General features: G+C 70.8%; 57 protein-coding genes and 2 pseudogenes (2 of these 59 only partly in view). 37 read left to right on the top strand and 22 right to left on the bottom strand.

The window, feature by feature from the left end:
• From QC283_RS16205 to QC283_RS16195, 3 genes are all read right to left on the bottom strand, one after another.
• Window positions 1–29: the start of an SDR family oxidoreductase gene (locus QC283_RS16205; protein WP_279562210.1), read on the bottom strand. 739 nt of this gene lie to the left of the window's left edge; 29 of the gene's 768 nt are visible here — the first part of the coding sequence; its start codon is at window positions 27–29; the stop codon falls past the left edge of the window.
• A gap of 29 nt (window positions 30–58) precedes the next feature.
• Complete coding sequence (locus QC283_RS16200; protein ID WP_279562209.1) at window positions 59–1225, bottom strand: acyl-CoA dehydrogenase family protein; 1167 nt, start codon at window positions 1223–1225, stop codon at window positions 59–61.
• A gap of 188 nt (window positions 1226–1413) precedes the next feature.
• Window positions 1414–2205: a TetR/AcrR family transcriptional regulator gene (locus QC283_RS16195; protein ID WP_279562208.1), complete on the bottom strand. Its 792-nt coding sequence runs from the start codon at window positions 2203–2205 to the stop codon at window positions 1414–1416.
• Between the two features lie 165 nt (window positions 2206–2370).
• Between QC283_RS16195 and QC283_RS16190 the strand changes: the two genes are divergently transcribed.
• The 4 genes from QC283_RS16190 (at window position 2371) to QC283_RS16175 (ending at window position 6475) form a co-directional block, all read left to right on the top strand.
• The gene (locus tag QC283_RS16190; RefSeq protein WP_279562207.1) at window positions 2371–3225 is read left to right on the top strand and encodes an acyl-CoA dehydrogenase family protein; all 855 of its coding nucleotides are present in this window, start codon (window positions 2371–2373) and stop codon (window positions 3223–3225) included.
• Window positions 3222–4379 carry an acyl-CoA dehydrogenase family protein gene (locus tag QC283_RS16185; protein WP_279562206.1) on the top strand — a complete coding sequence of 386 codons (1158 nt, stop codon included), beginning with the start codon at window positions 3222–3224 and terminating at the stop codon, window positions 4377–4379. The genes QC283_RS16190 and QC283_RS16185 overlap by 4 nt, the downstream gene beginning before the upstream one ends.
• Before the next feature lie 10 nt (window positions 4380–4389).
• Window positions 4390–5181 (top strand): enoyl-CoA hydratase, encoded by a 792-nt coding sequence (locus QC283_RS16180; RefSeq protein WP_279562205.1) that lies wholly within the window; start codon window positions 4390–4392, stop codon window positions 5179–5181.
• A gap of 184 nt (window positions 5182–5365) precedes the next feature.
• Window positions 5366–6475, top strand: a complete 1110-nt coding sequence (locus QC283_RS16175; RefSeq protein WP_279562204.1) for a hypothetical protein — start codon at window positions 5366–5368, stop codon at window positions 6473–6475.
• Between the two features lie 56 nt (window positions 6476–6531).
• On the opposite strand, the gene QC283_RS16170 is transcribed toward QC283_RS16175, so the two are convergent.
• Genes QC283_RS16170 through QC283_RS16160 form a run of 3 tightly spaced genes read right to left on the bottom strand, consistent with a single transcriptional unit; the run spans window position 6532 to window position 8566 of the window.
• Entirely contained in the window at window positions 6532–7053 is a 522-nt protein-coding gene (locus QC283_RS16170) for a carboxymuconolactone decarboxylase family protein (RefSeq protein WP_279562203.1), read from the bottom strand.
• A complete protein-coding gene (locus QC283_RS16165; protein ID WP_279562202.1) occupies window positions 7050–7763 on the bottom strand; it encodes an SDR family oxidoreductase in 714 nt (237 codons plus the stop codon). The genes QC283_RS16170 and QC283_RS16165 overlap by 4 nt, the downstream gene beginning before the upstream one ends.
• Window positions 7760–8566, bottom strand: coding sequence for a TauD/TfdA dioxygenase family protein (locus QC283_RS16160; RefSeq protein ID WP_279562201.1), 807 nt, complete (start codon window positions 8564–8566; stop codon window positions 7760–7762). The genes QC283_RS16165 and QC283_RS16160 overlap by 4 nt, the downstream gene beginning before the upstream one ends.
• 196 nt (window positions 8567–8762) lie before the next feature.
• On the opposite strand from QC283_RS16160, the gene QC283_RS16155 reads away from it, so the two are divergent.
• The 11 genes from QC283_RS16155 to QC283_RS16105 all read left to right on the top strand — a co-directional run bounded on the left by QC283_RS16155 (window position 8763) and on the right by QC283_RS16105 (window position 19878).
• Window positions 8763–9494: an SDR family oxidoreductase gene (locus QC283_RS16155; RefSeq protein ID WP_279562200.1), complete on the top strand. Its 732-nt coding sequence runs from the start codon at window positions 8763–8765 to the stop codon at window positions 9492–9494.
• Window positions 9491–10957, top strand: coding sequence for an aldehyde dehydrogenase family protein (locus tag QC283_RS16150; protein WP_279562199.1), 1467 nt, complete (start codon window positions 9491–9493; stop codon window positions 10955–10957). Before QC283_RS16155 ends, QC283_RS16150 begins: the two co-directional genes overlap by 4 nt.
• Window positions 10954–12159 carry a CaiB/BaiF CoA transferase family protein gene (locus tag QC283_RS16145; protein ID WP_279562198.1) on the top strand — a complete coding sequence of 402 codons (1206 nt, stop codon included), beginning with the start codon at window positions 10954–10956 and terminating at the stop codon, window positions 12157–12159. The genes QC283_RS16150 and QC283_RS16145 overlap by 4 nt, the downstream gene beginning before the upstream one ends.
• A 58-nt stretch (window positions 12160–12217) precedes the next feature.
• On the top strand, window positions 12218–13600 hold the full coding sequence (locus QC283_RS16140) for an ABC transporter substrate-binding protein (RefSeq protein ID WP_279562197.1): 1383 nt from the start codon (window positions 12218–12220) through the stop codon (window positions 13598–13600).
• A gap of 37 nt (window positions 13601–13637) precedes the next feature.
• Complete coding sequence (locus QC283_RS16135) at window positions 13638–13829, top strand: ferredoxin (RefSeq protein WP_279562196.1); 192 nt, start codon at window positions 13638–13640, stop codon at window positions 13827–13829.
• 31 nt (window positions 13830–13860) lie between these two features.
• Window positions 13861–15228 (top strand): cytochrome P450, encoded by a 1368-nt coding sequence (locus tag QC283_RS16130; RefSeq protein ID WP_279562195.1) that lies wholly within the window; start codon window positions 13861–13863, stop codon window positions 15226–15228.
• Window positions 15225–16895 carry a thiolase C-terminal domain-containing protein gene (locus QC283_RS16125; RefSeq protein WP_279562194.1) on the top strand — a complete coding sequence of 557 codons (1671 nt, stop codon included), beginning with the start codon at window positions 15225–15227 and terminating at the stop codon, window positions 16893–16895. The genes QC283_RS16130 and QC283_RS16125 overlap by 4 nt, the downstream gene beginning before the upstream one ends.
• Entirely contained in the window at window positions 16892–17806 is a 915-nt protein-coding gene (locus QC283_RS16120; protein ID WP_279562193.1) for an alpha/beta hydrolase, read from the top strand. Before QC283_RS16125 ends, QC283_RS16120 begins: the two co-directional genes overlap by 4 nt.
• Window positions 17799–18299: a DoxX family protein gene (locus QC283_RS16115; protein ID WP_279562192.1), complete on the top strand. Its 501-nt coding sequence runs from the start codon at window positions 17799–17801 to the stop codon at window positions 18297–18299. The genes QC283_RS16120 and QC283_RS16115 overlap by 8 nt, the downstream gene beginning before the upstream one ends.
• A complete protein-coding gene (locus tag QC283_RS16110; RefSeq protein WP_279562191.1) occupies window positions 18296–19138 on the top strand; it encodes an NAD(P)-dependent oxidoreductase in 843 nt (280 codons plus the stop codon). Before QC283_RS16115 ends, QC283_RS16110 begins: the two co-directional genes overlap by 4 nt.
• A 101-nt stretch (window positions 19139–19239) precedes the next feature.
• Window positions 19240–19878, top strand: a complete 639-nt coding sequence (locus QC283_RS16105) for a TetR/AcrR family transcriptional regulator (protein WP_279562190.1) — start codon at window positions 19240–19242, stop codon at window positions 19876–19878.
• On the opposite strand, the gene QC283_RS16100 is transcribed toward QC283_RS16105, so the two are convergent.
• Both QC283_RS16100 and QC283_RS16095 read right to left on the bottom strand, forming a co-directional pair.
• Window positions 19854–20720: an NAD(P)-dependent oxidoreductase gene (locus tag QC283_RS16100; RefSeq protein WP_279562189.1), complete on the bottom strand. Its 867-nt coding sequence runs from the start codon at window positions 20718–20720 to the stop codon at window positions 19854–19856. The genes QC283_RS16105 and QC283_RS16100 overlap by 25 nt on opposite strands.
• Window positions 20717–21088: a carboxymuconolactone decarboxylase family protein gene (locus QC283_RS16095; RefSeq protein ID WP_279562188.1), complete on the bottom strand. Its 372-nt coding sequence runs from the start codon at window positions 21086–21088 to the stop codon at window positions 20717–20719. The genes QC283_RS16100 and QC283_RS16095 overlap by 4 nt, the downstream gene beginning before the upstream one ends.
• Before the next feature lie 129 nt (window positions 21089–21217).
• Here QC283_RS16095 and QC283_RS16090 point away from each other — a divergent pair, with 129 nt between their 5' ends.
• The 3 genes from QC283_RS16090 to QC283_RS16080 all read left to right on the top strand — a co-directional run bounded on the left by QC283_RS16090 (window position 21218) and on the right by QC283_RS16080 (window position 25415).
• Window positions 21218–22018: an NAD(P)-dependent oxidoreductase gene (locus tag QC283_RS16090; RefSeq protein WP_279562187.1), complete on the top strand. Its 801-nt coding sequence runs from the start codon at window positions 21218–21220 to the stop codon at window positions 22016–22018.
• A gap of 317 nt (window positions 22019–22335) precedes the next feature.
• On the top strand, window positions 22336–23601 hold the full coding sequence (locus tag QC283_RS16085) for a metal-dependent hydrolase family protein (protein ID WP_279562186.1): 1266 nt from the start codon (window positions 22336–22338) through the stop codon (window positions 23599–23601).
• A gap of 209 nt (window positions 23602–23810) precedes the next feature.
• Window positions 23811–25415, top strand: a complete 1605-nt coding sequence (locus QC283_RS16080; protein ID WP_279562185.1) for a GMC family oxidoreductase — start codon at window positions 23811–23813, stop codon at window positions 25413–25415.
• A gap of 48 nt (window positions 25416–25463) precedes the next feature.
• Here the strand turns inward: QC283_RS16080 and QC283_RS16075 are convergent, their stop codons facing one another.
• From QC283_RS16075 to QC283_RS16065, 3 genes are read right to left on the bottom strand one after another with little or no spacing between them, the layout of a single operon-like run.
• Window positions 25464–26198: an alpha/beta hydrolase fold domain-containing protein gene (locus QC283_RS16075; protein WP_279562184.1), complete on the bottom strand. Its 735-nt coding sequence runs from the start codon at window positions 26196–26198 to the stop codon at window positions 25464–25466.
• Window positions 26188–26907 carry an enoyl-CoA hydratase/isomerase family protein gene (locus QC283_RS16070; RefSeq protein ID WP_279562183.1) on the bottom strand — a complete coding sequence of 240 codons (720 nt, stop codon included), beginning with the start codon at window positions 26905–26907 and terminating at the stop codon, window positions 26188–26190. Before QC283_RS16070 ends, QC283_RS16075 begins: the two co-directional genes overlap by 11 nt.
• Before the next feature lie 31 nt (window positions 26908–26938).
• Window positions 26939–27952 (bottom strand): ferredoxin--NADP reductase, encoded by a 1014-nt coding sequence (locus QC283_RS16065; RefSeq protein WP_279562182.1) that lies wholly within the window; start codon window positions 27950–27952, stop codon window positions 26939–26941.
• A 76-nt stretch (window positions 27953–28028) separates the two neighbouring features.
• On the opposite strand from QC283_RS16065, the gene QC283_RS16060 reads away from it, so the two are divergent.
• The 7 genes from QC283_RS16060 to QC283_RS16030 are packed head-to-tail and all read left to right on the top strand — an operon-like array spanning window position 28029 to window position 36296.
• Entirely contained in the window at window positions 28029–29591 is a 1563-nt protein-coding gene (locus QC283_RS16060) for an AMP-binding protein (RefSeq protein ID WP_279562181.1), read from the top strand.
• A 35-nt stretch (window positions 29592–29626) separates the two neighbouring features.
• Window positions 29627–30805, top strand: a complete 1179-nt coding sequence (locus QC283_RS16055) for an amidohydrolase family protein (RefSeq protein WP_279562180.1) — start codon at window positions 29627–29629, stop codon at window positions 30803–30805.
• Complete coding sequence (locus QC283_RS16050; protein ID WP_279562179.1) at window positions 30802–32247, top strand: FadD3 family acyl-CoA ligase; 1446 nt, start codon at window positions 30802–30804, stop codon at window positions 32245–32247. The genes QC283_RS16055 and QC283_RS16050 overlap by 4 nt, the downstream gene beginning before the upstream one ends.
• 51 nt (window positions 32248–32298) lie before the next feature.
• Entirely contained in the window at window positions 32299–33876 is a 1578-nt protein-coding gene (locus QC283_RS16045; protein WP_279562178.1) for a methylmalonyl-CoA mutase family protein, read from the top strand.
• Entirely contained in the window at window positions 33876–34298 is a 423-nt protein-coding gene (locus QC283_RS16040; RefSeq protein ID WP_279562177.1) for a cobalamin B12-binding domain-containing protein, read from the top strand. Before QC283_RS16045 ends, QC283_RS16040 begins: the two co-directional genes overlap by 1 nt.
• 1 nt (window position 34299) lies before the next feature.
• Complete coding sequence (locus QC283_RS16035; protein WP_279562176.1) at window positions 34300–35256, top strand: TIGR03564 family F420-dependent LLM class oxidoreductase; 957 nt, start codon at window positions 34300–34302, stop codon at window positions 35254–35256.
• Entirely contained in the window at window positions 35253–36296 is a 1044-nt protein-coding gene (locus QC283_RS16030; protein ID WP_279562175.1) for a CaiB/BaiF CoA transferase family protein, read from the top strand. The genes QC283_RS16035 and QC283_RS16030 overlap by 4 nt, the downstream gene beginning before the upstream one ends.
• Before the next feature lie 140 nt (window positions 36297–36436).
• Here the strand turns inward: QC283_RS16030 and QC283_RS16025 are convergent.
• Both QC283_RS16025 and QC283_RS16020 read right to left on the bottom strand, forming a co-directional pair.
• A pseudogene (locus QC283_RS16025) lies at window positions 36437–36724 on the bottom strand (ISL3 family transposase); the annotation flags it as partial.
• A 7-nt stretch (window positions 36725–36731) separates the two neighbouring features.
• Window positions 36732–37382: pseudogene (locus tag QC283_RS16020) on the bottom strand (NADPH-dependent F420 reductase); the annotation flags it as partial.
• Between the two features lie 84 nt (window positions 37383–37466).
• Here QC283_RS16020 and QC283_RS16015 point away from each other — a divergent pair.
• On the top strand, window positions 37467–37850 hold the full coding sequence (locus QC283_RS16015; RefSeq protein ID WP_279562174.1) for a winged helix-turn-helix transcriptional regulator: 384 nt from the start codon (window positions 37467–37469) through the stop codon (window positions 37848–37850).
• A gap of 72 nt (window positions 37851–37922) precedes the next feature.
• Entirely contained in the window at window positions 37923–38285 is a 363-nt protein-coding gene (locus tag QC283_RS39590) for a peptidase inhibitor family I36 protein (protein WP_443032615.1), read from the top strand.
• A 146-nt stretch (window positions 38286–38431) separates the two neighbouring features.
• Here the strand turns inward: QC283_RS39590 and QC283_RS16010 are convergent, their stop codons facing one another.
• A complete protein-coding gene (locus tag QC283_RS16010; protein WP_279562173.1) occupies window positions 38432–39199 on the bottom strand; it encodes an SDR family oxidoreductase in 768 nt (255 codons plus the stop codon).
• Between the two features lie 53 nt (window positions 39200–39252).
• Here QC283_RS16010 and QC283_RS16005 point away from each other — a divergent pair, with 53 nt between their 5' ends.
• Both QC283_RS16005 and QC283_RS16000 read left to right on the top strand, forming a co-directional pair.
• A complete protein-coding gene (locus QC283_RS16005; protein ID WP_279562172.1) occupies window positions 39253–40695 on the top strand; it encodes a class I adenylate-forming enzyme family protein in 1443 nt (480 codons plus the stop codon).
• Window positions 40688–41821 (top strand): thiolase family protein, encoded by a 1134-nt coding sequence (locus QC283_RS16000; RefSeq protein WP_279562171.1) that lies wholly within the window; start codon window positions 40688–40690, stop codon window positions 41819–41821. The genes QC283_RS16005 and QC283_RS16000 overlap by 8 nt, the downstream gene beginning before the upstream one ends.
• A 54-nt stretch (window positions 41822–41875) precedes the next feature.
• Here the strand turns inward: QC283_RS16000 and QC283_RS15995 are convergent, their stop codons facing one another.
• From QC283_RS15995 to QC283_RS15980, 4 genes are read right to left on the bottom strand one after another with little or no spacing between them, the layout of a single operon-like run.
• Window positions 41876–42673 (bottom strand): acyl-CoA thioesterase, encoded by a 798-nt coding sequence (locus QC283_RS15995; protein WP_279562170.1) that lies wholly within the window; start codon window positions 42671–42673, stop codon window positions 41876–41878.
• 10 nt (window positions 42674–42683) lie between these two features.
• Window positions 42684–43472: an acyl-CoA dehydrogenase family protein gene (locus QC283_RS15990; RefSeq protein WP_279562169.1), complete on the bottom strand. Its 789-nt coding sequence runs from the start codon at window positions 43470–43472 to the stop codon at window positions 42684–42686.
• Window positions 43473–43478: 6 nt separating this feature from the next.
• Entirely contained in the window at window positions 43479–44573 is a 1095-nt protein-coding gene (locus QC283_RS15985; protein ID WP_279562168.1) for an acyl-CoA dehydrogenase family protein, read from the bottom strand.
• Window positions 44570–44986 (bottom strand): nuclear transport factor 2 family protein, encoded by a 417-nt coding sequence (locus QC283_RS15980; protein WP_279562167.1) that lies wholly within the window; start codon window positions 44984–44986, stop codon window positions 44570–44572. Before QC283_RS15980 ends, QC283_RS15985 begins: the two co-directional genes overlap by 4 nt.
• A gap of 107 nt (window positions 44987–45093) precedes the next feature.
• On the opposite strand from QC283_RS15980, the gene QC283_RS15975 reads away from it, so the two are divergent.
• Genes QC283_RS15975 through QC283_RS15950 form a run of 6 tightly spaced genes read left to right on the top strand, consistent with a single transcriptional unit; the run spans window position 45094 to window position 50645 of the window.
• Window positions 45094–47202, top strand: coding sequence for a branched-chain amino acid ABC transporter permease (locus tag QC283_RS15975; protein WP_279562166.1), 2109 nt, complete (start codon window positions 45094–45096; stop codon window positions 47200–47202).
• Window positions 47183–47893 (top strand): ABC transporter ATP-binding protein, encoded by a 711-nt coding sequence (locus QC283_RS15970; protein ID WP_279562165.1) that lies wholly within the window; start codon window positions 47183–47185, stop codon window positions 47891–47893. The genes QC283_RS15975 and QC283_RS15970 overlap by 20 nt, the downstream gene beginning before the upstream one ends.
• Before the next feature lie 2 nt (window positions 47894–47895).
• Window positions 47896–48615 (top strand): ABC transporter ATP-binding protein, encoded by a 720-nt coding sequence (locus tag QC283_RS15965; protein WP_279562164.1) that lies wholly within the window; start codon window positions 47896–47898, stop codon window positions 48613–48615.
• Entirely contained in the window at window positions 48612–49031 is a 420-nt protein-coding gene (locus tag QC283_RS15960; protein ID WP_279562163.1) for a hypothetical protein, read from the top strand. The genes QC283_RS15965 and QC283_RS15960 overlap by 4 nt, the downstream gene beginning before the upstream one ends.
• A complete protein-coding gene (locus tag QC283_RS15955; protein WP_279562162.1) occupies window positions 48997–49314 on the top strand; it encodes a hypothetical protein in 318 nt (105 codons plus the stop codon). Before QC283_RS15960 ends, QC283_RS15955 begins: the two co-directional genes overlap by 35 nt.
• Window positions 49315–49343: 29 nt before the next feature.
• Complete coding sequence (locus tag QC283_RS15950) at window positions 49344–50645, top strand: amidohydrolase family protein (RefSeq protein ID WP_191887587.1); 1302 nt, start codon at window positions 49344–49346, stop codon at window positions 50643–50645.
• 103 nt (window positions 50646–50748) lie between these two features.
• Here the strand turns inward: QC283_RS15950 and QC283_RS15945 are convergent, their stop codons facing one another.
• Complete coding sequence (locus tag QC283_RS15945) at window positions 50749–51180, bottom strand: MarR family winged helix-turn-helix transcriptional regulator (RefSeq protein WP_279562273.1); 432 nt, start codon at window positions 51178–51180, stop codon at window positions 50749–50751.
• A 198-nt stretch (window positions 51181–51378) separates the two neighbouring features.
• Between QC283_RS15945 and QC283_RS15940 the strand changes: the two genes are divergently transcribed.
• Window positions 51379–52830 (top strand): MFS transporter, encoded by a 1452-nt coding sequence (locus QC283_RS15940; RefSeq protein ID WP_279562161.1) that lies wholly within the window; start codon window positions 51379–51381, stop codon window positions 52828–52830.
• 64 nt (window positions 52831–52894) lie between these two features.
• Here QC283_RS15940 and QC283_RS15935 read toward each other — a convergent pair whose 3' ends face one another.
• Genes QC283_RS15935 through QC283_RS15925 form a run of 3 tightly spaced genes read right to left on the bottom strand, consistent with a single transcriptional unit; the run spans window position 52895 to window position 54721 of the window.
• Complete coding sequence (locus tag QC283_RS15935; protein WP_279562160.1) at window positions 52895–53200, bottom strand: DUF1330 domain-containing protein; 306 nt, start codon at window positions 53198–53200, stop codon at window positions 52895–52897.
• Between the two features lie 22 nt (window positions 53201–53222).
• On the bottom strand, window positions 53223–53414 hold the full coding sequence (locus QC283_RS15930; protein WP_279562159.1) for a ferredoxin: 192 nt from the start codon (window positions 53412–53414) through the stop codon (window positions 53223–53225).
• Complete coding sequence (locus tag QC283_RS15925; RefSeq protein ID WP_279562158.1) at window positions 53411–54721, bottom strand: cytochrome P450; 1311 nt, start codon at window positions 54719–54721, stop codon at window positions 53411–53413. Before QC283_RS15925 ends, QC283_RS15930 begins: the two co-directional genes overlap by 4 nt.
• 213 nt (window positions 54722–54934) lie before the next feature.
• On the opposite strand from QC283_RS15925, the gene QC283_RS15920 reads away from it, so the two are divergent.
• Window positions 54935–55858, top strand: the 5' portion of a protein-coding gene (locus QC283_RS15920; RefSeq protein WP_279562157.1) for an aromatic ring-hydroxylating oxygenase subunit alpha. 363 nt of this gene lie beyond the right edge of the window; the window shows 924 of its 1287 coding nt (coding positions 1–924); the start codon lies at window positions 54935–54937; its stop codon lies beyond the right edge, outside the window.

The raw sequence follows: 55858 nt of genomic DNA, 5'->3' as shown, positions 1-55858 counted from the left end.
AGGTCGAACAGTCCCGTACGGTCGGTCATCCCTGGCTCCTGGTCGTCGATGGTGCAGGTCAGTAGCTGCGTGGCAGTCCCAGGGTGTGGGACCCCAGGTAGTTCAGAACCATCTCCTGGCTGACCGGCGCGATGCGCATCAGCCGGGCCTCACGGAAGAAGCGGGCCACGGGATACTCCTCGGAGTAGCCCATCCCGCCGTGCGTCTGGAGCGCGCGGTCGGCGGCCGTGAATCCGGCGTCTGCGCACAGGTACTTGGCGGTGTTCGCCTCCCGCCCACAGGGCCGCCCCCGGTCGTACAGCCAGGTCGCCTTGCGCAGCACGAGCTCCGCCGCGTCGAGCCGGGCGAGCGAGTCGGCGAGCGGGAACTGGATGCCCTGGTTCATGCCGATGGGCCGCCCGAACACCTCACGGTCACAGCCGTAGGCCACCGCCCGGTCCAGTGCCACCCGGCCGATGCCCAGGGCCTCGGCGGCGATCAGCATCCGCTCGGGGTTGAGGCCGTCGAGCAGATAACGGAATCCCTGGCCCTCCTCGCCGACCCGGTCCCGGGCGGGGACCCGCAACTCGTCGATGAACAGCTCGTTCGAGGTGACGGCGTTGCGCCCCATCTTCGGGATCGGCCGGATGTCCACGTGGTCGCGGTCGAGGTCGGTGAGGAACAGGGTCATGCCGTCGGTCGGCTTCGCGACCTCGTCCCGCCGGGAGGTGCGGGTCAGCAGCAGGATCTTCTCCGACTCCACTGCCTTGGAGATCCACACCTTGCGGCCGCTGACGACATAGTGGTCGCCGTCCCGCCGGGCGTACGTGGTGATACGCGTCGTGTCCAGGCCCGCGCCGGGCTCGGTGACCCCGAAGCAGACGTGCAGGTCACCGTCCGCGACGCGGGGGAGTGTGCGTCGCTTCAGCTCGTCGGAACCGTGCACCACGACCGGATGCATGCCGAAGATCGACAGGTGGATGGCGCTGGCGGCGTTCATCCCGCCCCCCGAGCGGGCCACCTCCTCCAGCAGAAGCGTCGCCTCGGTGATGCCGAGGCCGTGGCCGCCGTACTCCTCGGGGATCGTGATGCCGAGCCAGCCGCCGCCGGCGACGGTGGCGTAGAACTCCTCGGGGAAGGCGTGGTCGCGGTCCTTCTCCATCCAGTACCGGTCGTCGAAGTCGCGCAGGAGACCGGCCACAGCCTTGCGGATCGTCTCCTGGTCCTCGGTCAGCTCGAAATCCACGGCGGGGAACCCCTCTGCCGGTTGCTGATGTGTGAAACATATCAAAGGTCAGACCGAAAGAGGCGTCAACTGCCTCGACCCATCGGGCGGTTGCCGTGCGGGCGCGATCGGTGCGGCATGCGATCGGTGCGACACGAGAGAAGGGCCCGCACGGGTGCGGGCCCTTCAGGTTCGAACGACGGGTGGGGTTAGGCCTTGGTTCGCGTGGCGCCCTTGGGGGCGGCGGACTTCTTGGCGGTGGTCCGCTTCGCCGCTGCCTTCTTGGTGGCGGCGGCCTTCTGGGTGCCGGACTCGTCCCCGCCGGTCGCCTGTCCCGCCCCGGTGATGCCACCCAGGCAGAACTCCCAGACGTCCTCCGCACCGATCCGGGAAGGCTGTGCCCCGACCGGAGCGGCGGGGGCCTGGGCCGTGAACATCGCCGTCTGCATGATCAAGGAGGCGGTACGGCGTGGCCTGGGCGTGACGGCCTGGCCGGCCTTCACCGCGTCTTCCACCAGCTCCGTGAAGAGGGCGAGCAGGGGCAGGTGGGCGGTGGCCACCTGGTCCGGGTGACTGACCAGCAACTGAATGGCGAAGTCGGTGAAGAGCGGGGACTGCTGTCCCTCGCGCGGTGTGGAGGAGTCGTACAGCAGATCCACCGCGACCTTGAGCCGGTCCAGTGGACCGGTCACGGTGGAGAGCTTCTCCCGCATCTCGGTGGCCGACCTCGACAGCGCGTCCTCGAAGAGGGCGAGCAGCAGCTCGTGCTTGCCGTCGAAGTGCTGGTAGAAACTCCGCAGCGACTGGCGGGAGCGCTCCACGACTTCCTGCACCGTGAAATCCGTGGTGCCCTTGTCCGCGATCAGTTCCTGGGCCGCGTCCAGGAAACGCTGCACGCGCTGCTCGGCGCGCAGCTTCGCGGCCCGGGTGGATCGCTCGACGGCGCGCTGCCGCCACGCGGGCTCAGGGGACTCGACCGGTTCGGCGGGGACGACACTCATGAGTAGAACGGTACTCCACGTATGTGAAAAGGGGAGGCATCCCCCCTACCGAATCGGCCTCCGCGTGTAACAAGACTCTTACTTCCGTCTGACGAGAATGCTATTCTCGCGTCGATTCCTGCCACAGAGGACGCCACCAAGACCGCAGGAGAGCGGAGGCCGGGCGTGGAGTTCGAACTCGACGAGGAGCAGCGGATGCTGCGCCGCGCGGTGCGCGAGACGGTCGCGAAGGTGCGGCCGCAGCCCGAGGACCGGCAGTGGGAGACCTATCGGAGTCTGGGATGGCTGGAGGCACCCCCGCTGGAACTGGCCCTGATCCTGGAGGAGCTGGGGTACGCGGCGGACCCGACCCCGTTCCTGGCCACCGCCACCTGGTTCGCACCGCTGACCGGCCGATTGCCCGAAGGCAGTGGCACGGCCGTCTTCGACGGCGTCGGCCGCTACGTCCTGGAGGCCGACCGCGCCGACGAGGTCGCGCTGCTCACGACGGGCGGGGTCATCGTCGTCCCGGGAGCGGATCTCGGCGCCCAGCGGGTCGGCATCCTCGACCCGCACGTGCATGTGGCCCACGTCGACGCGCAGGCCCTTGCCGCCGGCGTCCCCGACCTCGCCCTGACCGGGCTCGCGGCCACCGCCGTCGGCGCCTGCCGCCGCGTCCTCGACCTGGTCCTCGCACACGTGAAGCAGCGCACGCAGTTCGGTCAGGTGCTCGGCTCCTTCCAGGCGGTCAAGCACAAGGCGGCCGACATGCACGTGGCCGTGGAGCGGGCACGCGCTCTCACCCACTTCTCCGCGCTCACGATCGCCGAGGACGATCCGCGCCGCACCAAGGCCGCCCACATGGCGAAGGCGGCGGCGGGGGAGTGCCAGCGACTGGTCTTCCGGCACGGCCTGCAGCTCTTCGGAGCTATGGGCTTCACCTGGGAGAACGAGCTGCAACTGCACCTGAAGCGGGCCCAGGCCTGCGACCTGCTGCTCGGCACCGCGTCCGCTCACAGGAAGGCCCTGCTGACCGCATGAAGCTCGCCGACGACCCCGAGGTGGAGGAGTTCCGCGCCCAGTTCTCCGCCTTCCTCGACGCCCGTCTCCCGACCGAGGCCGAGGCACGCGAACGCTCCCACTCCAGTGCACACGTCCCCGACTGGGCCCGCCGATGGCAGCGCACCCTCTTCGAGCACGGCTGGCTGCTGCCCGGGCAGCCACCCGAGTACGGCGGCCGGGGGGCCACCCTGCCGCAGCAGCTCGCCCACCTGGAGGAGCTGGCCCGCCGCCGGATCTACCACAGCTTCAACCCCCAGGGCCTGGGCATCATCGCCGCGTCCCTGCTCACCTTCGGCACCGAGGAACAGAAGACGCGCTGGGCCGTGCCGATCCTGCGGGCCGAGATCACCGCCGCGCTCGGCATGAGCGAGCCCGAGGCGGGCTCCGACCTGGCCTCGCTGCGCACCCGGGCCGTCCTCCACGGGGACACCTTCACGGTGAACGGGCAGAAGATCTGGACTTCCGGCGCCCACGACGCCGACGTACTCCTCACCTTCGTCCGCACCGACCCCGGCGCCCCCAAACACAAGGGGATCAGCGCGCTGCTGATACCGACCGCCGCCGAGGGTGTCGTCCGCCGCCCTTTCGGGTCGATCGCCGCCGAGGACGACCACGACTTCAACGAGGTCTTTCTCGCCGACGTACACGTACCGCGCGAGAATCTGGTGGGCCCCCTCAACGAGGGCTGGCGGGTGGCCAACGGCTCCCTCGGCCACGAACGCACCCTGCTGTGGCTGTCGTACGCCGAACGGCTCCAGGACCTGGTCCGCGACGCCGGGGACGCCGGCGCCGGCCAGGAGTGGTACGCCACCCTCCTCATGGACCTGACGGCCCTGAGGCTGCTAGGCCATCGGCAACTGGGCCCGGACCGCAATCCCGCCGAGATCTCCGTACTCAAACTGCTGGGCTCCGAGGCCGTCCAGTCGGCCACCCTGCACGCCCTGGAGGCGCACGGCGCCGACGCGCTGGCGCACCCCGCCCGCACCGGTCCGTTCCACCACATGCACCACGAGGACTTCGTCTCCAGCTGGTTCGAACGCTACGCGCGCAGCTTCGCCGGCACCATCGCCGGTGGCACCAGTGAGATTCAGCGCAACATCATCGCCGAGCGCATCCTCGGCCTACCGCGTTAGGACGCCGGTCATGGACCAGATCCTGTACGAAGCGGAAGGCGGCGTCGCCGCCATCACGCTCAACCGCCCCGAGGCCGCCAACGCCCAGACCATGTCCCTCCTCGACGACCTGGACGCCGCCTGGACCCGCGCGGCCGGGGACGAGGAGGTCCGTGTGGTCGTGCTGCGTGCCAACGGCCGGCACTTCTCCGCCGGACACGACCTGAAGGACCGCTGGCCCGGCCCCGACGAGATCACCCTGGAGTGGATCTACAACACGGAGGCGCGGCGCTACCTCGAGTACTCGCTGAAGTGGCGCAACATCCCCAAGCCCACCATCGCCGCAGTGCAGGGCAAGTGCATCGCCGCCGGGCTGATGCTGTGCTGGCCGTGCGACCTGATCGTCGCCGCGGAGAACGCCGAGTTCTCCGACCCCGTGGTGCACATGGGCATCGGCGGGGTCGAGTACCACGGGCACACGTGGGAGCTGGGACCGCGCAAGGCCAAGGAGATCCTGTTCACCGGCAGACCCCTCACCGCCAGCGAGGCCGAGCAGGTCGGGATGGTGAACCGGGTCGTCCCGCTCGACCGGCTCGACGAATCCGCCCGCGAGCTTGCCGAAAAGATCGCGAAGATGCCGCCCTTCGGCCTGCGCCAGGCCAAGCGGGCCGTCAACCAGACCCTGGACGTCCAGGGCTTCTACGCCGCGCTCCAGTCCGTCTTCGACGTCCACCAGACCGGGCACGGCAACGCGCTCAGCGTGGGCGGTTTCCCGATCCTGACCGGACTGGACGACATGAAGCAGCGAGTGAAGCAGGGTTGAGGAGCGCGTTACCGGGGCGGCCCGAGTCGAAGCCGGACCGACCCGTGCACGCGCCCACGGCGAGGGCGCCTCACGCGCGTCCGTCGCCACCAGGGAGGGGCTGCCCCAGGGTGTCCACGGGGCCAGGCCCCTCCCATTCTTGGCCGGCGCACTTCATACTTGCCTCTACACGAGGGGGGATGTCATGGACACAGCGGGCTTGGCGTCGGCGGTCGTGCCACTCGTCGTGGCCGCGGTCACGGGTGCGGGGACCGCGATCGGCACGGGCACGGTACAGGCGGTCTCCGGTTTGGTGAGGGACCGGTTGAGGGGCACGGAGCAAGGTCAGGCAGCCCTCACAGGGCTGGACCAGGACCCCGAGGACTCGACGGCGGCCGATCGGCTCCATGCTGTGTTGCGGGATGCCCTCGACGCCGATCCGGCCTTCGCCCATCGACTGATCGCGCTGCTCGAAGCACCGCCGCCGCCCCCGGTGCCGCCGGCACCGACCGGCAGCGTGGTCATCGGGGACGGCAACCGGCTGCGCGGTAGCAACATCTCCCTCGGCCCACTGACGATCTCGACCTCCCGAGGCGGCCCGGGGGCCTTGGTCGCGCTGGTCGCCGTCATGCTGGGGATCGTGGCACTCGCCGTGTACGGCGGCGTGCGTGCGATCGGCGGGGACGAGTCGCCAGGGCAGGGAGTCGGCGCAGCACCCTGGCAGGAGTCCACCGGAGCAGTGGGAGGTTCCGGCGCTCCCACGGACGGCGTGGGGGACCCGCTCGCGGAGGGGCAGCCACGTCCGGTTCTTGAGGACCGAGAGGTGGTGGAGTCGGTCCTTCCCGGGTTGGATGCTGTGCCCGGCGGCTGGACGCAGGAGAACGACGCGAGCGTGCTCGAAGCCTCCACGGAGCAGTGCGGCAGCGAACAACCCGATCTGTTGTTCTGTGGCGAAGCCGCATACCAGGACCCGGCGACGAACAACGTGGCCCACTTCAGGGTCTACCCCTTCGCAGGGGTGGAAGCCGCTCAAGCGGCCTACAGGTCGCTGAGGCAGGAATCTCCGCCCTCCATGGCGCTGCCGACCCTCGGAGACGAAAGCCACGCCGTCAGCAGACATGGCAGGGACTCCAAGACCGTGGTCTCCATGGTAAGGATCGGCAGTGTGGTGGCCGGCGTCACCTATGACATCGAGGCGCTCGACTGGACGGAAGCGTACGGCGGCGACCACCTCGAGATTCTGACACGCACTCTCGTCGATCGGGTCCAGCAGGCGCTCGGCGGTCAGGCGCCCACCGCCCGAGCTGTCCTATGAGGGCCGCCCCTCACGTTCGTCGAGCCCCGCGAGTGCGGGGCCGGTGACCACCGGCCTCAGCGAAGACCCCCTTCGTCACCGAGACCGGAATCCGGTTCCACCTGGAACGTGTTCAACGCCGCCGCCAGCATCCCGTAGGCCCCCACCGTGAACACGAAGTCCAGCAGCTGCCGTTCGTCCAGCTCCTTGGCCAGCTCCGCGTAGGTGGCGTCGGAGAGGGTGAACGCGGTCTCCAGTTCGTCGACGGCCCGGTTCACCGGCGTGGCGGCGCCCGTCCGTACCTGCTCCAGGTCCTCTTCCGTCACGCCGGCCTCACGGCCGATGAGCACGTGCTGCTCCCATTCGTACGCGCATCGGCGACGCCAGGCCACCCGCAGGATCGCCAGCTCGCGCATCCTCTCCGGCAAGGTGTTGCGGGCCAGGAGATGGGCGGAGAAGGTGAGGAACGACCTGGCGAGCGCCGGGTGGCGGAGCAGCAGGCCGAGGACGTTCGAGGGAGGCACCTCCCGCCCGCCCGTCAGCGGTCGGAGCGTCTCGGCGTCCCACTCCTCGTACGGGACGGGGGACACCCTCGTCATGTGTTGCGCCCCCCGTTCACACCGATGATCTGCCCCGTGATGTAACCCGCTTCCTCGCTCACCAGGAAGGAGCAGGTCGCCGCGATGTCCTCCGGACGACCGACCCGGCGGACCGGGGTCCGGGCGATGTGCTCCTCGATGGTGCCGCCGAGCCGCTGCCGCTGTTCTGCGGTGCGCAGCATCGGGGTGTCGATGAAACCGGGCGGCACGGCGTTGACGGTGATGCCCCGCGGGCCCAGCTCCAGGGCGAGGGACTTGGTCAGTCCGTTCACCGCGGACTTGGCGGCGACGTAGTGGGCCATGAAGGGCTGGCCGGAATGGGCGCTGGACGAGGAGATGTTCACGATCCGTCCCCAGCGCCCCTCCCACATGTCCGGCAGCGCCGACTGCACGCAGTGGTACACCCCGTTGAGGTTGATGTCCACGACGCGCTGCCACTCCTCGAACGACAGCTCCGAGAACCGGGTGAAGCCGTCCTTGCCCGCCGCGTTGACCAGGACGGAGACCGGACCGTAGCGGTCGCGCACCGCTTCCATCGCCTTGTCGACCTGTGCGCGGTCGGTGATGTCTACGGTCAGCGCGTGGCCTTCCTCGGCCGGCGCGATGTCGAAGACGGCGACCTCGAGACCGTCGGCGGTGAGCCGCCGCGCGATCGCCCGACCGATGCCGGAGGCACCACCGGTGACGACGGCCGTCCTCGCGCCGCTCACGCGAACGCCTCGTCGCCGACGACGGTCGTGCGGTGCAGCAGCCGCTCCGAACTCTCGTCGTAGGGCAGCGCGCGGTGCAGTATCCCGGTGTTGTCCCAGACCACAAGGTCGCCGACCTCCCAGTCGTGGGTGTAACGGAAGCGCTCCTGGGTGGTCCAGTCGAGCAGTTCGTCGAGCAGGGCGCGGCTCTCGTCGGGGTCCATCCCGACGATGTGGTCGGCGGTGGTGCCGGTCACCAGGGAACGGCGCCCGTCCCTGCGGTGCCACACCAGGGACATCTCGTGGCTGGGCTGGGTCCGCCAGGCGGCCAGCTCCTTCTCGGTGGGGTCCGGGTTCACCAGCCGCTGGGACGCCTCGAAGCTGTGCACCACGCGCAGCGACTCGTACCGCTCGCGTTCCTTCTCCGGCAGGTTCTCGTACGCCGCGTAGGTGCTGGCGAACTCGGTGCCGCCACCGACCGTGGCGACATGGCGGGCGGTGAGCGTGGTTGCCTTGACGGGCACATCGTCGCTGGTGCCGTCCAGGTGCCAGTAGAACGCGCCCTTCAGGTACTTGGCGCTCTTGCTCTTGGCCGGGTTGATGGAGATCGGAAAGATTTCCTGGTCGCGCAGCGCGACCACCTCCCCGAGCGTACGGCTGAACGCCAACTGCTGCTCGTCGTCGAGGTGCAGCCCACGCGCGAGGATGACCCCGCGCCATGTGAGGGCCTCGGCCGCCCGGTGGACAAAGGCGTCGTCGAGTGGGTCCGTCACGCCGGTGAACTCCACCCCGAGCGACGAGCTCAAGGCCTTCGATGTGATCATGTAAACACCCCTTCCGTATCTGAGAATCATATTCTCAAGCTGAGCGTGAGGGGAAGTCCCGTGTCACGCCAAGGAGTCGTGGGCGTTGCCGATGGGTTCGCTCGCATGATGGGTGCGCAACAGGCTCTCTTGTCTGAATCCTTGATTCGCCGAAATGGAGAATGTAGTTTCCGACCAACCGAGCAGGGAGGCTGGGATGCGGTTCAGGGACAAGGTGGCGATCGTCACCGGAGCCGGCCAAGGCATTGGCGAGGGCTACGCGAAGGCGCTGGCCGCCGAAGGCGCGCGGGTCGTGGTCGCCGAGCTGAACGAGGAGCAGGGGCAACGTGTCGCCAAGGAGATAGGGGACGCGCTCTTCGTACGGACCGACGTCGGCGACCCGGCATCCGCCGAGGCGCTCGCCGACACGGTGATCACCGAGTTCGGAGCGATCGACCACCTCGTCAACAACGCCGCCATCTTCCAGGGCATGCGCCGCGAGGGCATCACCAGTGTCGACTACGACTACCTCGACCGGTTCCTCAAGGTGAACCTGCTCGGTGCGCTGCACGTGACCCGGGCGGTCCTGCCGCACCTGAAGGAAGGCTCCGCGATCGTCAACCAGTCATCCACCGCCGCCTGGCAGCCCACCGGTTTCTACGGCCTCGCCAAGGCAGGCATCAACCACCTCACCGCGTCCCTCGCCGCGGAACTCGGTGACCGGGGCATCCGCGTCAACGCGATCGCCCCCGGCCCGACGGACACCGAGGGCTCCCGCGACATCATCCCGGAGCAAGTCCGCGAGGCGCTGGTGAGGTCGCTCGCCCTCAAACGCATGGGGAAACCGGCGGATCAAGCCGGTCTGCTCCTCTTCCTGCTGTCCGACGCCGCGAGCTGGGTCACCGGCCAGGTCGTCGCGGTGGACGGCGGATCGGTGGTGCGGCTGTGAACCAGGCACCCACCAGCTCCCTGCTGATCGACGGCAAGCTCCTCACCACCGGCGCGACCTTCCCGTCCCACAACCCCGCCACCGGTGAACTGGTGGGGCACGCGCCCGAGGCCACCACGGCGGACGCCGAGGCGGCCGTGGCCGCCGCCCGCCGCGCCTTCGACACCACCGACTGGCCCACCGACAGGGACCTGCGGCTGCGCTCCCTGCGCCGGCTCCACCAAGCCCTCGACGAGCACCGTGAGGAGCTGCGCGAGCTGACCATCGCCGAGGTCGGCGCGCCCCGCCAGCTCACCCACGGTCCGCAGCTCGACGAGCCGATCGGCATCGTGAAGTACTACGCCGACCTGCTGGAGAGCTACGAGTTCACCGAGGACCTGGGCGTGGTCGAGTCCCGCGGCCAGCGTCACCACCGCTGGGTGGAGAAGGAAGCGGCCGGCGTCGTCGCCGCGATCCTGCCGTACAACTTCCCCAACCAGCTCGCCCTGGCCAAGCTCGCCCCCGCGCTCGCCGCGGGCTGCACCGTCGTCCTCAAGGGTGCCCCGCAGACCCCGCTCACCACCCTCGCCCTCGGCGAACTGATCGCCGAGCACACCGACATCCCGCCCGGAGTCGTCAACGTCCTCAGCTCCTCGACCCCCGAGGTCGGCAAGGCGCTCACCACCCACCGCGGCGTGGACGCGGTGACCTTCACCGGAGCCACCAGCACGGGCCGGCGCATCATGGCCGACGCCTCTGGATCGGTGAAGCGGGTCTTCCTCGAACTCGGTGGAAAGTCGGCCATGATCGTCCTCGACGACGCCGACGTCACCAAGGCCGCCATGTTCGCCGCCTTCACCATCTGCTCCCACTCGGGCCAGGGCTGCGCCCTCACCTCCCGTCTGCTCGTGCCGCGTGCCCGGCACGACGAGATCGTGCAGATGGTCGCGGCCGGCCTTGACCGGGTCCGGGTCGGCGACCCCACCGATCCGCGGACGAACATGGGACCGCTGATCAGCGAGGACCAGCGCGACAAGGTCGACAGCATGGTGCGCCGGGCCGTCGACGAAGGCGCCGTCCTGGTCCGCGGCGGCAAGCGCGTCGACCCCGGACACTTCTACGCGCCCACCCTGCTCGCGGAGGTCGATCCCGACAGCGAGATCGCGCAGGAGGAGGTCTTCGGCCCCGTCCTCGCCGTGATCCCCTACGACGACGAGGACGACGCCGTTCGCATCGCCAACAACTCCAGGTACGGACTCTCCGGCGCCGTGCACAGCGCCGACGAACAGCGGGCCATCCGCATCGCCCGGCGCATCCGTACCGGCACCTTCTCCATCAACGGCGGCAACTACTTCGCCCCCGACGTGCCCTTCGGCGGCTACAAGCAGTCCGGCATCGGCCGGGAGAGCGGCCCGTCCGGGTTCGAGGAGTTCTTGGAGGAGAAGGCATTCGCCCGCATCGTCGCCCCCGAGGAGCAGTCATGAGGCCGCTGGAGGGGATCCGCGTCCTGGAAGTCGCCATGTACGGCTTCGTGCCCTCGGCGGGAGCCGTCCTCGCGGACTGGGGCGCCGACGTGGTCAAGGTCGAACACGCGGTCACCGGTGACCCGCAACGCGGGCTGCGCCAGACCGGCAGCTTCCGGGTGGAGGGCGACCCCAACCCGAACGTCGCGCACGCCAACCGCGGCAAGCGCTCCCTGGGGCTGGACATGACCACCCCGGAGGGCCGGGAGGTCCTGCACGAACTGGCCCGGGACGCGGACGTGTTCCTCACCAGCTTCCTGCCCGCCTCCCGAGCCCGGCTCGGCATCGACGTCGACGACATCCGCGCCGTCAACCCGCGGATCGTCTACGCCCGCGGCAGTGCCCTCGGCCCCCGAGGCGCCGAGTCGGGCCGGGGCGGCTATGACATGACCGCCTTCTGGGCCAGGGCCGGCACGGCGGCCAGCATCACCCCGCCCGGCACGGAGGGCATGATCAGCCCGCCCGGTCCGGCCTACGGTGACACCATCTCCGGCACCAACCTGGCAGGCGGCATCGCCGCCGCGCTGCTGCGCCGCGAACGCACCGGGGAGACCTCCGTGGTCGACGTCTCCCTGCTCGGCAGCGGCCTGTGGGCGCTCGGCCACTCCATCGGCCTGTCCCTGCACCTGGACCGGGCCTGGGAGGGCGTCGCGCCCAGCACCCACGGCTCACCCACCAACCCGCTCTCCGGGCTCTACCGCACCGCCGACGACCGGTACATCACCTTCGTGATGCTCCAGCCGGCCAAGTTCTGGGCCAACGTGTGCCGATGCCTGGACCGGCCCGAGCTCGCCGACGACCCCCGGTTCGCCACCACCGAGTCCATCGCCCGGCACACGGGCGACGCGGTGAAGATCCTGCGCGAGGTGATCGCCACCCGCCCGCTCGCCGAGTGGACCGAGCGGTTCGCCGCCCTCGACGGGCCCTGGGCGCCCGTCCAGGACACCCTCCAGGCCACCACCGACGCCCAGGTGCGCGCCAACGGTTACATCGGGCAGGCTGGCGACCTGGAACTCGTGGCCAGCCCCGTCCAGTTCGACGTCGAGGACACCGCCCTCGGCCCCGCACCGGAATTCGCCGCGCAGACGGAGGAGATCCTCACCGAGCTCGGCTACGACTGGGACCGCATCCTCGCCCTCAAGGCGAGCGGCGCGGTCACCTGACCCGATCGTCCCGTCCCCTCCCCCGGACGACGACGTCCGGGCGGCACGAGGAGGCACCATGCGCAGGCTGCTCACAGGCGGTGTCACCGCACTCGCGGTGCTGCTGGCCGCCGGCTGCTCCACCCGCTCGGACGACGACACCGATTCCGCCCGACAGGACACTCCCGCCGCGCGGGAAACCCGTGCCGCGTCCGGTGACTTCGGCACCCTGAAGGACGTGTGCGGTCCCGGCACCGCCGGGAAGTCGTCCACGCAGGGCGTCACGGACGACAAGCTCCAGGTCGGCGTCCTGTCCGACGTCGGCTTCTCCAAGAAGTCCGAGTTCGTCGACGTGGCGAAGGTCTTCACCTCCTGGTGCAACGACGCGGGAGGCATCAACGGCCGTGACCTCGAACCGGTCACCCGGGACACCCGGCTCACCGAGGTCCGCCAGCGGACGCTGGAGGCGTGCAAGGAGGACTTCGCGCTGGTCGGCGGCGGAGCGGCCCTGGACAGCCTGGGCGTCAAGGACCGGCTGACCTGCCTGCTTCCCAACTTTCCCGCGCAGTCCAGCCAGATCGGCGCCATCGGCTCCGACCTCCAGGTGATCGCGTCGCAGCCCACCGCCGGGTACTTCCAGTACCCCGGCTACTACAACTGGCTGATGAAGGAGAAGTACCCCGACTCCGCACAGAAGGTCGGCATCATCGCCGGAGACTCGCCCGTCACCAAGGTGATGTCGGCCCAGTTCGAGGAAGCGGTGGCCGGCCTCGGCGGCAAGGTCTCCTACACCGACCTGTACCCCGCGTCCGGCGTCTCCGACTGGACCCCGTACGCCCAGGCGATCAAGAAGGAGGACGTCAAGGGCCTCGTCTTCCTCGGTGACTTCGCCAGCCTCGCCAAACTGGAGCAGGCCCTCACCAGCATCGACTACGCGCCCGACTGGATCGACGCGAACTCCAACGCCTACGGCCCCGCCTTCCCGAAGCTGGCGGGCACGGCCCTGGCCAAGCAGCACAACTACGCCGAGCTGTTCGCCACCGCACCGCTGGAGAGCGCGGCCGACAACCCCGCCACCCAGCAGGCCATCGACCTGTTCAAGAAGTACGCGCCGGGGAAGGAAGTCAGCTATCCCGCGCTGCGCGCCTTCTCCGCCTGGCTGCTGTTCGCCACCGCCGCCCGCGACTGCACCACCCTCACCCGCGCCTGCGTCCACGAGGACGCGCGGAAGAACACCGACTGGACGGCAGGCGGTCTGCAGGCCCCGTTCGATCTGACCTCGAAGGAGCCGACCAGCTGCTTCGCGGTCGTGGAGGCCACCGCAGACGGCTGGCAGCCCGCGGACTTCAAGCCCGACCAGGGCGCGTTCCGCTGCGACGGCCCCGTCTACAAGTACAAGGGCGACTACGGCAAACCCGCCACCCTCGCCTCCGTCGGCAAGTCCCTGTCCGACCTGACCTGACCTGACCCGACCTGAACGTGAACGGGAGCTGAGTGACGTGAAGGTACGCGTCGACCCCGAGCGCTGCCAGGGGCACACCCTGTGCGCTATGCGCGCCCCGAAGGTATTCGAACTGAGCGAGATCGACGGCCATTCCTCCCCGATCGACGAGGAGGTCCCCGACGATCAGCAGGACCAGGTGGTGGAGGCCGTCCGGTCCTGCCCCGAGCGAGCGATCAGCGTCTTCTGAGGGGGCGCGGCCGACACGAGGAGAACCCGCAATGACCGCATCCGAGCCGCACAGTGACGACACCCGCAAGCAGCCCCGCGTCCACTTCGACCGGCACGCCCCCGAGTACCGCGACCAGTTCGAGGAGCAGACCCGCGCCTTCCACGCCGGCTGTCCGCTCGCCTGGTCCGACACCTACGGCGGGCACTGGGTCGCCGCCGGCAACCGCGAGCTGCTCGCCTTCGCCCGCGCCGGACAGAAACTCTCCAACGACCACGACGTCAACGGCGAGCGGCGCGGCTACCAGGGCATCAACATCCCGGCGCCGGCCCGCGGCAAGGGCTTCCGCGGCGGGTTCCTCGAGATGGACCCGCCCGAACAGCGCGCGTACCGCAACGCCCTCAACCCCTACCTCTCCCCGGCGGCCGTCGCACGCTGGATCCCGTTCATCGACGAGGTGGCCCGCGCCTGTCTCGACGAGAGGATCGAGTCCGGGCGGATCGACTTCGTCGACGACCTCGCCAACATCGTCCCGGCCGTCCTCACCCTCGCCATGATGGGCGTGCCCCTGAAGAAGTGGGAGCTCTACAACGAGCCGGCCCACGCGGGTGTCTACACTCCGCCCGGCTCTCCGGAGATGGCCCGGGTGGTCGAGGCCCACATGGCCATGCTCAAGGACATCGCCGCCACCCTCCACGAGGTCCGCGCCCACCCGCGTCCTGGCCTCGCCGACGCCCTCGCCCGCCTGGAGATCGACGGGAAGACCCCGTCCGACATCGACCTGGTCGGCGCCATGGCCCTGCTCATCGGCGGCGGCTTCGACACCACCACCGCGCTCACCGCCCACGCCCTGGAGTGGCTCTCCCAGCACCCCGACGAGCGAGCGCGACTGGACCGGGAGCGCGACACCCTGCTCGACACGGCCACCGAGGAGTTCCTGCGCTACTTCACCCCGGCGCCGGGCGACGGCCGGACGGTCGCGGAGAACTGCGAGATCGCGGGCAAGGAGTTCGAGGAGGGCGAACGGGTGTGGCTGTCCTGGGCGATGGCCAACCGCGACCCGGCCGTCTTCCCCGATCCGGACCGCGTCGACCTCGAGCGCGGCGGCAATCGCCACACCGCCTTCGGCCTCGGCATCCACCGCTGCATCGGCTCCAACGTGGCCCGTACGGTCTTCAAGCGGATGCTGATCCAGGTCCTGGACCGCATTCCCGACTTCGTCTGCGACGCCGAGAACACCGTCCACTACGAGACCATCGGCGTCATCCAGGGCATGCGCCACCTGCCCGCCACCTTCACGCCCGGTCCGCGTCTCGGCCCCGGCCTCGAGGAGACGCTGGCGACCCTCCAGCAGGCGTGCGACGAACAGGGGCTGGCCGAGCCGGTGACGGTGCGCAAGGCGGAGGCGAAGATCCGTTGAGCGAGCCCCCTGCGGGGGCCGCCCGTCCGCGGCCGCAACCGGACCAGGAGACCGAGTTCTTCTGGACCTCCGGCCGCGACGGGCGGCTCCGCTTCCGCGCCTGCGCCGCCTGCTCGGCCCTGATCCACCCACCGCAGCCGGTCTGCCGCCACTGCCGCGGCCACGACACCGCGGTCCGCGAGGTCTCCGGCCGAGCCACCCTGATCGGCTTCACCGTCAACCACCGCTTCCCCCTCCCCGGCCTGCCCGCTCCGTTCGTCGTCGCCCAGGTCGCCATCGAGGAGGATCCACGGGTCCGTCTCACCACCAACGTCGTCGACTGCGCGCCGGAGGACCTGCGCCTCGGCATGCTCATGGAGGTCGTCTTCGAGCAGGTGGGCGATACCTGGCTGCCGGTGTTCCGCCCGGCCGAGGCCCAGCCGGAGCCGGCCCCGCTGCCGCCCGACGACCCGGCCCCCGCACGCATGCCGGACCACGTCCGCCGGGCCTCCACGGCCCGCCGGTTCGAGGACGGCGCCGTCATCAGCGGCGCCGGGGCCTCGCGCATCGGCCGCCGCCTCATGGTCCCGCCCCTCCACCTCACCGTGGAGGCGTGCGAGAAGGCCGTCGCCGACGCCGGTCTCACCCTCGACGACATCGACGGCCTGTCCACCTATCCCGGCGGCGGCGCGTACGGCGGCTTCGCCGAAGGAGGGGTCACCGCACTGGAGTCGGCGCTCGGCATCCGCCCCGTCTGGCACAACGGTGCCGGGGAGACCTTCGGTCCCGGCGGCTCCGTGATCGCCGCCATGCTCGCGGTGGCCGGCGGCCTGGCGCGGCACGTGCTGTGCTTCCGGACGGTGTGGGAGGCGACATACGCGGAACTAATCCGCCAAGGAAAGATCCAGCCTCCCCGCTCGGGCACCGCCGACGGCTGGTTCAAGCCGTTCGGCGCCGTCTCACCCGCCGTCATGCTGGCAATGAACGCCCAGCGGCACATGCACCGCTACGGTTCCACCCGCGAGACTCTCGGCTGGATCGCCCTCAACCAGCGCGCCGGCGCGGCCCGCCACCCGCACGCCGTCTATCGCGACCCGCTGACCATGGACGACTACCTGTCGGCGCGCACCATCACCACGCCCTTCGGTCTCTACGACTGCGACGTCCCCTGCGACGCCGCGACCGCCGTCGTCGTCTCGGCCGCAGAGACGGCGCCCGACCTCCGCAAGGCCCCGGTCCGTGTCGAGGCCGTCGGAACGCAGATCGTCGAACGCCCCGAATGGGACCAGGCCACGCTGACCCACGAACCCCAGGTGCTCGGCCAGGCGGCGCACCTGTGGACACGCACCGACCTGCGCCCCGCCGACGTCGACGTGGCGCTGCTGTACGACGGCTTCACCTTCAACTGCCTGTCCTGGATCGAGGCGCTCGGCTTCTGCGGCATCGGCGAGGCCCGCGACTTCCTGGACGGCGGAAAGAACATCGCCCGAAACGGGATCCTCCCGCTCAACCCACACGGCGGACAGCTCTCCCACGGCCGTACCCACGGCATGGGCCTGCTCCACGAGGCCGTCGTCCAGCTGCGCGGCGAGGCCGACGCCCGCCAGGTTGCGGGCGCGCGGACGGCCGTGGTCTCCAGCGGCGGACTCACCCCCAGCGGCGTACTCCTGCTCAGGACGGACGGATGACCTCGACCGAACCCGAACTCACCGCCGGCGTCCACCGGGAGGTGGTGGACGTGCACGGCGTCCCCGCGTCCGCGCTGGTCGCCGAGGCCGCTCGCCCGCGTGCCGTGATCGTGGCCGTGCACGGCGGTGCGACCACCTCCACCTACTTCGACCATCCGGGCCACCCCAGGCTCTCGCTGCTGCGCACCGCCGCCGCGGCCGGGTTCACCGTCGTCGCCCTCGACCGTCCCGGTTACGGCAGCTCGGCCGGGCACGAGGAACGTCTGCGGACACCCGAACAACGCACCGACTTCGCGTTCGCCGCCGTCGATGCCCTCCTGAGGGGACGGGACACCGGCCTCGGGGTCTTCCTCTGGGCGCACTCGGCGGGCTGCGAGCTGACCGTCCGGATGGCGAGCGACTCACGCGGCACCGGTCTGCTCGGGGTGGAACTCGCCGGAATGGGCCGTACCCACCATCCCAAGGTGATCACCGCGATGGAGGAGTGGCGGCGAGACCCGTCCCGTACCCGGCCCAACCTGCGCGACGCACTGTGGGACCCGCCGCACGCCTACCCGGACGACGTCTACGGCGGGCGCGGCATCGGTGCCGGCTCGCCCGCGTACGAGGGCCGCCGCGAGGGCTGGCAGGAGGAGTTCACACGGCTCGCCGGGCGGGTGCCGGTGCCCGTCCACATCACGCTCGCCGAGTACGAACAGGTCTGGACGAACGGCCCTGAAGGACTGGCCGACCTCGCCTCGCTCTTCACCGCCGCGCCCCGACTGGTGCTGCACGAGCAGGCGGGCGCCGGCCACAACACCAGCGTCAGTCGCACCGCCCTCGCCTACCACCTGCACGTCCTGGCCTTCGTCGAGGAGTGCGTGCTCGGCGTGCCCGCCCTGCCGTCGGAGAGGGGACACCGCGATGGGTGAACCCGCGGACGCGGCCCTGCTCCTCGTACGGCTCATCCTAGGCGCGGTGATGGTGGTGCACGGCTGGAACCACTGGCGTGGTGGAGGCGGCATCACCGGCACGGCCGGCTGGTTCGCCGGTCTCGGCCTGCGCCGCGCGCGCCTGCAGGCGTGGCTGAGCGTGTGGACGGAGATCGGTGCGGGAGCGCTGCTGGCCGTGGGGTTGTTCACGCCCTTGGCCTGCGCGGCCGTCCTGTCGGTGATGTTGGTCGCGGGACTGCTCGCCCACCGCCCGCACGGCTTCTTCGTCTTCAAGGAAGGCTACGAGTACGTCCTCGTGCTCGGCGTACTCGCGGTGGCGCTGGGCGCGTGGGGGCCGGGGAAGTACGCGGTCGACAGCGCGGCGGACATCGCGGTGACCGGATGGGCGGGCGCCGGCCTGGTGCTCGGAGTGGGTGTGCTGGCGACGGGCGGACTGCTCGCCGCCTTCTGGCGGCCACGGGAGAAGACGTGAGAGGACGACGTGACATGCGGGTCGGTTTCATCGGGCTGGGCAGCCAGGGCGCGCCGATGGCACGGCGCATCGTCGAAGCGGGATACGAGACGACGCTGTGGGCGCGCCGGTCCTCCTCTCTCGCTCCGTTCGCCGGCACCGCCGCCAGGACAGCGGGCTCACCGGCCGAGCTGGCCGCGGTCAGCGACGTGGTGTGTCTGTGCGTCGTCGACGACGCGGACGTCGAGCAGCTGACCACCGGGGCAGACGGTGTCCTCGCCGGGATGCGCCGGGGAGGCGTGCTCGTGGTGCACTCCACGGTCCACCCCGAGACCTGCCGCCGGCTGGAGGAACGCGCCCGCATGCAGAGGGTCTCGGTCCTGGACGCGCCGGTGAGCGGCGGGGGGCGGGCAGCGGAACAGGGTTCCCTGCTCGTCATGGCGGGCGGAGACCCCCAGGTCTTTGCCTTCTGCCGTCCGCTGTTCGCCGTGTACGGGGACCCTGTCGTCCACCTCGGTCCGACCGGCGCCGGGCAGGTGGCGAAACTCCTCAACAACGTCCTCTTCACGGCTCACCTGGGGCTCGCGGCGGACGCGTTCGAACTGGGCGACCGGCTGGGGCTGGACACCGAGGGGCTCGGCCGGATCCTGCCGCGCGGCAGCGCGGCGAGTTTCGCCCTCGAACGAGTCGTCGACGCGGGCGGAACGTTGCGGCGCATCGCCGCGCACGCGGGCGGACTGCTGGCCAAGGACGTCCGGCTCCTCACGAGCATCGCCGAGACCACCGTCGCCGACAGCGGGTCACGGCCGGGCCCGGTGCGGGAGGCCGCCCGGTCCGCCCTGGACGCCATGGGGCAGTGACTGCCGGACACCGCGGCGATCGCCTCCCGGCACCTCGCCCCGGCCCGCCGGGGATGCGTAGTGTGTGCGGTCACTGTCCAACGGCGGAAGGGCACGACGACGTGGATTCTGCGCGGCGACAGGAGATCCTGGAGGCGGCCTTGCAGGTCTTCGCCGAACGCGGCTTCAAGCACGCCTCGATCGACGCGGTGGCCGAGCGGGCGGGGCTGACCCGACAGGGCGTGCTCCACTACTTCCCGAGCAAGAAGAAGCTGCTCCTGGAGATGCTGAGTTTCCGTGAGCAGCTCAACCGCGCCCATCTGGCGGAACATCCCGTCGGCGAGGATCTGCCCGCCCACTTCGCCGCGGCCGTGGCCTTCGAGCAGGGACACCCGTCGTTCGCCACTGTGCACAGCGTGGTGATGGCCGAGGCGGTCACCGGTCAGGAGCCCGCGAGCGGTTACGTGGGAGACCGCCTGCGTTCCCTGCAGATCCACCTCACCGCCCGACTGACCGAGCGCTACGGCGAGCGCATGCCCAGCGGTCTGAGCGCGTCGACGGCCGCCACCGCCGTGCTCGCCCTGGTCGAGGGCATCCACCAGTGGTGGCTGATGGATCCCGACCCGGACGCGGACCACTACCCGGAGATCGTGCGGGAAACGCTGTCGGTCGTGCTGGGCCCCACGGGAGTCGGGCCCGGGAACAAGGACCGCGACGAGAAGGGCGACGGGTCGCCTCAGGCGCCCGCCGTGAACGGGTAGACCCGGGTGAAGTCGGCGTCCGGTTCGGCAGCTGTGAACGCCTCCCACAGCGCCTGGACGACCGGGGCCACCGCGGCCGCGCCCCCCAGAGCCTTGGTCTCCCGCAGGTACAGGCCCACGTCCTTGGCCATGAGCGTGTTGCTGAACCCGGAGGCGTAACGGCCGGTGAGCACCTCTTCGGGGAACTTGTCGGCGGTGGCCCCACTGCGTCCGCTGGAGGCGTTGAGGACCTCCAGCATCACGGCCATGTCCAGCCCCGCAGCCCGCCCGAAGGCGACGGCCTCGCTGGTCGCCGCGAGCGCGGTGGCGGACAGGAAGTTGTTGGCGAGCTTGAGCGCCTGGGCCTGGCCGGGCCGGTCACCGACCCGCCGCCGGCGGTCGCTGAGCCCGGCGAGCACGGGCTCGACCCGCGTGCAGTCCTCGTCGGCTCCCGCGTACATGACCATCAGACTGCGTCTGCGGGCTCCCGCCACCCCTCCGGACACGGGCGCGTCCACGTACGCGGGCCCCAGCCCGGCCAGTTCGCGGGCTGCCGCGACTCCGACGGTGGAGGTGTCCACGACGTGCGTGACCCGGCTGTCGCGGGCACGAGCGAGCTCTCGCACGACCGACGTGCAGACGATGCCGTCGGGCAGACTGAGCACCACGATGTCCGCGGCGCGTGCCACCTCCGCGGGACCCGGTGCCCATAGGGCGCCCGTCGGGGTGCGGGCCGGTCCCGTGGCGTCGTGGGCCACCACCTGGAATCCCGCCGACACGAGGTTCGACGCCAGCACACCGCCCATGCTGCCCAGGCCGACGAACCCGACCACCTTGTGTCCGGCCACCCCCCGCCCGCTCACGCCGCCTCCCGCTCGGCACGCGCTTCACGCAGGACGGCCAGGGCGGCGCTCCCGGCGGGGGCACCGCAGTAGGCGGTGATCTGGAAGAGGAGCTCGTCCACCTCGGCGTCACTGACGCCCGCGCGGGCGGCGGCGTCCAAATGGACCCGGAACTGTCCCATGCGGCCCGTGGCGGCGGTCATCGCCAGGACCAGCAGGCTGCGGTCGCGGGTGCTCAGCGGACCACCGCGCGCCCACACCCCCCACGCCATCGCGGTCAGGTAGTCCCGGAAGCCCTCCGGGGCGGTGGGGTCGGTCTGCGTGTCGTCGTCGCCGATCACCTCCCGGCGTATCGCCCGCGCCGCTTCCTGCTGCTTCTGGTCGTACATCCACCGCTCCTTCGAGGTCGTGGCTCTCAAAGTCGGCCTCTTCGGGTGAGAGTTGTGCTAACGATATCCGAGAATGCCATTTCCGGAAGATGTCGGTGCGCTCGCCGGGCGCGAGAGGCGGAGGTCGTCGTGGAGCTGGGTTTCGTCGGTGCAGGCCGGATGGGCCGCCCCATGGTGCGGCGTCTCGTCGAGGCCGGGCACCGGGTCCGTGTGTACGCCCGCGATGCCGAGGCGCGTACGTCCCTCGCCCGCGACGGTGCCGAGCCCGTCACCTCGCTCACCGCCGCGGCGCGCGGTGCGGACGCCGTCCTCCTCTGCGTGCTCACGGACGCGCAGGTCCGGGAGGTGTGCCTCGACGGGGCTCTCGTGCCGGCGCTGCCCGACGGGTCGGTGCTCGCCGTGCACACCACCGGCGACCCGCGCACGGTACGGGCGCTGGCCGCCCGCGGTGCCGACGTCGTGGACGTGCCCGTCAGCGGCGGCCCGCACGATGTCGAGGCCGGCCGACTGACCGTCTTCGCCGGGGGTGAGGAGCAGGCGGTGACGCGGGTACGTCCCGCGCTGAGCGCCTACGCCGATCCGGTGCTGCACGTCGGTGCGCTCGGCGCCGGGCAGAGCGTGAAGCTGGTGAACAACACGCTGTTCGCCGCCCAGTTGGGCCTGCTCGCCCAGGCGGTGCGGCTCGGGCGGGGCCTCGGGGTCGAGGAGAGTGTGCTGCTGGCGGCACTGACGCAGGGCAGCGCGGCGGGCAACGCCTCTGCGGCGTCCGCCGCCCGGGGCGGGGTCGCCGCCTTGGTGGCCGGCGCCGGACCCTTCCTCCGCAAGGACCTCGCGGTGGCCGCCGACCTCACCGGGGCACTGGGGTTGTCACTCGGGCCGCTGGAACCCGCGGTGCGCAGTCTGCGGGAGCTGCTGCCCGAGGGCGACTGAGGGTGCGGCCTGCCGTGAGGACCGCGGTGACCCGATCGCTGTGGCAACGCTATTCTCCGCAAAAGAGATCGCTGTTATCGTCGAGGCGTCCGGCCGTGCGGAGTGGACGGGGTCCGGTCGGCGACCGTGCGGTGCCGTGGCACAGCACGCGGCACCGCGTACCACCACGTGCGGCGCCGGCGCCGGCTCGAAGCACGTCGGCCGCAGCGTCCTGACGTCCTGAGCTGTCCAGCGAGCAGACACGGAGATTCCGACATGATCCACGTCCTGACCGCCACGTTCCCCGTGTTCGGTCCTCGCGCCGAAGCGGCCGCGTGATGCCGTCCCGGGAGAGGGCTCCGCGGCCTCCGGTGCTGCTGCGGGCGGCTCGGCTGCTCGACATCACCAAGGGCGAACTCGTCGAGCCGGGAGAGTTGTTGATTGTCGGGGAGCACATCACCGAGGTGGGGCGGCCTGACCGGCTGCCCGAGGGCACGGTGGTGCGCGACCTCGGGCACGTCACCCTGATGCCCGGCCTGATGGACATGGAGGTCAACCTCTTCCTCGGAGGCCCCGACCACCGCAGCCCGTTGATCCCGGTGCAGGAGGACCCGGCCGTGCGCACCCTGCGCGCGGCGGCCAACGCGCGCCGGACCCTGAGGCGCGGCTACACCACCGTGCGCAACCTCGGCCTGTTCGTGCAGACGGGCGGCGTCCTGCTCGACGTCGCGCTGAAGAAGGCCATCGACCTCGGATGGGTCGAGGGACCACGCGTGGTGCCGGCTGGCCACGCGATCGCCCCGACCGGCGGGCACCTCGACCCGACCATGTTCCAGGCGTTCGCCCCCGGCGTGCTGCCGCTCACCGTGGAGGAGGGCATCGCCAATGGGGTGGCGGAGGTGCGCAAAGCGGTCCGGTACCAGATCAAGTACGGCGCACGGGTCGTCAAGGTGTGCGCGTCCAACGGGGTCATGTCGCACACCGGCCCCACCGGTGCCCAGCAGTACTCGGACGAGGAACTGCGTGCCATCGCCGACGAGGCGCACCGGGCGGGCGTGAAGGTCGCCGCGCACTGCATGGGGGACTCCGCCATCCGGGCCGCGGTCGAGGCCGGCATCGACTGCATCGAGCACGGCTTCCTGGCCAGCGACGCCACCCTGGACCTGATGGTGGAGCGCGGTACCTTCCTGGTCGCCACCACCTACCTGACCGAGGGAATGAACACCGAGCACGCCGACCCCGCCCTCAAGGCGAAGGCGGCGGACGTCTTCCCACGTGCCCGCGAGTCCACGTCCCGCGCGATCGGCCGCGGCGTCAAGGTCGCCCTCGGGACCGACGCCCCCGCCATTCCGCACGGCAAGGGGGCGCTGGAGATGCGTGCCTTGGTCGACCGGGGCATGCGGCCCCTTCAGGCCCTGCGCGCCGCGACCACGGTCGCCGCCGACCTGATCGACGCGGACGACCGGGGACGGCTGGAACCAGGCCTGCTCGCGGACGTCATCGCCGTCCCCGGCGACCCGCTCACGGACGTCTCCGTCACCGGGCGGGTGTCGTTCGTCATGAAGGGCGGTCAGGTGTACCGCGACGACACGCCGGAGCCTTGACCCCCACGACCACCCGGCCGGCCGAGCCGCGGGGAGCAGGGGGACGCGCGCCGGCCGCGACCCCGTCCCACGGCGGTGAGGGCGACCGCGGGACCGCGCCGGTGGCCGGCCGGGCAGCTCGCGTCGCGACCCGCGGACGCGAGTGCTCGCGCGGCACCGGCCGGGTCTTGCCGGGGTGCGCCCGAGCCGCCGAGAAGGAGTCCTACGAGATGTACGACTACGTGATCGCGGGCGCCGGATCGGCGGGATGCGTGCTGGCCGACCGGCTCTCACGCGACCCCGGCGTCCGGGTGCTGCTCGTGGAGGCCGGCGGCGTCGACCGCCACCCCTACCTGCGCATCCCCAAGGGCGTCGGAAGACTCTTCGGCGACCCGGCCTACTCCTGGCACTACCGCACCCGGCCCATGCGGCCCGGCGGGAACCCGGACATGTGGGTGCGCGGGAAGGTGCTCGGCGGTTCGAGCTCCGTCAACGGCATGGTCTACAACCGGGGCACCCGCGCGGACTGGGACGGCCTGGAGGCACTCGGCAACCCCGGATGGGGCTGGGACTCGGTCCTGCCCGCCTTCCGCGCCATCGAGAACAACGCCCTGGGCGCCTCACCCACCCGGGGTACCGGCGGCCCCCTGCACATCTCCACCGTCCGCGACCCGGACCCGCTGTGCGACGAACTGATCGCCACCGGCGAGGCGCTCGGAGCGCGGGCGGTCCCCGACGTCAACGAGTACGACGGTGAGCGGATCGGCTACGCCATGGCCACCATCAAGGCCGGACAGCGCTTCAGCGCCGCCCGTGCCTTCCTCCGTCCCGCGCGCTCCCGGCCGAACCTCGTCGTCACCCCGAACACCACCGTCACCCGGGTGCTCTTCGACGGGGACAAGGCGACGGGGATACGCGTGCGCAAGGCCGACGGTACGAGCGAGGACATCCGGGCCCGGCGGGAGGTCGTGCTCAGCCTCGGCAGCCTGGCCACACCCAGACTGCTCCAGCTGTCCGGCATCGGCCCCGCCGAGACACTGCGGGCCGCGGGCGTCGACGTACGCGTCGACCGCTCACTGGTGGGGGCGCGGCTGCGCGAGCACCGCTGCCTGGCGCTGCGGTTCCGCCTCAACGCCCCCCTCGGCGCCAACCGGCAACTGGCCGGTTCCCTCGCCCAGGCACGCACCGGCGCCGCCTACCTGCTCACCCGCAAGGGGCCGCTGGCCCGGCCCGCCTACGACGTGATGGCGTTCCTCAAGTCCCGTCCGGACGCGGACCGGCCCGACACCGAGGTGTTGCTGGCGCCCTGGTCGCTGGGCGCACTGACGCCGGGCAAGCCGGCGGAGGTGGAGCGGGAGCCGGGGGTGTCGGCCTGCGCGATGGTGCTGCGGCCGACCTCGGAGGGCTCGCTGGCCATCACCTCGGCCGACCCCGACGCCGGCCTCGACATCGATCCCGGGTACTTCTCCACGGCACACGACCGGGAGGTCGCCACCGACCTGTTCCGGCGGTTGCGCGACTACTTCGCCACCGATCCCATCGCCTCCCGCATCCAGCGCGAGACCTTCCCCGGTCCGGCCGTCGCGTCCGATGCGGAGGAGGACGTCGTCCGGTCGGCCCTCGACGGGGGCTACTGCGGCTTCCACGCCATCGGCACTTGCGCCATGGGCTCCGGACCGGAGGATGTCACCGATCCCGAACTCCGCGTACGCGGTGTGGACAACCTCCGGGTGGTCGACGCCTCCGTCCTGCCCGTGATGGTGGCGGGCAACCTCAACGGGCCGGTGATGGCGATGGCCTGGCGGGCGGCGGAGTCCTTCCTCGCGGACAGGTGAGGACCGGCGGGGGCGAGCGGGCCCCCGCCGGCCGTTCTCGCCGCCGCCTCAGACGTCCGAGGAACTGAGCGACGCCGACCGGTGCCACGCGTTGAGGAACCCCGCCATGGCACCGAGTTGTCGCAGCCCTTGTGCCGACAGGTCCTCGTAGACACGCAGGTCCACGGCGACACCGGAGTGGGCGGCCCGGGTGGCGAACGACAGGGTGTCGTCCAGCAGCACCTCGGTGCCCGCCGCGTGGAGCTGCACGGGCGGCAGACCATGCAGGTTGCCGTGGAGCGGGCTGAGCAGGGGGTGGTCGCGCGGCGTGGGCCCCGCGTAGGCGGCTGCCCGCACGGGAAGCGCCTCGGCGTCCACCGTGCGGTCGGCGACCGCGTTGAGGAACAGGCTCGGCGCGTCGAGGGTGAAGTCCAGCACCGGCGACGTCAGCACCGCGCAGGTGGGCAGCGGTGCGCCCGCGTCCCGCAGCCGGAGCAGCAGACCCGCGGCCAGAGCCCCGCCGAGCCGCTTGCCGGCCACCGCCACCGGTCCGCGGTCGTGGCAGTACTCCCAGGCGGCGTAGACGTCCTCCAAAGCCTGCGGGAAGTGCGGGCGATAGCGTGCGCACACGACCGCCTGGCCGGTGAGCCGTGTCAGCTCCCGGGCGGTGGGCAGGGCGTCCTGCGGGGTGCCCGCCAACCGGGGATCACCGTGGACGTACAGCACGGTCTGGCCGGCGGCAGTGCCCTCCGGCCGGGTCTCGGGGCCGAACTGACCCTCCTCCACGCGGACTTCACTTGCCACGGGACATCACCTTCTCCGCCGCTTGCCAGTGTTCCTGCGACACCCACAGCCGGGCGAAGGCCGCTGCGGCCGCCTGCGGCGAGCGGGTGCGTGTGGTCAGACTCTTGATCTCGCGGGCCTGACGCGTCGCGAGAGAACGCGCCATCTCGCGCCAACCCAGGTCGAACTCCGCGCGCGGCAGCACCAGATCGACCAGGCCCAGGCGTTCCGCCTCCGTGGCGTCCAGCACCCGGCCGGTACCCGCCAGCAGCAGGGCGCGCCCCGGGCCCACCAGCCGGGCCAGACGCTCGGCCCCGCCCCAGGCGGGAACGATCGCCAGCCGGGTCTGGTTGAAGCCGATACGGGTGTCGTCCGCCGCCACCCGGATGTCCGCGGCGACCGCGACCTCCGCCCCACCGCCCAGAGCGTGCCCGTTGAGCGCGGCCAGGACCGGGCCGGGGAAGGCGGCGATCCGGTCGCACAACGCCCGCATCCGCAGCGCCATCCCCGACGCCTCCGACTCCGTGCGCAGCCGGGACAGCTCCTTGAGGTCCCCGCCGGACACGAAGGCCCGGTCGCCTGCCCCCGTCACCGCGAGTGCCGACGCCCCCTCGGCCGCGTCCAGCGCCTTCTCCAGTTCGCCCATGGTGTCGAGGTCGAGCGCGTTGCGGGCGTGCGGACGGTCGATCGTGACGACGGCCAGGCCGTCCTGAAGCTCCAGCTCAACCATGTGCGGCCTTCCGGTCGTCGGGCGGAACGGATCAGTCCTCGTACACCACGGTCACCTCGGGGGAGGTCGGCTCGGCCTGGCAGGTGAGCACCCAGCCCTCGGCCACCTCGTCGGCGTCGAGGGCGTTGTTCACGCGCATCTTGGCCTCTCCCGTCGTCAGCTGTGCCATGCAGGTGGCGCAGTCCCCGGACTCACAGGAGAACGGCGGGGAGAAGCCCGCCCGGCGGGCGGTCTGCAGCAGGGTCTCGCCCGACCGCTGCGGGACCGTACGACGCTGCCCGCGCGCAACGACCGTGACGGTGCCGACGTCGGTGACCGGCTCGTCGGTCGCCGTCGGCTCCGTCACGGCGGGCTCCGCCACCGGCGTGAAACGCTCGACGACGATGCGCTCGGGGTGCACCCCCGCGCCGGACAGCGTCCGCTCCACCAGATCCATGAAGGGTGCCGGCCCGCACACGTAGAAGTCGGTGTCCCGCGGCTCGTCCCCCACCACGGCGCGGATCTCGTCCTCGGTGACCAGGCCGTGCCGGTCGTCGAGGTGATGCCGTACGTCGAAGCGCCCGGTATGCCGGACGACGAGTGTGTCCAGGGCGGTGGCGAAGATCGCGGACCGGTGGTTCTGATGCGCCGTCAGCAGACGGATCGGCCGGGTCGTGGTGGCCAGGGCGCTCTTGACGAGCGAGAACACGGGTGTGATCCCGCTGCCGCCCGCGAAGGCGACGAGCGGACGCCCGCCCCTTCCCTCGCGCAGACAGAAGGAGCCGGCGGGCCGGGACACGTGCAGCGTGTCACCTGCCCGGAGTTCCCGGTGCATCCACTGCGAGACGAGGCCGCCGGGCACGCGCTTGACGGTCACGCACACCTCGCCGTCGGTGTCGGGAGAGCTCGACATCGAGTAGCTGCGCAGAGCCCCGCAGGCCCGGAACGTGAGGAACTGCCCGGCGCGGTAGGGGAAGGAGACGTCGAGGACGAAGGTGCGGACGTCCGGCGCCTCTTCGATGACCCGGGTGATCCTCGCCGGGTGGAAGCCGTGGTCGCGTGCCATGTATGGAACTTACCTTCTCGCCGTGGGAGAGTGCAATTCTCATACGCCCATCACGCGTGAGAGAGGTGCCCGAGACATGTCGACGTTTTCTCCCGCCGCGCTGCGGACCGTCCCGGCCGAACTGGCCGCCCGCTACGAGGAGTCGGGCTGGTGGACCCGTGAGACCCTCGGGGACCTGCTGGCGAGCGGCCTGGCCAGGTCGGGGGGTGTGGAGTTCCGCGTGCACTCGGACGTCCGGCCGTGGGCCGGGACGTTCGCCGACGTGGAGCTGGTCGCCCGCCGTCTGGCCGCGGGACTGTGGGAACGCGGAGTCGGGCCGGGTGACGTGGTGGTCATGCAGCTGCCCAACTGGATGGAGGCCGCCGCCGTCTTCTGGGCCTCGGCCCTGCTCGGTGCCGTGGTGGTCCCCGTCGTGCACTTCTACGGGCCGAAGGAAGTCGCGTACATACTCGAGGTCACCCGCCCGAAGGCGTTCTTCGCGGCCGAGTGCTTCGGTAGGCAGCGGTTCCGCCCGGACCTGTGCGCGTCGGTCCCGGTCGTCGGCGTGGTGGGCCACGACTTCGACGAGCTGCTGGCCGAGGAGCCGATGCCCGGCGTGGTCCCGGTGGACGCGGGCGCGCCCGCGCTGATCGCCTTCACCTCCGGCACCACCCGCGATCCCAAGGGCGTCATCCACAGTCATCAGACCCTCGGTTACGAGACGCGGCAGCTGGCCGCCTCCTACCCGCCCGACCGGGGCCGGCAGTTCACCGTCGCTCCGGTCGGCCACTTCATCGGCATGGTGAACGCCTTTCTCATCCCCGTTCTCGACGGCACCCCCGTCAACCTGGGCGACACCTGGAACCCCGGCCAGGCGCTCGCTCTGATCCGCGGCGAGGGGCTGGCCGTCGGGGGAGGGGCGGCGTACTACATGACGAGCCTCGTCGACCACCCCGACTGCACGCCGGCGCACATCGCCGGGCTCAAGTACGCGGGCCTCGGCGGCGCGGCCGTACCCTCGGCGGTGACGACCCGGCTGGAGAACCTCGGGATCACGGTGTTCCGCGCGTACGGCTCGACCGAGCACCCGTCCGTCACCTGCACCCCGTACGACGGCCCGGCCGGCAAACGTCTGCACACCGACGGCGTGGCGTTGCCCGGTGTCGAACTGCGCCTGGCCGCGGACGGTGAGATCCTCACCCGCGGTCCCGACCTGTGTCTCGGTTACACCGATCCCGGGCTGACCCGTGCGGCGTTCGACGCGGAGGGCTGGTACCGCACCGGTGACATCGGTTCCCTCGACGAGGACGGCTGGCTCTCCGTCACCGACCGCAAGGCGGACATCATCATCCGGGGCGGGGAGAACATCAGCGCCCTCGAGGTCGAGGAGATACTGCTCGGCCTGCCCGGGGTGTCGGAAGCCGCCGTGGTCGGCGTGCCCGATCCGCGCCTCGGGGAACGCGCCGCCGCCGTACTGCGTATGCGGTCAGGGTGGCAGGCCCCCGGCCTGGCCGAACTGCGGCTGCACCTCGAACGGGCCGGCCTGGCACGGCAGAAGTGGCCCGAGCAGATCCATGACGTGGACGACTTCCCGCGCACGCCCAGCGGCAAGGTGAAGAAGTTCGTCCTTCGCAACCGCATTGCCACTCCCGCTGGATGAGAATACGATTCTCGCAATCAGTGAAGGAGAATCTCATGCCGTCTCGCGAGCTCACGTATCCGCTCTTCGACGCGGACAACCACCTCTACGAGACCCAGGAGGCACTGACCAAGTACCTTCCGAAGGAGTACGACGGGGCCATCCAGTACGTGAACGTCCGCGGCCGCACCAAGATCGCGATACGCGGGCAGATCAGCGAGTACATCCCCAACCCGACCTTCGACGTCGTGGCCCGCCCCGGTGCCATGGAGGAGTACTTCAAGGTCGGCAACCCCGACGGCAAGACCCGCCGGGAGATCTTCGGCGAGCCGATGCGCTCCGTCCCCGCGTTCCGCGAACCGGGACCGCGCCTGGAGCTGATGGACCAGCTCGGTGTGGACCGCAGCCTGATGTTCCCGACGCTGGCGAGCCTCATCGAGGAACGGATGAAGGACGACCCGGAGCTCATCCACGCGGTCATCCACTCCCTCAACCAGTGGCTGCACGAGACGTGGGGCTTCACCTACAAGGACCGCATCTTCACCGTTCCCGTCATCACCCTCCCGGTCGTCGAGAAGGCCATCGAGGAGCTGAACTGGGTGGTGGAGCGGGGCGCCCGGGCCATCCTGGTCCGGCCCGCCCCCGTTCCCGGCTACGGCGGCACACGGTCCTTCGCCCTGCCGGAGTTCGACCCCTTCTGGAAGCGGGTCGTCGAGACCGGCGTCCTGGTCGCCCTGCACTCCTCCGACTCCGGTTACGCGAACTACGCCAACGACTGGGAGGGCCAGCGGCGTGAGTTCCTGCCGTTCAAGCCCAACGCCTTCCGCCAGGTCAACGAGTGGCGGCCCATCGAGGACGCGGTCACCTCCCTGATCTGCCACGGGGCGCTCTCCCGCTTCCCCGAGCTGAAGATCGCGGTGATTGAGAACGGTGCCTCGTGGGTGGAGCCGGTACTCAACCGGCTCGCCGACGTGCACAAGAAGATGCCGCACGAGTTCCAGGAGGACCCGGTCCAGGTCTTCCGGCGCAACATCCACATCAGCCCCTTCTGGGAGGAGGACATGGCCCAGCTCGGCGGACTCATCGGCATCGAGCGCGTCCTGTTCGGCTCCGACTACCCCCACCCGGAGGGCCTCGCCGACCCCGTCACCTATGTCGACCACCTCACCAAGCTCAGCGAGGAGGACAAGGCCAAGGTGATGGGCGGCAACCTGGCCCGGCTGATCGACGCATGACACCGACGACGGCGCGGTGGCGCAGCATCCCCGAGCTGGTACGGAGCGCGGCCGACCGCTTCGGGGACGCCGAAGCCGTGGTCGACGGCGAACAGCGCCTGACCTTCACGGAGCTGGCCGACCGGGTCCGGCGCACCGCGGGGGCGTTCGCCTCGGCGGGCGTCGGCCCGGGGGACCGGGTCGCCCTGTGGGCACCCAACTCGGCGGAGTGGATCGTCGCCGCCTTCGGGCTGCTGACCGCCGGCGGGGTACTCGTGCCGGTGAACACACGGTTCCTCGAGGACGAGGCGCACGACATCGTCGTACGCAGCGGTGCCAAGGCGCTGCTGGTCCAGAACGGCTTCCTGGACCGGACGTTCACCGGCCCGCCCGGCGTGCCCGTCATCGACCTGAGGAACGACGGCTTCCTCGCCTCCGGCCGGCCGCTGGAACGCGAGGTCGGCGAGGACGACCTGGCCGACATCGTCTACACCTCCGGCACGACGGGCCGCCCCAAAGGGGTGATGAGCACCCACGGGCAGACCCTGCGGCTCTACTCGGAGTGGTGCGACCTCGCACAGCTCCGCCAGGGCGACCGTTACCTGATGGTCAACCCGTTCTTCCACATCTTCGGCTACAAGGCGGGACTGGTCGCCTCCCTGATCCGGGGCGCGACCGCGCTGCCCCTCGCGGTCTTCGACGTCGGCCGCGTGCTGGAGCTGGTGGAGAAGGAACGGGTGACCGTCCTGCCCGGCCCGCCCACCCTCTACCACTCCCTCCTGGAGGCGGACGGCGGACGGGACCTGTCCTCACTGCGCGTGGCGGTCACCGGTTCCGCCGACATTCCCGTCGAACTGGTGCGCCGGATCACCACGGAGCTGCCCTTCAGCCACCTCATGACCGGCTACGGGCTCACCGAGGCCGGTACCGTCACCGCCTCCCGCCCGGGCGACCCGTACGAGGCCGTCGCGACGACCGTCGGCAAACCCTGCCGGGGCTTCGAGGTGCGCGTCGCCGAGGACAAGGAAGTCCTGGTCCGCGGCTACTCCGTGATGCGCGGCTATCTCGACGACCCGGAGGCCACCGCCGAAGCGATCGACGCGGACGGCTGGCTGCACACCGGGGACCTGGGGGAACTGGACGAGGAGGGCCGGCTCAGAATCGTCGGCCGCAAGAAGGACATGTTCATCGTGGGGGGCTTCAACGCCTACCCGGCCGAGATCGAGGGCTTCCTGCTGGAGCACCCCGCCGTCGCCCAAGTCGCCGTCGTCGGCGTGCCCGACGCACGCATGGGACAGGTCGGCAAGGCGTTCGTGGTGCGGCGCGGCGAGGTGACCGAGCCCGAGCTGATCGCGTGGGCCAAGGAACGGATGGCCGGGTTCAAGGTGCCACGCCACGTCGAGTTCCGCACCTCGCTGCCGCTCACCGCCACCGGCAAGGTGCTCAAGGACCAACTGCGCTGACCACGGGGAAGCCCGGGCACGCCCCACCTCACACAAGGACGACGCCCCGTCATGACCGACGACGCCCGCACCGCCTCCGGCATTCCGCTGAAGCCCCTGTACGGCCCGGAGGACCGGCCCGCCGATCCTCCGCCCCCCGGTGCCTTCCCCTTCACCCGAGGCAACTACCCCACGGGCTACCGGGGTCGCACCTGGACCCTGCGCCAGTACTCCGGCTTCGGCACCGCCGAGGAGTCCAACCGCCGCTACCGCTACCTCCTGGACCAGGGAGGCACCGGACTGTCGGTCGCGCTCGACCTGCCCACGCAGTGCGGGTACGACTCCGACGACCCCGAGTACACGGACGAGGTCGGACGCGTCGGCGTGGCCCTCGACACCCTCGCCGACGCCGAGATCCTTTTCGACTCCATCCCCCTGGACCGCATCAGCACCAGCTTCACCATCAACGGCACTGCCGCCGTCCTGCTCGCCTTCTACGTCGCCGCCGCCGAGAAGCGCGGCATCCCGCGCGAGAAGCTGACCGGCACCATCCAGAACGACGTGCTCAAGGAGTACGCCTCCCGCGGCACCTGGATCTGGCCGCCCGAGCCGTCCCTGCGGCTCATCGCGGACACCATCGAGTTCTGCGCCGCCGAGGTGCCCCGCTTCAACGCCATCTCGGTCGCCGGGGCGCACTTCCGGGACGCGGGCGCCAACGCCGTGCAGGAGATGGCGTTCACCCTCGCCGACGGAGTGACGTACTGCGAGACCGTCCTCGAACGCGGTCGCATGACCATCGACCAGTTCGCCCCGCAGATCTCCTTTTTCTTCTACACCCACGGCGACTTCTTCGAGGAGGTCGCCAAATACCGCGCCGGACGGCGGCGTTGGGCCACGCTGGTCCGGGAGCGGTTCGGGGCGAAGACCGACAAGGCGTGCATGTTCCGCTTCGGCTGCGTGGCCGGCGGCGCCTCGCTGTACGCGCCGCAGGCCCGCAACAACACCGTCCGCGTCGCCTACGAGGCGCTCGCCTCCGTCCTCGGCGGCGTCCAGTCGATGTTCACCGCCGCCTGGGACGAACCGTTCGCCCTGCCCAGCGAGGAGTCGGCCACCCTCGCCCTGCGCACCCAGCAGATCCTGGCGCACGAGACGGGCGTGACGAGCGTCGCCGACCCGCTGGGCGGCTCGTACTTCGTTGAGGCACTGACCGACGTCACCGAGGAGCGCATCGAACGGATCATGGCCGACCTGGAGGCGCACGGCGGCATGGTGCGCTGCATCGAGGACGGCTATCTGCAGACCCTGATCGCCGACGAGGCGTGGCGGCTGCACCAGGAGGTCGACTCCGGCGCACGGCCGGTGGTCGGCGTCAACCGCTTCACCGCCGAGGAGCCCCCGCCCGACCTCGCCACCTACGAACTGGACGCCGAGGGCCGGGAGCGGCAGCTCAAACGGCTCGCGCGGGTCAAGGCGGAACGCGGCAACGCCGACGTCCGCGCCCGCCTCGACGCCCTGAAACACGCCGCCGAAGGAGACACCAACCTGATGGGCCCCTTGATTGACTGCGCCAACGCCTACTGCACCGTGGGCGAGATGGCGGGCGCCCTGCGCGAGGTGTGGGGCGAGTTCCGGCAGCCGGTGGTGTTCTGATGGCGCCGCCGGTACGCGTCCTCGTCGCCAAGCCCGGACTCGACGGGCACGACCGCGGTGCGAAACTCGTCGCCCGCGCGCTGCGGGACGCCGGGTTCGAGGTGGTGTTCACCGGCATCCGCCGCCGTGTCGACGACATCGCGGCCACCGCCGTACAGGAGGACGTGGCCCTGGTCGGCCTGTCCATCCTGTCCGGCGCCCACCTCGCGCTGACCCGCCGCACGCTGGAGGCCCTGCGCGCGGCCGGCGCGGACGACATCCCCGTCGTGGTCGGCGGCACCATCCCCAGTGGGGACGTGGACCGGCTGTACGAGGCCGGGGCCGCCGCCGTGTTTCCCACGGGAACGGCCCTGGACGTCCTCGTGGCCGAGATCCGCGCCCTGACCGCCGCATCCGAAGCCCTTTCGACCTCTGAGGAATGACATGCGAGTCGGAGTGATGAGCGGCCCCGAGCGGGGCGACGCCGCCCACAAGGCGGACCGTATGATCGACGACGCCCGCTCGGCCGAGGAGGCCGGATTCGACACGGTGTGGGTACCGCAGGTGCCCACCGACTTCGACGCGCTGACGGCCGTGACCCTGATGGGGCGCGTCACCTCCCGCATCGAACTGGGCACGGCGGTCGTGCCGGTGCACGCCCAGCACCCCGTCGCCCTGGCCCGACAGGCCCTGTCCGCGCACGCGGCGGCCGGTGGACGCCTGGCCCTCGGCGTAGGCGCCTCCCACCACTGGATCGTCCGCGACATGCTCGGCCTCCCCTACGAGAAACCGGCCGCGTACACCCGCGCCTACCTGGAGGTCCTGAGCGCGGCGGTCGGCGGGGCGGCGTCCGTGGACGTCGAGAACGACGTCTTCCGCGTGCACAACCCCCTCACCGTGGGCCCGGTCTCCCCGCTGCCGGTCCTGGTGGCCGCGCTGGGCCCGGTGATGCTGCGGATCGCGGGAGCGCTCACCGACGGGACCGTGCTCTGGCTGGCGGACGAGCGGACGGTGGCCGACCACGTCGTCCCGGCGATCACCAAGGCGGCACAGGAAGCGGGACGCGCGGCACCCCGCGTCGTCGCCGGCATCCCGGTCTGCCTGTGCGCGCCGCACGAGGTCGACGCGGCCCGAGAGCGAGCGAACCGCATCCTCGGTGAGGCCGAGGTGTCACCCAACTACCAGCGCCTGATGGAACACGGCGACGCCCGTGACGTCGGCGATCTGTGCGCGGCCGGCGACGAAGCCGCCATCAGGGCGCGATTCCGGCGGTTCGCGGACGCGGGCGTGACCGACCTGTCCGTACGCCTGCTGCCCATCGGCAGCGGACGCGAGGAGCTGGTCGCCTCCAAGCTCCGCACCCGGGACGCGGTGGCGGCGATCGCCGCGGACTTCCGGTGAGTGGTCCGGGGCCCCTGTCCGGGCTGCGCGTCCTGGAGGTCGGACACATCCTGGCCGGGCCGTACGCCACCATGCTGCTGGCCGACCTGGGCGCACAGGTCACCAAGGTCGAACCGCCCGGCGGAGACCTGTCCCGTCAGGTCTCCGACGCCTACTTCGCCAGCCTCAACCGGGGCAAACGCTCCGTCCGCCTGGACTTGGCCGCCCCGGAGGGGCAGGAGCGGCTGCACGAGCTGGTGAGGGGCGCCGACGCCCTCCTGGTCAACCTCAAGCCGTCGGCCGTCCACCGCTACGGCCTCACCTACGAGGCGCTGAAGCACTGGAACGAGAGGCTGGTGTGCGTCGCTCTCACCGGCTGGGGCATGGATGCCGGTGACCAGCCCGCGTTCGACTACGTCATCCAGGCCGCCACCGGCATCGCGGCGCTCACCGGCGAGCCCGAGGGCCCGCCCCAGCTGCCCGGCTACTCCTCCGCGGACAACTCGGCGGGCCTCGCCGCCGCGCTCGGCCTACTGGCGCAGGTCGTCTCGGGGCGCGGCGGACAGGTCGACGTCTCCCTGCGCGACGTGATGCTCTCCCAGCTCAACTACCACGCGGCCGCCTGGCTCAACGACGGCGCAACCCCGCGCCGCCTCGGCGGTGCCCACGCCTACTACGTCCCCGCACAGCTCTTCCCGACCGCGGACGGACACCTGGCGCTGTTCATCACCCACGACGCCTTTTGGCGCGTCTTCGCCACCGAGGCGGGCATCGACGGCTACACCACGATGGCTGAACGGGCGGCCCACCGTGAGGAGGTCGTCGCCGCCGTGACGGAGGCTCTCGCCACGGACACGGCGGCGGGCTGGGAGGCCCGGCTGCGCCCCCTGCACGTACCAGCTGCCGCCGTGCGGAGCCTGCCCGAGGCCCTCACCGAGGCAAGCGACACGATCGTGGAGGCGGGCGGTCACCGGTTGGTGGGAAGCCCGTTCCGCATAGCCGGCTACGGGCCTGTATATGGGGCGCCGCCGCGGCTGGGTGAACATGGGGATGCCGTCTGATCCGAGGTCTGTAGCGCACCCGGTGACTTCCCGTTGGCGGTCTTCCCGCTATTTACGAGGTCACGTCCCATGATGTGGCTCGTTGTTGCGGTGTAAGCGTCTCCGATGAGGTTCGCGGGAGCTTGATCCTGGTGTTCACGTCCCTCGGTGAGTGCGTTGCTGTACGGGAGGGTGAGCGCGGCGATGAGAGCATTGCGGTCTCGCTCCAAGCCCAGGGTAAAGGTGCGCAGACGCGGCAGACCGGCTACGCGGACCTGGACGATCCAGAGGTCGAGCGTGTCGTCATCTCTCGGAGTGGGCTTCGGAGGCTGGGCGAACTTCCCGACATAGGCAGTTAGCTGAGCCGAATTGAAGCAGGCCGCGGTAAGCCGGGCCAGGAGGTTTCGATGCTCGGCCTTGAGGTTGGCGGGCCTGGTCATGAGCATCCGGAGATCGTCAGTCCTGTGGCCGATCGACGACGGGCACGGCGGTGACGGGGTTATGGCCTGTGGCGACCAGCCGCATGACGAAACCCGCCACCTCTTCAAGCTGCCGGGCGTGCTCCAGTCCACCTATCACGGCGGGCACGCCACCAAGGTCGCGGATCAGCTCGCCGACGATGTCGAGTGCCGCTTTGTCATTGCCGCACATCGCCACGGTCCGCCTCGGTTGGTCCGGCGTCGGCGCCAGCCAACTCGTCCCTGCGAACAGGTGCAGCGCCTTGACCACGCGGCTGCCTACGGCTTGCTTGGCGACGTGCTGTACTACCGACCCGGTGGGTGGCTTGAGCAGGCCGGAGGCGTAGTCGACCGCGTTGGTGCAGTCGATCACGGCTTTGCCCGCCAATGATCCCTCGTCGGCCTCGGCGAGAGCGAGCGCCTGGTCGAGCCCCTCCCACGCCACTGCCAAGACCACGGCATCGCTTGCCCTGGCCACCTGCACGGGGTCGGCCGCCTCGACCGTGTCACCGAGCCGCTCGGCGATCGCCCGAGCCTTGTCCTGTGAACGGCCTCCGACGAGGACGTGGTGCCCACTTCGCATCCACGCCTCCGCCAGTGCCGAGGCCATCACGCCGGTGCCCAGAATTCCGATACGCACGTCACTCTCCCGTTCCTCGGAGCCCGATGTCTCGCTACGGTAGGAACCTCGGGCCTACCAATCGGTAGGCCCGAATTCAGTAGGAAGAGACGTGTGAACGACTACTGCTCGCCCTTCGCCGCAGACTGTGCGGTGCGACTGGCCGCCGACCTGATCGCCCATACCTGGGACCCAGTGGTGCTGATGGCGCTGCGAACGGGCAGACGCCGCCGGATCGACCTTCTGAGCGGCATTGCCGGCGTCAGCGACAAGGTCCTGACCCAGACGCTTCGCCGTCTGCATGCCAACGGCTTGATCATACGGATCACCACGCCGGCCGACCGCTCCGTGGCGTATGAGCTGTCCGAATTGGGCCACAGCCTCGCTGACGGACCGCTGGCAAGCCTTGGCCAGTGGGCGATCGATCACGCCGATCAGGTCCTCGCCGCTCAAGAGCACCACAGCACTGGCATCCGCAACGGAGCAGCGGCCAGTTAAAAGGCCGGGCGGACCACAGGTCCTGACAGAGCTGTTGACCAAGCGACCGTCGACTTGTCCGCATCAGCACCAGTGTGGCGCGCGCCCTTGACCGAAGGGCACACGGAACTGTACCGGGTGACTGGAACCAGTGGTGACAGCATTGCACAGGCTGCCTACGACCGTTGTGGGGCCGGCACGTGCTTTTTCCAGCACTACCAGGGCGAAGGACTCTTCTGGGTCGTTCCTAGCTGCGGACGACACCATCTCCCCGATTACCTCGACGGTAAATCGACTTCCGCCTGGAACAGGACGCCGATCCCCATCATCCTCTACGACGGCACCTACACTGGGCGACTGGGAACCATGCCGGGGTGGTTCGAGGGCGACCTCAACCCCACCCATGACAACAGGTTGAGCTCCGTCGACGCGGCACTGGTCTGCTTCAGTCGATGAAACTCGCCGTGAAAAACCACAACGGCTTTGATGCAACCAAGGCGGCCACGGGCTTCTCCGCCGTGGCCGCCCCGTATTACCCTTCAGATGACTGTGGCTTGCGGCCACTTTTTTCCGTCAGGTCTGCGACTAGTGATCCTTGGCAACTATCTGGGTGGGAACCGCAACGCACCGTCCAGGCGTACCACTTCACCGTTGAGGTAATTGTTCTCGCATAGGTGCTGCACCAGCGCGGCGTACTCCTCGGGCCGACCCATTCGTCGAGGGTGCGGTACCTGGGGCCCCCAGTACTCCTCCAGTTTCTCGGCGGCTTTTCCGTACGCGGGCGTGAGGACGGTGCCGGGAGCGACGGTTGCCACGCGGATGCCGAGCGGTGACAAATCACGGGCGGCGACCAGGGTCATCGCCGATACGCCGCCCTTCGCCGCCGCGTACGGCAGTTGGCCGATCTGTCCTTCGTACGCGGCGATGGACGAAGTGGTGACGATAACCCCGCGTCCGCCGTCCCCGTCGACGGGCTCGGTGCGGCCGATGGCCGCGGCGGTCAGTCGCAGCACGTTGAAGACTCCGGTCAGATAGACGTCGACGGTCGTGCGGAATCCCTCGAGGGCCATCGGTGAGCCGTCCTTACCGATGAGCCGTCCGCCGCTTGCGGGCCCCCCGTGGCAGTCGACCGCGATCCGGAACGTGCCCGCCCGTTCGGCCTCGTCGACCGCGGCCCGGACCGAGTCCTCGTCGGTGGCGTCGGTACGGACGTAACGCACCCCCAGTTCCGCCTCCAGGGCCTTGCCTCTGTCGTCGGCGAGGTCGGCGACCACTACCCGGGAGCCCGCGGCACACAGCCGCCGGACCGTGGCCTCGCCCAGCCCTCCCGCTCCACCCACCACCAAGGCTGCGCAACCGTCGATGTGCATCGGATTCACCCCTCTTGCGACTGTGGATCTGAGTGTAGGAGAATCACGTTCTCATGAATATAGCCGTGATCCTGGAAATGGCCGCCTCGGCGGAGGATCGGCCAGCCGTCACCGAAGGCGGCCGCACGCTCTCCGCCGCCGAACTCCAGCGCCTGGCGCGCCACGCGGCCGACCGCTTCCGTGGCCGCACCGCAGTCCTCTACCTGGGGCCCAACCACCTCGCTTACCCGGTCGCCCTGTTCGGCGCCGCACTGGCGGGAATTCCCTTCGTCCCCCTCAACTACCGCCTCGGTGAGGAGCAACTGGGCGCGCTGATAGCCCGGCATCCCGGTGCCGAGGTGCTGAACCCGGCCGACCTCGACGCGCTGCTGGCCGCTTCCGGGGAGGCCGAGTGGCTGCCGGCTCCGCAGGACCAGGAAGCCGTCGCGGTCGTTCTCTACACCAGCGGCACCACGGCGGCCCCCAAGGCGGCCCTGCTCCGCCACCGCCACCTGCTCGCCTACGTCTTCAACACCCAGGACTTCGGATCGGCGGAACCGAGCGACGCCAGTCTGGTGGCGCTGCCGCCGTACCACGTCGCCGGCCTGATGAACCTGCTCACGAACCTGTACGCGGGACGCCGCGTCGTCTACCAAGGCGTCTTCCAGCCGGCCGACTGGCTGGCCACGGTACGCCGCGAGGGCATCACCCACGCCATGGTGGTCCCGACCATGCTGGCCCGTCTGACCGTCGAACTGGGTGAAGCACTGGCCGAGACCCCGACCCTGCGCAATCTCGCCTACGGCGGCGCGCGTTGCCCGCGTCCCGTGGTCGAGCGGGCCCTGCGTCAGTTCCCGGACACCGGCTTCGTCAACGCCTACGGGCTGACGGAGACCGCCTCATCGATCTGTGTGCTGGGTCCCGACGACCACTGGGGGGCGGTAGCGTCCGAGAACCCGGCGGTCCACGCACGACTGGGCTCGGTGGGGCGGCCACTGCCCGGCGTCGAGGTCGAGATCCGTGACGAGGACGGTAAGACGCTGGAGCCGGGGGGCACCGGGCTCGTCTTCGTGCGCGGCGCCCAGATCTCCGGCGAGTACGCGGGCACGGATGACTCCGGTGACGGAGACGGATGGTTCGCCACCCGGGACCGCGGGCGGCTGGACGAGGACGGTTACCTGTTCCTCGAGGGCCGCGCGGACGACACGATCATCCGGGGTGGCGAGAACATCGCCCCCGCCGAGATCGAGGACGTCCTGCTTCAGCACCCGGGCATTGAGGAGGCCGCCGTGCTTGGCCTGCCGGATCCCGAGTGGGGGCAGCGGCTGGTCGCGGTCCTCGTCGGTGCGGGCGACCCGGAGGAGATCCGGTCCTTCGCCAAGCGCCGCCTGCGTTCCTCGAAGACCCCGGACACCGTCGTCTTCCGCTCCGAACTGCCCCGCACCGCCACGGGCAAGCTGCTGCGCCGCACCCTCGTGGCCGAGCTCGCCGAACCGGAGGAGACCACCGATGCCTGACGCCGTGCTCGTCGCCGCCCTGCGCACCCCCATCGGCACCGCCTTCAAGGGCAGCCTGCGTGACACGACAGCCCACGAACTCGCCGACCGCATCGTCGCGACGGTGGTGGAGGGCCTCGATCCCGGTCTGGTGGACGACGTGATCCTCGCCGAGTCGCACTACGGCGGCGGAGTCGTCGCCCGTCACGCCGCGCTGACCGCCGGACTGCCGCACGTGCCCGGACTCGCCCTGAACCGCCACTGCGCGGCAGGGCTGGCGGCGGTGCAGACCGCTGCCGCCTCGGTACGGGCCGGCATGGACCGGCTGGTCCTCGCCGGCGGCGTCAACTCCGCGTCCACCGCGCCCAAGCTGTCCTTCCGGGATGTCGAGGGGCCGTGGGTGCCGCCGTCCCACCCCGATCGGGCCGACGCGCCCAACCTCGACATGTCGATCACGGTGGGCTGGAACACCGCGGTGCGAGCCGGGATCAGTCGCGAGGAGATGGACGCGTGGGCGCTGCGCTCGCACCGCAATGCCGTGCGCGCCCTCGACGAAGGGCGCTTCAAGGACGAGACCGTGCCCGTCGACACCGCACACGGCCCCTTCGAGGCGGACGAACACCCGCGCCGCGACACCAGCGCGGAACGCCTCGCCGCCCTCAAACCGCTCCACCCCGAGATCGAGGGTTTCTCCATCACCGCCGGAAACGCCTGCGGCGCCAACGACGCGGCGGCCGCCGTAGCGGTGGCGGACGCGGGTCTCGGGCTGCCGGCCCTGGCCACCGTACGCGCCTGGGCCTCCGTCGCCCTCGACCCCGCAGAGACCGGCCTCACCCCCGTGCAGGCCATCCCGAAGGCACTGGGACGGGCGGGCCTCACCGTGTCCGACGTCGACCTCTTCGAGATCAACGAGGCTTTCGCGTCCGTGGCCGTCGCCGCCGTCCACCGCCTCGGCCTCGATCCGGACACCGTGAACGTCAACGGCAGCGGCTGCTCCCTCGGGCACCCTGTCGCGGCCACCGGCACCCGCATGATCGTCACCCTCGTCCACGAACTGCGCCGCAGGGGCGGGGGAGTGGGTGTCGCGGCCATGTGCGCGGGCGGGGGGATGGGATCCGCGCTGGTCCTGGAGGTTCCCGCACCCTGAAGGCGCGCACGAGGGTGCCCGGACCCCGAGGTCCGGGCACCCTCGCGGGCACGTTCAGACGAACCGCAACAGCGCCTCCTGGGCGAAGGAGGCGATCAGTGCTCCCTCCTCCGTCAGCACGTCCCCGCGTCCGAAACACCGCCCGTGTGCGGCCAGCGGACTGTGCTGGCGCAGTAGCAGCCACCGTCCCGTGTCGAACGGCCGGTGGAACCACACGGTGTGCGCCGTCACGGCCGAGACGAACGCCGTACCGGAGTCCGTCTGCGTCACGCCGGGCACCGGCCGCAGCGCGGTGCCGATCGGCGTGAGGTCGGTCGCGTACGCGAGGAGCGCGGGCGCGGCGACCCTCGGTGCTCCCGGGACACGGGTCCACAGCTCGTGGACGGGTGGTTCGGCCTTCTCGGTGTCGAGGTCGGTCGCCGCTCGTGACTCCCAGGGCAGCAGGGCGAGGTCCACCCGGCGTTCCGGGCCGGGGACTGCGGGGGGCGGGTCGGTCGTCTGGCGTTCCGGGCCCTCCTCCCACGCGTGGAGGGCGGCGTTCGCCACCGCGATCACCCCGTGCCGCTGCCGTGCGACGAGCCGCACGGTCGCGAACGTACGGCCCTGCTGCGGTACGTCGGTCTCGTAGCGCACCGGCTCGCCCGTACGGCCCTCGCGCAGGAACTGGGTGTGCAGGGACTTGAGCTCCTTGCCGGTCACGGACCGGGCCGCCGCGCGGGCGAACTGGGCCAGCAGTTGTCCGCCGAACAGCCGGCGGTACTCCAGCCGCTGTGAGGGGCCCTCGTAGGTGTGCTCGTCCACGGCCGTCAGATCGAGGCAGCCGAGCAGGTCGTGCCAGAGGTCGGCGGGCACCTGGCTCTCCTCACAGTTCGACGAGGCGCGGGGTGCGGCCCTCGCGCAGCAGCAGGGTCCCCGCCTCGCGCGTGAGGTCGCGGGCGGAGCCCAGCAGCCCGTCCAGGACCAGGGCGCGTTTGACGTGGAGGTGCAGCTCGTGTTCGGCGGTGAAGCCGATTCCGCCGAGCGCCTGCTGGCAGTGGCGGGCGGCAGTGAGCGCGGCCCGGCCTGCCGCCGCCTTGGCGAGGAGGGCGGACGTGTCGTCGTCCCCGGCGGCCGTCAGGACCGCCTCGGCGCCCTCCAGGGCGACGTGTGTCTCGGCCAGACGGTGACGCAGCGCCTGGAACGAGGCGAGCGGGCGTCCGAACTGGTGCCGGTCCAGGACGTGGCGGCGGGCCAGCGCGAGCATCGTCCGCCCGGTCCCGAGCAGCCACCAGCCCAGCGCCCGGCGCCCGCCGGCCAGGGGAACGGGACCGCCCTCGGCGACGCGCCGCAGCGGCAGCCCGGGGTCCAGCGCGGTGTCGCCCGCGTCACCGTCCCGTACCCACTCCACCCACAGCCCGCCCGTGTACGGCAGCGCCGGTGTCCGGCCCGGCGGACCTCCCGTCTCACGCAGGACCACGTCGTTGAGGACGGAGGCGTGCGCACCGGTCTCGCCGAGCAGGCGGAAGACCAGGGCGACCGCCGTGTCCGGTTCCTCGGCGAGCATCTGGGTCCAGCCGAGGTCGGCGAGGGCGGTGTCGAGGCCGGTGCCCGAGGTGCCCGTCATCGTCTTGCGCAAGGTCTGCTCCAGCAGTTCGCGTTCGTCGGCGTCCACGAGCGGTCACTCCTTTCCGAGGCCCAGCAGGCGGCGGGCGACGATGTTGCGCTGGATCTCCGCGGTGCCGCCGTAGATGGTGGCTGCACGCGAGTAGAGGTACTCGGTGCGCCAGGTTCCCGCGTCCGTCAGCTCGACGGTGCCGGGCAGCAGGTCGCGCGCGGTGTCGAAGAGCCGCTGCTCGGCGGTGGCCAGGAGGATCTTGTCCACGGACGTCTCCGGCCCCAGCCTCCCCTCCTCGGCCAGTGCCCGCTGGGTGTGCGCCGAGCGGCAGCGTGCCGTGTGCAGGTCGAGCCAGACGGTGCCGAGGGAGTCGGCGTCCGGTTCGCAGCCGTCCGTCAGCAGCCGGTCCAGACGGCTGTGCAGATGAGCGATCCGGTGCCAGAAGCAGGTGGAGCGCTCGTGCGGCAGGAGGTCCATGGCCAGCTTCCAGCCGTCACCCGGCACGCCGAGCAGACGGTCGCCCGGGACGCGGACGTCGTCGAGGAAGACCTCGGCGAACTCGTCGACGCCGTGCATGGTGCGCAGCGGGCGGACGGTGATGCCGGGGGAGTCCATGTCGATGAGGAAGGCGCTGATGCCGTCGTGGCCTGGTCCGCCGGTGCGGGCCAGCAGGACGCAGCGGGCGGCGTACTGGGCGAGGCTCGTCCACACCTTCTGCCCGGACACCACCCAGCCGTCCGCGTCGCGCGTGGCCCGGGTGCTCAGCGAGGCCAGGTCGCTGCCCGAGCCCGGCTCGGAGAAGCCCTGGCACCACTGCTCCCGGCCGCTCAGCAGCCGGGGCACCATGTCGGCGGCCAGCGCCGGCGGCGCGTAGTCGATCAACGTGGGTACCAGGACCTCGACCATCGACCAGATGCCGGGTTCGGCCAGGTCGCGCGAGGCGATCTCCTCGCCGAGCACCGCCCGCAGGACACCGGGGCCGCCCAGCCCGCCGACCTCGCGGGGCCAGCCGTGGCGCATCCACCCCGCCTCCCACAGCGCCCGGCGGACCCGGGCGAGCTGGGCCACCTGGGCGTCGAGGCCGTGATCGTCGCCGGGGGCCAGATCGTGGCCGTCGAGCCAGGCCCGCAACTCCCGCCTGAAATCGGCGGTGTTCATGAGCGCGTGCGCTCGAAGGCGTGCGGGCGGCCCGAGTCGTGGTCGCCGCTGCGCCGGATGAAGGTCATGGCACGGGTGCGCAACCGCCACCCCTCGGCCGTCCGCACATACGTGTCGTTGTAGTAGCCGATGCGCAGGGCGTGCTCCGAGTGCTCGACGAAGCACAGCGGCTGGGTGCCGGTGGCCGTGTCGCCGTCCAGCTCGATCGCCGGGGTCCCCACGAGGAACAGCCCCTTGGGGGCCGCGGCGATCAACGCGGGGAACTCGTCGAGCGGATAGGTGTCGCCGAACGCGCTGTAACTGCCGCCCGCGGTGAACACGCCGAGCACCCTGTCCACGTCACCGCGGGTCATGGCGACCGCGTAGCGGGCGAGGAGTTGTTCGATCTCCACCAGGTCGTCGGTAGGGCTCACGGGGCCGCCTCTCTCGTCGTCCGCTCGGAATGAGAATGGGATTCTCGCTGATGAGTATCATGTACGGATGGTTGATTCTCCAATAGGGAGAAGCTAGTTTCCAAGCCATGGATCAATTCCTGGCCTTCACGGTGGTGGGCCTGAGCACCGCCGTGATCTACGCCGTGATCGGCAGCGGCCTGGTACTCACCCACACCACGGCGGGCGTCTTCAACTTCGCCCACGGCGCGGCCGGCATGCTCGCGGCCTTCTCCTACTGGCAGCTCGCCGTCGGCTGGGGATGGCCGGTGCCGCTCGCCCTCGCCACCGTGCTGCTCGTCCTCGCGCCGGCCTTCGGCCTCTTCGTCGAGCGGGTGCTGATGCGCCCGGTCCAGGCCCTCGGAGAGGCCGAACGCCTCGTCATGACGGTGGCCCTGCTCACCGGATGCATCGCGCTGGCCCGCTGGGTCTGGGACCCCAACACCGCCCGGCCTCTCGCCCCGTTCTTCGCCGACCGGTCCGCCATCCGGCTCGGCCCCGCCTCCATGACCTGGCACCAGGCCGTCACCATGGCCGTCGCGGTCGCCGTGGCCGCGGCACTGTGGTTCCTGCTGCACCGCACCCGGGCCGGCACGGAGATGCGCGCCTCGGTCGACGACCGCGCCCTGGCCGGCCTGACCGGCGCCGACCCGCTGCGGGCCGGCCGCCTCGCCTGGATACTCGGCATCCAGCTCGCCGCCGTCGGCGGAATCCTCATCGCGCCCACCGTCGCCCTCGACGCCCAGCAGCTCTCCCTGCTGATCGTCAGCGCCTACACCGCCGCCGTCTTCGGCAGGCTGCGCAGCCTGCCGCTCACCTTCCTCGGCGCGGTCGTGGTCGGCCTGCTGGAGGCCTACCTCGCCGGCTACCTGCCGCGGAACGACTTCCTGCCCGGCCTGCGCCTGGCCGCCCCCGCCCTGCTCCTCCTCCTGGCGCTGCTCGCCTTCCCGCACCGCCGGCTGCGCGGCCGCGACCGCCGACTGGTCCGCGTACCGCTGCCCACCGCACGCGGCAGCCTCGTCTTCGCGGGCAGCGTCGTGCTCCTCGCGGTCGTCCTGGTCACCGTCCTGACCGAGGACGCGATCATCTCCTACGGCACGGTCTTCTCCCTCGGCGTCATCGCCCTGTCCTTTGTGCCGCTGGCCGGCTTCACGGGACAGATCTCGCTGTGCCAGCTGTCCATCGCGGGCATCGGCGCGGTGGTGTGGGGCCACCTCGGCGCGCACGGCGAGCTGTGGGCGCTGCCCGTCGCCGTGCTGATCGCGGCAGGCGTGGGAGCACTCGTCGCCCTTCCCGCGCTGCGTCTTTCCGGCGTCTATCTGGCGCTCGGCACCGCCGCCTTCGCCGTCATCCTCGACCGCTGGGTCTTCACCCTCCCCGCCTTCGACGTGTTCGGCGTGCGCATCGCCCTGTTCGACCAGGGCTCCGTGCCGGTCACCGGCCCCGACCTGTTCGGCTGGCACCTCACCTCGCCCACCCAACTGCTGCTGCTGGCCGCCGTCCTCCTCGCGCTCGCCTCGCTCGCCGTGGCCGCGCTGCGCCGAGGCCGCTTCGGCCGTCGGCTGATCGCCCTGCGCGACAGCGAGGCCGCCTTCGCCACCCTCGGCGGGCGCCTGCTCGGCGCCAAGGTCGCCGTCTTCGCCCTGTCGGCCGGGCTCGCCGGCCTCGGCGGGGCCCTCTACGGCATGCAGTTGCAGACCGTCACCGCCGAGCAGTTCAACCTCGTCGCCGGCCTGCCGGTCTTCCTCATCGCTGTCATCGGAGGGCTCGGAGCCGTGGGAACGGGCCTGTTCGCCGGGCTCGCCTTCGTCGTCCCCACGCAACTGTTCGCGGAACTCGGCAGCTGGGCACACGACCTCTCGACGCTGCTCATCGCACTCGCCGGGATGGGCCTCGCGCACAGTCCGGCCGGAGTGGTCCCGCGGATGCACGCCAAGTGGGCGAAACTCGCCCGCGACCGGACTCTGTTCCCCGTACTGCTCGGTGTGCTCGCCCTGTGCTGGCTGCTCGCCGCCACCGACTCGGTGAGCGGCGGCCTGGTCCTCGTGGCGGCCCTCGTGGCAGCTCTGTCGCTCAACGCCCGCGCGTCCGCGCGGCGACAACCGGCCCCGGACATCCCCGTGGAGTGGTGGGGCCTGCGCCGACCGTGGAAGCCCGAGGACGGGGAGGTGCTGAGCCGTGCCACTGCTGCGAGCTGAGGAGGTGAGCGTCTCCTTCGGAGGGCGCCGCGCCCTGGACACGGTGACCGTGGCCGCGGAAGCGGGCCGCGTCACCGGGCTCATCGGACCCAACGGAGCCGGGAAGAGCACCCTGTTCGACGTCATCTCCGGACTGCGCCGGCCGCTCACCGGCCGGGTCCTGCTCGACGGACACGACATCACCCGGGAGGGCCCGGCCCGCCGAGCCCGACGCGGACTCTCCCGCACCTTCCAGCACCTGGAGCTGTTCGGACGCCTCACCGTCCGCGACAACCTGCTCGTCGCCGCCGAACTCGGCCCCGGCCGACGCCAGGCGGCCCGTACGGCGGACCGGGTACTGGACCGCCTGGGACTGACGGACCAGGCCGACGCGCCCGCAGACGCCCTGCCCACCGGCGTGGCCCGGCTCGTCGAGGTCGCCCGCGCGCTTGTCCTGGAACCGAAGGTCCTGCTCCTCGACGAACCCGCCGCGGGCCAGGATACCGAGGAGACCGGCCGCTTCGCCGATCTGCTCCGCTCCCTCGCCGCGGAGGGCACCGCCGTACTCCTCGTCGAACACGACATGAGCCTGGTGATGACCGTCTGCGACGAGGTCCACGTCCTCGACCTCGGCACCGTCGTCGCCAGCGGCCCGCCCGCGCGGATCCGGCACGACAAAACGGTACTCGCGGCCTACCTGGGGGAGGAATGACCATGGGCGCCGTCGGGGGGCCGCTCCTCGAACTGAGCGGTGTGCGCGCCGCGTACGACGGCATCACCGTCCTGCACGGCGTGGACCTCACGGTCGACGCCGGCCAGGTCGTGGCGCTGCTCGGCCCCAACGGGGCGGGCAAGACCACCACCCTGAACGTGGCCTCCGGAGTCCACCCGCCCAGCGGCGGCCGGCTGCTCCTCGGCGGCCGAGACGTCTCCGGGGCCCGCGCCGGGGACCTCGCCCGCGCCGGCGTCTGCCTCATCCCCGAGGGGCGCGGAGTCTTCCCCAATCTCTCGGTGCGGGACAACCTCTGGATGATGACCTTCACGGGCCGCGCCCGGGAAGAGATCGAGGACGCCGCCTACGCCCGCTTCCCCGTCCTCGGCGACCGCCGCACCCAGGCGGCTGGCACTCTGTCCGGCGGCGAGCAGCAGATGCTCGCCCTCGCCCGCGGACTCACCACCGACCCCGCCGTGCTCCTGCTCGATGAACTCTCCATGGGCCTGGCCCCGCTGGTCGTGGCGGACCTGTACGAACGGGTCGCGGACATCGCCCGGGAGGGTGTCGCGGTCCTGATCGTCGAACAGTTCGCCGCCGCCGTACTGAAGATCGCCGACCACGCCGCCGTCCTGGCCCGCGGCCGGATCCCGTGGCAGGGACCTCCCGACAGGTCCCTGCACGCCGAACTCTCCTCCTACTACCTGGGGAGCGCCCCATGACGTCCAGCCCCGCACCGCGACCACGCGCGGAACGGTTCGCCCGCGAACTCGCCGAGCTGAAGATCCCGGACCCCGCCACCGCGCGCGCCGCCCTGTGGCTCCGCCTCGGCGGTCTGCTGATGGCCGTGGGGCTCGTGCTCGGCGCGGTCGCCTTCCCTCTCGCCCACGGCACGGACAACTCGCTCGCCCAGGGCGACGCCCTCGCCGTCGGCCTCGGCGGGATCGCCGCCGCGGTGGTGGGCGCGGCCCTCTTCCTGCGCTACTCGCTCACCGGTTTCCTGCGTTTCTGGCTGGCTCGCCAGTCCTACGACCTGGATCTGCTGGGGGAGCGGCTCACCACGACACTCCCGACCCACCCTCTCCCGGAAGGAGATCCACACCATGGCGTCCCCCGCACCGACCCCGCGCCCCGGTGACCAGCTCGCCTCGGCCACCGGCACCACACGGGTGATCGTCATCCGGGTTCCGCAGCAGGCCGCCGGCCCCATCGAGTGCGGCGGCAGCCCGATGGTCCCCGCCGATCAGGCACCCGCCCCGGCCCCGGCCGGGGAGGCCACGGGCACCTTGATCGGCAAACGGTACGTGGACCCGGCCGACACCCTCGAACTCCTCTGTACCGCGTCGGGCCCCGGCCACCTCGCCTACGCAGGGGAACCGCTGACCATCAAAGCGCCCAAGGCGCTGCCCGCCTCCGACTGAACCGAGACCGAGCCCCGAGGAGGGTCCTCATGGACCGCGACGACATGATCCTGATCAGCGTCGACGACCACATCATCGAGCCGCCCGACATCTTCGCCAACCACCTGCCGGCCCGCTACAAGAAGGACGCCCCGCGCCTGGTCCACCGAGACGACGGCACCGACGTCTGGCAGTTCCGGGACAACTCCGTCGGCAACGTCGCGCTCAACGCGGTCGCCGGGCGTCCCAAGGAGGAGTACGGCATGGAGCCGCAGGGCCTGGCCGAGATCAGGCCCGGCTGCTACGACGTCGACGAGCGGGTCGCCGACATGAACGCAGGCGGCGTCCTGGCCCAGATGAACTTCCCCTCCTTCCCCGGCTTCTCCGCCCGGATGTTCGCCACCGAGGATTCCGACTTCTCCCTCGCCCTGGTGCGCGCCTACAACGACTGGCACATCGACGAGTGGTGCGGCGCCCACCCCGGACGGTTCATCCCCATGGCGCTGCCGGCGATCTGGGACGCCGAGCTGTGCGCCCAGGAGATCCGGAGGGTCGCGGAGAAGGGCTGCCACGCGCTGACCTTCCCGGAGAACCCGGTCCCGCTCGGCTACCCGAGTTTCCACACCGAGTACTGGGACCCGGTGTGGCGGGCGCTGACCGACTGCGGCACGGTGATGAACCTGCACATCGGCTCCTCGGGGCGCCTCGCCATCACCGCTCCCGACGCCCCGCCGGACGTCATGATCACCCTCCAGCCGATCAACCTGGTCCAGGCGGCGGCCGACCTGATCTGGTCCCGCGTCCTGAAGGAGTACCCGAGCGTCAGGATCGCGCTGTCCGAGGGCGGCACCGGCTGGATCCCGTACTTCCTGGACCGGATCGACCGCACCTTCGAGATGCACGCCACCTGGACCCTCCAGGACTTCGGCGGCAAGCTGCCGTCGGAGGTGTTTCGCGAGCACTTCCTGACCTGCTTCATCTCCGACCCCGTCGGTGTGAAGCTCCGGCACGACATCGGCGTCGACAACATCTGCTGGGAGGCGGACTACCCGCACAGCGACTCCATGTGGCCCAACGCCCCGGAAGAGCTGCACGAGGTGCTCACGGCGAACAACGTGCCGGACGACGAGATCAACAAGATGACCCACGAGAACGCGATGCGCTGGTACTCCTTCGACCCGTTCGCGCACGTGCCGCGCGAGCAGGCCACGGTGGGTGCCCTGCGCAAGGCCGCCGAGGGACACGACGTGTCCGTCCAGCCCCGCAGCAAGCAGGCGGCCGTCGCTCCGCTGGAGAAGCTGGCCAACTACCGCAGGAAGGCGGAGGCGGCCCTGGCGGCGGCGCGCGACTGAGTTCCGAGCCGAACGGACCGGTCCGGTGCCCCGAGGGCGCCGGGCCGGTTTCGTGTGTGCTCGTAGCGGCGGGCCGTGCCGGCCCGGCGGCGCGCGGGGAGCCTCAGACCACCTTCTGCGGACGGGGCCAGGGCATCCCGTGCAGCCGCTCGATGTCGGAGTTGAACCGCTGGAGGTAGTCGGCGAACGCCGCGATGTCCTCCTCCGGCCAGTCGGCCATGATGCGGTTCAGACTGGCGACGACTCCCGTTCGTTCCTCGTCGAGGCGCCGTTCGCCCTCCTCGGTGATGCGGAACTTGCGGGCCATGCCTCCGTCGGGGTCGGGGATGCGCTCGACGAGGCCCGCGCGCATCGCTGCCGCGGTCTGCCGGTTGAGCGTGGAGACGTCCAGTCCGAAGGCGTCGCCGAGCTGCCCGATCGACATCGGACCCTCCACGCGGATGCGGCTGAGCAGAATGTAGGCGCTGCGGTCCAGGACACCACCGGTACGGCGGCCCTTGCCCTTGTGTAGGTGCATGTACCGGCCCAGCAGCATCTGCTCGAACTCGACTCGGTCCGTGGCCCCGCCTGCCGTGTCCACTGCCGTCTCCCTTCGTGCCGCGACTCCCGAGAGTTCGCTTCCCGTCCATCATATGCATCGCACATGCAATGTGGCGGATACACAAGATGTGTATGATGCATATTACACCCGATGCGAGGTGCCCCCGTTGACGTTTCTCAGAGGAGCTCCACCATGGACGGCCCTCAGCCGACCGCCCGCTCGAACGGCGTCGTCGCCACACTCGCCCTGGCGGGCACCGTCGCCGCGATCATGCAGACCTTGGTGACCCCGCTGATCGCGGATCTGCCACAGATACTGGACGCGACGCCCTCCAACGCGGCGTGGGTGATCACGGTCACGCTCCTCGTCGCGGGCGTGTGCGTCCCGGTCTCCGGGCGCCTCGGTGATCTGATCGGCAAGCGGCGGATGCTGCTGGTCTGTGCCGTGCCCCTGGTCATCGGCTCGGTGGTCTGCGCGCTCTCCTCGACCGTCGTGCCGATGATCGTCGGACGTGGTCTGCAGGGCATGGGCATGGGTATGGTGCCGCTGGGAATCGCCCTCCTGCGCGATGTCGTCCCGCAGGAGAAGCTGAGCGGCTCCATCGCCCTGGTCAGCGCCTCCATGGGGATCGGCGGTGCCCTCGGCCTGCCCATCGCCGCCGCCGTCGCGCAGTACGCCAACTGGCGTGTGCTGTTCTGGGGTTCGGCCGGGCTGGCCCTGCTGATCGGTGCGCTGATCTACTTCGTCGTCCCGGACGTGCCCGCCGCCGCCAAGGGCCAGCGTTTCGACGCCCCCGGAGCCATCGGTCTCGCCATCGGCCTGGTCTCCCTGCTCCTGGCGATCTCCAAGGGCGGCGACTGGGGCTGGACCTCGGGCACCACGCTGGGCCTGTTCGCCCTGGCGGTCGTGGCCCTGCTCGTCTGGGGCTTCTACGAGCTGCGTACCCGTGACCCGCTGGTCGACCTGCGCACCACCGCCCGCCCGCGCGTGCTGCTCACCAACGGTGCCTCCATCCTGATCGGCGTCGGGATGTACGCCTTCATGCTGATCGCGCCGCAGCTGCTCCAGTTCCCCGAGGCCACCGGCTACGGGCTGGGTGAGTCGATCCTGGCGACGGGTCTGTGGATGGCGCCCGGAGGCGTGATGATGATGATCGTCTCCCCGCTCGGCGGGAAGCTGATCAACGCGCGCGGTCCGAAGGTCGCTCTGGTCCTCGGAGCGCTGGTGATGGCCGCCGGCTACGGGCTCGCGCTCGTGCTGATGGGGTCCGCCTGGGGCCTGATGGTCGTCGGTATCGTCATCAACAGCGGTGTCGGCCTCGCCTACGGCGCGATGCCCGCCCTGATCATGAGTGCCGTCCCGGTCTCCGAGACGGCGGCGGCCAACGGCTTCAACACCCTCATGCGTTCGCTCGGCACGACGATCGGCTCGGCGGTGATCGGTGTGGTCCTGGCGCAGATGACCATCACGATGGGGGGCCAGACGCTCGCCTCCGAGGACGGCTTCCGCACGGGTCTGCTGATCGGCTGCGGTGTGGCGCTCGTGTCGGCCGCCGTCGCGGTCATGATCCCCGCCGTCCGCGGCGAGGGAGGCCGTGCCGGTGAGGAGCCGGCCTCTGCGGAGCAGTCTCCGGCTCGCGTCTGAGCCGGTACAGGGGCCGGTGCGCAGCGTCCGGCTGCGATCACCGGGCCCTGACGTGTACGGGGGGTCACTCGTGCCGCGGTGACAGGCCGGCGACGAGGACGGCGTTGGTGACGGCCGCGGCCTGGCGGAGCGGTATTGCCTCCTGGTAACCGGCCGACTCGTACCAGGCTCGTGCCGCTTCGACCGAGTCGAACTCGACGATGACCGTTCGGTCGCCGTGCCACTCGCCCTCCAGGACCTGGGGGCGGTGGTCGACGGCCCGGACTCGGGCGCCGGCACCGGTCATCGACGCTGCGGATGCCTTGCCGTAGGCGGCCATGCCCTCCTCGTCCCTGATGGCTTCGGTCATGATGAGGTACGCCTTGGGCATCGGATCTCCTTCGCCCGGGTCGTCAGCCCGTGGTCGTGATGGCGCGCTCGGGGCACAGGGCGGCGGCCCTGCGCACGGACTGCTCGTGCTCGGTGGGGACCTCGGACAGCAGGACCATGGAGTACCCGTCGTCGCTCAGGTCGAAGACCTCGGGACAGATGCCACAGCAAACCCCGTGCCCGCGGCAGCGGTCGTCGTCGACCGTGACCTTCATCGCGCCTCGCTCCCGGTGCTGTCGGCGGTCTTGACGGTGTCGAACTCGAGGTGCAGTTGGGTCAGTCCGCGCAGGATGAACGTCGGGACGTAGCTGTAGCGGCGGTTGCTGGCCGGCCCGTGCGCCCGCTCGGAGATCCTGATGTCCGTCGTGCGGTCCAGCAGGCGTTCGATCGCCACCCGCGCCTCGGCCCGGGCCAGCGGCGCGCCCGGACAGCTGTGGATGCCGCGACCGAAGGCGATGTGCCGCCGGGCGTTGGCCCGCTCGAGGTCGAAGATTTCGGGATCGGTGAACTGGCGCGGATCGCGGTTCGCGGCGCTGTTGACGAGCATCACCGTGGTGCCGGCCGGGAGATCGACCCCGCCCAGCGTCGTGGCTGTCCGCGCCAGTCGGAAGTCGCCTTTGACCGGGCTTTCCGTGCGCAGTGACTCCTCGATGAACGCGGGGACGCGCCGGCGTTCGGCCCGCAGCAGCCGTTGCAGCTCGGGACGCTCGGCGAGGGTCCGCAGCGCCGAGCCGAGCAGGCGGACGGTCGTCTCCTGGCCGGCCGCGAACAGGTTGGCGGCGACACGGACGACGTCGGCGACCTCGGGGATCGAGCCGTCGGGGAAGGTCGCGGTGGCCAGACCCGTCAGGACGTCCTCGCGTGGCTCGCGGCGGCGCTGCTCGATGTACGTCGCGAACCGCGCGTAGAGGAACTCCAAGGGTGACTGCTCCAGGACCTCTTCGCCGGTGCTGCCGATGCCGGCCCCGTGCGCCTCCGGGCGCTGGAGCCTGGCCCGGAACTCCGCGCGATCCTCCTCGGGCACGCCGAGCAGGTCGGCGATGACGAGCATGGTGAAGGGGCCCGCGAAGTCGCGGACGAGGTCCCCCTCACCCCGGGGCAGGTAGTCTTCCAGGACCCCGTCGGCGATGCGCCACATGGCGGCCTCGTTCTCCTTGAGGCGCTTGGGCGTGATCAGGCGCATCAGCAGGGCGCGATGGGCGGTGTGCACGGGCGGATCGAGGGTGGGCAGCTGGTCGCTCATGGGCAGCTCGTCGCGGTGCCGTGCGATCAGCTCACTGACGTCGTCCCCTTCCAGGGGGACTGGGAACCCGGGGAACGGGCCAGTGACCGACGTGCACGACGAGAACGTCTCGTGGTCGTTGTAGATCTGCACCGCCTCTTCATAGCCCGTCACCATGACCACGTCGTGGTGCGGTTCGCGCTGCAGCGGGCATCGCGCCCGCAGGTGCTCGAAGTAGGGGTAGGGATCCGTGACGAGCGCGTCGTCCCGGAAGAAGTCGATCGCGTCATGGTCCGTCATGGAGTGAGAACGCCTCCTTCGTCTTGCCCGTTGAACGGGGACGATAGCTTGCATATCTGCTACGGAGAAGGGAGTTATCGAGGAAACCCTCCTTCGAGTCGACCTCGCGTCCTTGACGGTTACGCAAAAAAGAGAATACCGTTCTCACAGATCGAGATCACAGTTACCGAGCGAGCTGTACGAGCGACGTCGTCAACTGGAGGACCCGACCCCATGGCGCATTTCAAGAAGCCCGAAGAGGGTAGTTGGACCGAGCATCTCAAGGTCGACACCGAGCCGGTCTCCTACGCGGACTCGACCTCGCCCGAGCACTACGAACTGGAGCGGGAGGCGATCTTCAAGCGCACCTGGCTCAACGTCGGACGCGTCGAGCAGCTCCCGCGCAAGGGCAGCTACTTCACCAAGGAGCTGGACGCCGCTCGGACCTCCGTCATCGTGGTGCGCGGCACCGACGGAGAGGTGCGCGCCTTCCACAACGTGTGCCGGCACCGCGGCAACAAGCTCGTCTGGAACGACTTCCCGCGGGAGGAGACCAGCGGCGTCTGCCGCCAGTTCACGTGCAAGTACCACGCCTGGCGCTACGACCTGGACGGCAAGCTCGCCTTCGTCCAGCAGGAGGGCGAGTTCTTCGATCTGGACAAGTCGGATTACGGTCTCAAGCAGGTCCGGGCCGAGGTGTGGGAAGGGTTCATCTTCGTCAACCTCGACACCGAGAACACCACGCCACTTCGGGAGTACCTGGGCGAGCTGGCCAAGGGCATCGAGGGGTACCCGTTCCACAAGCTGACCCAGGTGCACAAGTACCGCGCGGAGATCGGCAGCAACTGGAAGCTCTTCATCGACGCGTTCGCCGAGTTCTACCACGCGCCGATCCTGCACTCCGGCCAGTACACGCCCGACCAGGCCCGCCGGATCGCCAAGTACGGGTACGAAGGGCTCCACTACGACATCGACGGCCCGCACAGCATGGTGTCGTCCTGGGGCGGCATCGCCCCGCCGCACGACCGCGAGATGGTCAAGCCCATCGAGGCGGCGCTGCGCAGTGGTCTGTTCGGCCCGTGGGACGCGCCGGACATCGGAATGACCACCGAGGAGCTGCCGCCGGCCATCAACCCCACACGCGACCCGCGCTGGGGC

The organism is Streptomyces sp. DH41, from assembly GCF_029813785.1.
In the GTDB taxonomy this organism is placed as follows: Bacteria; Actinomycetota; Actinomycetes; order Streptomycetales; family Streptomycetaceae; genus Streptomyces.
The sequence above is the reverse complement of the archived record's forward strand: the minus strand, read 5'-3'. Positions and strand labels throughout refer to the sequence as shown.

Coding starts and splice junctions, on each gene's coding strand:
- QC283_RS16195 (WP_279562208.1), bottom strand. CDS start 2,205: ATGAGTGTCGTCCCCGCCGAACCGGTCGAGTCCCCTGAGCCCGCGTGG.
- QC283_RS16185 (WP_279562206.1), top strand. CDS start 3,222: ATGAAGCTCGCCGACGACCCCGAGGTGGAGGAGTTCCGCGCCCAGTTC.
- QC283_RS16180 (WP_279562205.1), top strand. CDS start 4,390: ATGGACCAGATCCTGTACGAAGCGGAAGGCGGCGTCGCCGCCATCACG.
- QC283_RS16175 (WP_279562204.1), top strand. CDS start 5,366: ATGGACACAGCGGGCTTGGCGTCGGCGGTCGTGCCACTCGTCGTGGCC.
- QC283_RS16170 (WP_279562203.1), bottom strand. CDS start 7,053: ATGACGAGGGTGTCCCCCGTCCCGTACGAGGAGTGGGACGCCGAGACG.
- QC283_RS16160 (WP_279562201.1), bottom strand. CDS start 8,566: ATGATCACATCGAAGGCCTTGAGCTCGTCGCTCGGGGTGGAGTTCACC.
- QC283_RS16155 (WP_279562200.1), top strand. CDS start 8,763: ATGCGGTTCAGGGACAAGGTGGCGATCGTCACCGGAGCCGGCCAAGGC.
- QC283_RS16145 (WP_279562198.1), top strand. CDS start 10,954: ATGAGGCCGCTGGAGGGGATCCGCGTCCTGGAAGTCGCCATGTACGGC.
- QC283_RS16140 (WP_279562197.1), top strand. CDS start 12,218: ATGCGCAGGCTGCTCACAGGCGGTGTCACCGCACTCGCGGTGCTGCTG.
- QC283_RS16130 (WP_279562195.1), top strand. CDS start 13,861: ATGACCGCATCCGAGCCGCACAGTGACGACACCCGCAAGCAGCCCCGC.
- QC283_RS16120 (WP_279562193.1), top strand. CDS start 16,892: ATGACCTCGACCGAACCCGAACTCACCGCCGGCGTCCACCGGGAGGTG.
- QC283_RS16115 (WP_279562192.1), top strand. CDS start 17,799: ATGGGTGAACCCGCGGACGCGGCCCTGCTCCTCGTACGGCTCATCCTA.
- QC283_RS16095 (WP_279562188.1), bottom strand. CDS start 21,088: ATGTACGACCAGAAGCAGCAGGAAGCGGCGCGGGCGATACGCCGGGAG.
- QC283_RS16085 (WP_279562186.1), top strand. CDS start 22,336: ATGCCGTCCCGGGAGAGGGCTCCGCGGCCTCCGGTGCTGCTGCGGGCG.
- QC283_RS16080 (WP_279562185.1), top strand. CDS start 23,811: ATGTACGACTACGTGATCGCGGGCGCCGGATCGGCGGGATGCGTGCTG.
- QC283_RS16070 (WP_279562183.1), bottom strand. CDS start 26,907: ATGGTTGAGCTGGAGCTTCAGGACGGCCTGGCCGTCGTCACGATCGAC.
- QC283_RS16065 (WP_279562182.1), bottom strand. CDS start 27,952: ATGGCACGCGACCACGGCTTCCACCCGGCGAGGATCACCCGGGTCATC.
- QC283_RS16060 (WP_279562181.1), top strand. CDS start 28,029: ATGTCGACGTTTTCTCCCGCCGCGCTGCGGACCGTCCCGGCCGAACTG.
- QC283_RS16055 (WP_279562180.1), top strand. CDS start 29,627: ATGCCGTCTCGCGAGCTCACGTATCCGCTCTTCGACGCGGACAACCAC.
- QC283_RS16050 (WP_279562179.1), top strand. CDS start 30,802: ATGACACCGACGACGGCGCGGTGGCGCAGCATCCCCGAGCTGGTACGG.
- QC283_RS16045 (WP_279562178.1), top strand. CDS start 32,299: ATGACCGACGACGCCCGCACCGCCTCCGGCATTCCGCTGAAGCCCCTG.
- QC283_RS16040 (WP_279562177.1), top strand. CDS start 33,876: ATGGCGCCGCCGGTACGCGTCCTCGTCGCCAAGCCCGGACTCGACGGG.
- QC283_RS16035 (WP_279562176.1), top strand. CDS start 34,300: ATGCGAGTCGGAGTGATGAGCGGCCCCGAGCGGGGCGACGCCGCCCAC.
- QC283_RS16010 (WP_279562173.1), bottom strand. CDS start 39,199: ATGCACATCGACGGTTGCGCAGCCTTGGTGGTGGGTGGAGCGGGAGGG.
- QC283_RS16005 (WP_279562172.1), top strand. CDS start 39,253: ATGAATATAGCCGTGATCCTGGAAATGGCCGCCTCGGCGGAGGATCGG.
- QC283_RS16000 (WP_279562171.1), top strand. CDS start 40,688: ATGCCTGACGCCGTGCTCGTCGCCGCCCTGCGCACCCCCATCGGCACC.
- QC283_RS15985 (WP_279562168.1), bottom strand. CDS start 44,573: ATGAACACCGCCGATTTCAGGCGGGAGTTGCGGGCCTGGCTCGACGGC.
- QC283_RS15975 (WP_279562166.1), top strand. CDS start 45,094: ATGGATCAATTCCTGGCCTTCACGGTGGTGGGCCTGAGCACCGCCGTG.
- QC283_RS15965 (WP_279562164.1), top strand. CDS start 47,896: ATGGGCGCCGTCGGGGGGCCGCTCCTCGAACTGAGCGGTGTGCGCGCC.
- QC283_RS15960 (WP_279562163.1), top strand. CDS start 48,612: ATGACGTCCAGCCCCGCACCGCGACCACGCGCGGAACGGTTCGCCCGC.
- QC283_RS15955 (WP_279562162.1), top strand. CDS start 48,997: ATGGCGTCCCCCGCACCGACCCCGCGCCCCGGTGACCAGCTCGCCTCG.
- QC283_RS15950 (WP_191887587.1), top strand. CDS start 49,344: ATGGACCGCGACGACATGATCCTGATCAGCGTCGACGACCACATCATC.
- QC283_RS15945 (WP_279562273.1), bottom strand. CDS start 51,180: ATGCTGCTGGGCCGGTACATGCACCTACACAAGGGCAAGGGCCGCCGT.
- QC283_RS15940 (WP_279562161.1), top strand. CDS start 51,379: ATGGACGGCCCTCAGCCGACCGCCCGCTCGAACGGCGTCGTCGCCACA.
- QC283_RS15935 (WP_279562160.1), bottom strand. CDS start 53,200: ATGCCCAAGGCGTACCTCATCATGACCGAAGCCATCAGGGACGAGGAG.
- QC283_RS15930 (WP_279562159.1), bottom strand. CDS start 53,414: ATGAAGGTCACGGTCGACGACGACCGCTGCCGCGGGCACGGGGTTTGC.
- QC283_RS15925 (WP_279562158.1), bottom strand. CDS start 54,721: ATGACGGACCATGACGCGATCGACTTCTTCCGGGACGACGCGCTCGTC.